Below are 57671 nucleotides of genomic sequence, written 5' to 3'. Positions count from 1 at the left end.
ACCTCGGTCCATCCCGGCCGCACGGCGGGCCCGATGCAGGCCAAGGTCCATCAGCAGGAGGGCAAGGCGTACGACCCGTCGCAGTGGATCGACCCGGAGTCGGTGGCGACGACGATCCTGATGTGCCTGGATCTGCCGAGGGACGCGGAGGTCAACGACCTGACGGTACGGCCGGGGCGCTGACCGCGCCGACGGGTTCCGTAGTCTTCCGGGGTGAGTGAAAACAGCGAGTTCAGGTTCGGCGCCGCCACCGGTGTCGGGTCCATGCCCGGAGACGACACGCGGGAGGCGGCCAAGACCGTCACCGGGAGCTTCGAGGACTTCCCGTTCCTTCCCGAGCTTCCGGCCCGCGGGCCCGGCGCCGACATGATCGGACGGACCGCGGGGATGCTCGTCGACCTGTACGCGCGCGTGGAACCGAGCGGCTGGCGCTTCTCCGACCGGCCGGGGCGGGACAGCAGGCGGGCCCGCTCCTGGCTCGGTGAGGACCTCGACGCGCTGGAGGAGTTCACCCAGGACTACGAGGGGCCGCTGAAGGTGCAGGCGGTGGGCCCCTGGACGCTCGCCGCCGCGCTGGAGCTGCGGAACGGCGAGGCGGCGCTCTCCGACGCCGGGGCCTGCCGCGATCTCGCCGGGTCGCTCGGCGAGGGGCTGCGGCTGCACCTCGACGAGGTGCGCCGGCGCATCCCCGGCGCACGGATCGTGCTGCAACTGGACGAGCCCTCGCTCACCTCCGTCCTGCGCGGGCAGGTCAGGACCGCCAGCGGCTACCGGACCCACGGGGCCGTCGACCGGCAGGTCGTCGAGGCCGCGCTGCGGGACGTCGTCGGGGTTCACGCGGACGGGCCGGTCGTGGTCCACTCGTGCGCGCCGGACGTTCCGTTCGCGCTGCTGCGCAGGGCGGGCGCGGCGGCCGTCTCCTTCGACTTCTCGCTGCTCACCGAGCGTGACGACGACGCGATCGGAGAGGCGGTGGAGGGGGGCACCAGGCTCTTCGCCGGGGTGGTGGCGAGCACGGACGTCCCGTTGTCGGACCCTGCCGGTAGCGTCATGGGTGTCAGGACGTTGTGGCGCAGGCTGGGGCTGAATCCGGGGCTTCTCGCGGAGGCGGTCACGGTCACGCCGACGTGCGGCCTGGCGGGCGCGTCCCCGGACTTCGCCCGCAAGGCGCTCGCCCACTGCGTCCGGGCGGCGAGATCCCTCGCGGAGAACCCAGAGTAACGGGAGGACAACACGGTGGCCGGCGACAAGCAAGCGGAGACCACGGCGCCCGCCGAGGCGCGGGAGCAGCACGCGCAGATCGCTGAGCAGATCGAGGAGCACCGCTTCCGGTACTACGTGAAGGACGCCCCCGTCGTCAGCGACGCGGAGTTCGACCGGCTCCTGCGCTCCCTGGAGGCGCTGGAGGAGGAGTATCCCGATCTGCGCACGCCCGACTCGCCGACCCAGAAGGTCGCCGGCGCGTACGCGACCGAGTTCACGGCCGTCCAGCACCGCGAGCGCATGCTCTCCCTCGACAACGCGTTCGACGATGCGGAGCTGGCCGCCTGGGCGGATCGCGTCGCCAAGGAGGTCGGCACCTCCGCGTACCACTTCCTGTGCGAGCTGAAGGTCGACGGCCTCGCGGTCAACCTCACCTATGAGCGCGGCCGCCTGACCCGGGCGGCGACCCGGGGCGACGGCCGCACCGGCGAGGACATCACCCCCAATGTCCGTACGATCGCGGAGATTCCGGACCGCCTGGACGGCGACCGCGTCCCCGACCTCGTGGAGATCCGGGGCGAGGTCTACTTCCCGATGGAGAAGTTCGAGGAGCTGAACGCCCGCCTGGTGGAGGGCGGTGACAAGCCCTTCGCCAACCCGCGCAACGCGGCGGCCGGTTCGCTGCGCCAGAAGGACCCGCGGATCACGGCCACCCGCCCGCTGCACATGGTGGTGCACGGCATCGGTGCGCTGGAGGGCTTCCAGGACGGCCTCGGCCGTCTCTCCGAGGCGTACGGCCTGCTGCACTCCTGGGGCCTGCCCACCGCCAAGTACAACAAGGTGGTCGACGACCTCGACGGCGTACGGGAGTTCATCGCCTACTTCGGCGAGAACCGCCACTCGGTGGAGCACGAGATCGACGGAGTCGTGGTCAAACTCGACGAGATCCCGCTCCAGGGCCGGCTCGGCTCCACCTCCCGCGCCCCCCGCTGGGCGATCGCGTACAAGTACGCGCCCGAGGAGGTCAACACCAGGCTCATCAACATCCGCGTGGGTGTGGGCCGTACGGGCAGGGTCACGCCGTACGCGCAGGTCGAGCCGGTGACCGTCGCGGGCTCCGAGGTCGAGTTCGCCACCCTGCACAACCAGGACGTCGTCAAGGCCAAGGGGGTGCTCATCGGGGACACGGTGGTGCTGCGCAAGGCCGGTGACGTCATCCCGGAGATCCTCGGTCCGGTCGTCGATCTGCGCGACGGCACGGAGCGGGAGTTCGTGATGCCGTCCGAGTGCCCCGAGTGCGGCACACCGCTGCGGCCGATGAAGGAGGGCGATGTCGACCTCCGCTGCCCGAACGCACGTGCGTGCCCGGCCCAGCTGCGCGAGCGCCTGTTCTACCTCGCGGGTCGCAAGGCGCTGGACATCGAGCACTTCGGATACGTGGCCGCCGCGGCCCTCACCAAGCCGCTCGAGCCGTCCGAGCCGCCGCTGAAGGACGAGGGCGACCTCTTCGACCTCACCGTCGAGCAGCTGCTGCCCATCAAGGCCTACGTCCTCGACCAGGACAGCGGTCTGCCCAAGCGGGACCCGAAGACAGGCGAGGAGAAGGTCGCCACGGTCTTCGCCAACCAGCAGGGCGAGCCCAGGAAGAACGCCGTCGCCATGCTGGAGAACATCGCGGCGGCCAAGGAGCGCCCGCTCGCCCGCGTCCTCACCGGACTGTCGATCCGTCACGTCGGCCCGGTGGCCGCCGAGGCGCTGGCCCGCGAATTCCGTTCGATCGAGCGCATCGAGCAGGCGAGCGAGGAGGAACTGGCCGGTACCGACGGGGTCGGGCCCATCATCGCCGCCTCCCTCAAGCAGTGGTTCACCGAGGACTGGCACCGCGAAATCCTCCGCAAGTGGAAGGCCGCCGGCGTCCGCACGGAGGAGGAGGGCTCCGCGGAGGACGAGGGCCCGCGCCCCCTGGAAGGGCTCACGGTCGTCGTCACCGGCACCCTGGAGCACTTCACACGCGACGGGGCCAAGGACGCCCTGCAGAGCCGGGGGGCGAAGGTGACCGGTTCCGTCTCCAAGAAGACGTCGTTCGTCGTCGTGGGCGAGAATCCCGGATCGAAGTACGACAAGGCCATGCAGGTGAAGGTCCCCGTGCTCGACGAGGCCGGTTTCGGCGTCCTGTTGGAGCAAGGACCGGAAGCGGCGGCAGAAGTCGCGCTTCCGACCGAGGAGTAGCGGTCCAAGGTCACCCGTTCGGCGCATACCAGATGCATACGGGTGGCCGGGTCGCATTCGGGCAACCGTCGACGACCGCTGCCCGTGGAAGCCTTCTGCGGCCTACTGTTGAGGTGCGCGCCTGCCGTGCCCGGAGGCGTGGTGGGTTTTCGGACGCGGTGGTCCTGACGGTTCGTCGGGCCTCGGACCGCGTGGCGTGGGCACCGCCGGCTGTGAGAGGGACGGGAATGGAACCGACCGAGAGCGCCGCTCCGGACTCACGGCTGCCCCTGTGCCGGATAGCCGGCACCTGGCGGGTCGGCCGCCGGACAGCGAGGCCGTCGGGGCGCGCGGGTACGCACCCGTCGAGCGCCGTGCCGGGGCTTCTCCCCGGCGCGGGGCTGGGGCCGGGGGCCCCCAGCGGACGGGTACCGCCGATCGCGGCGCACGTGGTGGGACTGCACGGACTGCACGACCAGGACGGCGAGCAGCACAGGTCCCGGCCCGGGCTGCCCGTCGTGATCATCGCCGCCGCCGGCCTCGTCCTCGGGGCCGGCTTCTATCACGCGTTCGACGGACACCACGCGCTCTTCCCCGCCGGTACGGTCGGCTGGTCGCTCGCCGTGCTCACCGGCCTCATCGTGGGCCACCTGGTGGCGCTCGGACGCGCCCACTGGTGGGGAGGCACCGGCTCCGGCGCCGCCCTGACGCTCGCCGTCCTGCTGCTGTACGGCTGGGTACCCGCCGGGCTGGTGAGCCTCACGGTGGTCGTGCTGGTCGGCATCGCCCGGCCGGGCCGTTGGCTCCTGGGCATCCAGCAGGGCGCGGTCGACATCCTCGGCCTGGGCGCCGGAGCACTCGTTCTGGCCCTCTTCGGCAGCGTGCCGACCGTCGAGACGCCCTGGGACCCGCAGAACTGGACCGCCTACGCCCTGCCCGAGGTCCTCCTCGTCGCCACCGCGTACCTGGCGGTGACCCGGCTGCTGCTCTGGTACCTGCACGCGCCGCACACCGACGAGCTGCCCGCCTTCGCCCGTCCGGCGCTGGTCCGCCAGGGCCTCGTGGCCGTCGCGCTGCTCGGCATCGCGCCGCTCATCTGCGTGGTGGCCGTGGCGCTTCCGATGCTGCTGCCGCTGTTCGCCATACCGCTCGTGGCGCTGGACTCCACCCTGTGGATAGCCCGTGTCCGCGCGGAGGAGCAGTTGCGCGATCCTCTGACCGGGCTGCCGAACCGGCAGTGGCTGCTGGCGCGCACCTGGACCGCGCTCGACGACGCCGAGCGTCTCGGGGCCCGCGCCGCGCTGATGCTGATAGACCTCGACCGCTTCCGGTCGGTGAACGACACACTGGGGCATCTCGCCGGCGACCGGCTGCTTCTGCAGATTGCGGAGCGGCTGCGGCTGGCACTGCCGCGCGGGGCGGAGGCCGCTCGGCTCGGCGGAGACGAGTTCGCCGTGTTACTGCCCGTCGCGGACTCCACCACGTCGGCATCGCGGGCGGCCCGCAATCTGGTCGCGGCCCTCAGCTCGCCGCTCGATCTCGACGGGCTCACGCTCGTCCTGGAGGCCAGCGCCGGGGTCGCCGTCTTCCCCGACCACGCGCTCGACGCGGAGGGCCTGCTGCGCCGTGCCGACGTGGCGATGTACCAGGCGAAGCGGGACCGCACCGGCGTGGAGGTGTACGAGTCCAAGCGGGACTCGAACACCCCGGACCGGCTCGGGCTGCTCGGAGATCTGCGGCGTGCACTGGACGCGCACGAGGTGCAGCTGCACTACCAGCCGAAGGTGCGCTTCGACGGGCATGTCGCCGGGCTCGAGGCGCTGGTGCGGTGGGTGCATCCCGAGCGGGGCAGGGTGCCCCCGGACGAGTTCATCGCGATCGCGGAGTCGTCGGGGCTGATGCCCCATCTGACGGAGTACGTGCTGGAGACGGCTCTCGGGCAGGTGGCACGGTGGCGTGCGCAGGGGCTCAAGGTCCCGGTCGCCGTCAACGTCTCGCCGCGGGACGTCCACAGCCCCGGTTTCGCCGGCGCGGTCGCCGCCCGGCTGGCGCGGCACGGGGTGCCCGCGGGGGCGCTGCAGCTGGAGATAACGGAACACGTGCTCCTCGAGGACCCGCAGCGGGCCGCGGACACCCTGGCCGCGCTGGCCGGGCACGGGGTGAAGATGTCGCTGGACGACTTCGGCACCGGCTACTCGTCGCTGGTGCATCTGCGGCGGCTGCCCGTCAGCGAGCTGAAGATCGACCGCTCGTTCGTGGCACGGCTGGCGGTGGACGCCGAGGACGCCGAGATCGTGCGCTGCACGGTCGACCTCGCCCACTCGCTGGGTCTCCTCGTCATCGCCGAGGGCGTCGAGGACGACGAGACGTGGGAGCGGCTGCGTGACCTGGGGTGCGACGCGGTCCAGGGCTGGCTGGTCGCCGCCGCGATGCCGGCGGAGGAGACCACGGCATGGCTGCTGGCGCGCGGCGCGCGGGGCTGGCGGCGGCCCCGCGCGGCCCTCCCCGCGGCGACGGGTGACGAGTAGCCGGTCCCGCCCCGGGCGGAACCGGACCCTCGGCACGGCGGGCCGCGGGCAAACCCAGGCGCGGGCACTGGGACCGGCGCCATAGGATTGGGCCCAAACCACACACTCTCACCCCCAGAGGATCGCTGCATGCCTGGCATCACGCGCGAGGAGGTCGCCCACCTCGCCCGGCTGGCGCGTCTGGAGCTGAAGCCCGAAGAGCTCGACCACTTCGCAGGCCAGCTCGACGACATCATCGGCGCGGTCGCCCGCGTCAGCGAGGTCGCCGACCAAGACGTACCGCCGACCTCTCACCCGCTGCCGCTGACGAATGTCATGCGCCCGGACGAGGTCCGTCCGTCGCTCACCCCCGAGCAGGCGCTGTCCGGCGCCCCGGCCCAGGAGCAGCAGCGTTTCAAGGTGCCGCAGATCCTGGGGGAGGAGTAGACCGTCATGACGGACAAGAACAGCATCATCCGGCTCACCGCCGCCGAGACCGCCGAGAAGGTGGCCTCCGGCGAGCTGACCGCCGTCGAGGTCGCCGAGGCCCACCTCGCCCGGATCGAGGCCGTCGACGAGAAGGTGCACGCCTTCCTGCACGTGGACCGCGAGGGCGCGCTGGCGCAGGCCCGTGCCGTCGACGAGAAGCGGGCGCGGGGCGAGAAGCTCGGCCCGCTCGCGGGTGTGCCGCTCGCGCTCAAGGACATCTTCACCACCAAGGGCGTGCCCACGACCGTCGGGTCCAAGATCCTCGAGGGCTGGATCCCGCCGTACGACGCGACCGTCACCAGGAAGCTGAAGGACGCCGACGTCGTCATCCTCGGCAAGACCAACATGGACGAGTTCGCCATGGGGTCGTCGACGGAGAACAGCGCCTACGGCCCGACCGGCAACCCCTGGGACCTCACCCGCATCCCCGGCGGCTCCGGCGGCGGTTCCAGCGCCGCGCTCGCCTCCTTCCAGGCCCCCCTGGCCATCGGCACGGACACCGGCGGTTCCATCCGCCAGCCGGCCTCCGTCACCGGCACGGTCGGCGTCAAGCCGACGTACGGCGGGGTCTCCCGCTACGGGATGGTCGCCTTCAGCAGCAGCCTCGACCAGGGCGGACCCTGCGCCCGTACGGTCCTGGACGCCGCCCTTCTGCACGAGGTCATCGGCGGACACGACCCGCTCGACTCCACCTCCATCGACGCCCCGGTGCCGCCGGTCGTCGAGGCCGCGCGCAACGGCACCGTCCGGGGCATGCGCGTCGGTGTCGTCAAGCAGTTCCGCGGCGAGGGCTACCAGGCCGGTGTCATCCAGCGCTTCGACGAGTCCGTCGCCCTGCTCAAGGAGCTGGGCGCCGAGATCGTCGAGCTGGACTGCCCGTCCTTCGACCTGGCGCTGGCCGCGTACTACCTGATCGCACCGAGCGAGTGCTCCAGCAACCTGGCGCGCTTCGACGGTCTGCGCTACGGGCTGCGCGTCGGCGACGACGGCACGCGCTCCGCGGAGGAGGTCACCTCCATCACCCGCGCGGAGGGCTTCGGCGCCGAGGTCAAGCGCCGGGTCATGCTCGGCACGTACGCCCTGAGCTCCGGCTACTACGACGCGTACTACGGGTCCGCGCAGAAGGTCCGTACGCTCATCACCCGGGACTTCGAGAAGGCCTTCGAACAGGTCGACGTGATCGTGTCGCCGACGACCCCGACGACCGCCTTCCCGATCGGCGAGCGCGCCGACGACCCGATGGCGATGTACCTGGCCGACCTGTGCACCATCCCGGTCAACCTGGCGGGCAACGCCGCCATGTCGCTGCCCTGCGGTCTCGCGCCGGAGGACAACCTCCCGGTGGGCCTGCAGATCATCGCCCCGGCGACGAAGGACGAACGCCTCTACAAGGTCGGCGCCGCCGTCGAGGCCGCCTTCGTGGAAAAGTGGGGGCACCCGCTTCTCGAGGAGGCTCCGTCGCTGTGAGTACGGCACTGTCCAAGGCCAAGGGCTTCAAGAAGTCCAAGTCCGGTATGTACCTGTCCATGGCCACCACCGCGTTCGGCGCGTTCGGTGTCGCGAAGCAGGCCAAGAAGGCCCGCCTCGAGCACGACACGCTGCGCCTGATCGACGCGGCCGTGTCCGCCGCCGCCATCGTCACCGGCCTCGCGATCCTCTACCGCGAGCTGAAGCGGCTGGGCGACGACGACGTCCTGCTGGGCTGAGAGGGAAGTTTCACCGTGACCACCATGACCGACCTGGTGTCGTACGAGGACGCACTGGCCTCGTACGACCCCGTCATGGGCCTCGAGGTCCATGTCGAACTCGGCACCAAGACCAAGATGTTCTGCGGCTGCTCCACGGCGCTCGGCGCCGAGCCGAACTCGCAGACCTGCCCCACCTGTCTCGGCATGCCCGGCGCGCTCCCCGTCGTGAACACGATCGGCGTGGAGTCCGCGATCCGGATCGGTCTCGCGCTGAACTGCGAGATCGCCGAGTGGTGCCGCTTCGCCCGGAAGAACTACTTCTATCCGGACATGCCGAAGAACTTCCAGACCTCCCAGTACGACGAGCCGATCGCCTTCAACGGCTACCTCGACGTGCAGCTGGAGGACGGCGAGACCTTCCGCGTCGAGATCGAGCGCGCCCACATGGAGGAGGACACCGGCAAGTCGACGCACGTCGGCGGTGCCACCGGCCGCATCCACGGCGCCGACCACTCCCTGCTGGACTACAACCGCGCCGGTATCCCGCTGATCGAGATCGTCACCAAGCCGATCGTCGGAGCGGGCGAGCGTGCGCCCGAGGTGGCGAAGGCGTACGTCCGCGAGCTGCGCGAGCTCATCCGGGCCCTCGGTGTCTCCGAGGCCCGGATGGAGATGGGCCAGATGCGCTGCGACGTGAACCTGTCGCTGATGCCGAAGGGCTCCGAGAAGTTCGGCACCCGCTCCGAGACGAAGAACGTCAACTCGCTGCGTTCCGTCGAGCGCGCCGCCCGCTTCGAGGTCCAGCGGCACGCCGCGGTGCTCGACGGCGGCGGCAAGGTGATCCAGGAGACCCGCCACTTCCACGAGGACACCGGCACGACGACCTCGGGCCGCACCAAGGAGGAGGCCGAGGACTACCGGTACTTCCCCGAGCCGGACCTGGTGCCCGTCGCGCCCCCGCGCGAGTGGGTGGAGGAGCTGCGCGGGACGCTGCCGGAGCTGCCTCTCGTGCGCCGCACCCGGCTGCTCGAGGAGTGGGGCGTCTCCGCCACGGAGATGCAGGCGATCCTCAACGCCGGTGCGCTCGACTCGATCGTCGCCACCATCGAGGCGGGCGCCGACGCGGCCTCCGCCCGCAAGTGGTGGATGGGCGAGCTCGCCCGGCATGCGAACGAGGCCGGCACGACGTTGGAGGAGCTGTCGATCTCGCCGGAGCAGGTCGCCCGAGTCTCCGAGCTGGTGGCCTCCGGTGATCTGAACGACAAGCTCGCCCGCCAGGTCATCGAGGGTGTGCTCGCGGGCGAGGGCACGCCGGACGAGGTCGTCGACAAGCGCGGGCTGAAGGTCGTCTCCGACGAGGGCGCCCTGACCTCCGCGGTCGAGGAGGCCATCGCGGGCAACCCGGCGATCGCGGACAAGATCCGCGGTGGCAAGGTCGCGGCGGCCGGTGCCCTGGTCGGCGCCGTCATGAAGGCCACCCGCGGCCAGGCCGACGCCGCGCGCGTCAAGGAGCTGATCCTGGCGAAGCTGGGCGTCGGCGAGGGCTGAGACCAGCCGCAGAAGCGCCCACAGGGGCGGTCCATCTCTGAGATGGGCCGCCCCTGTGTCGCTTACCGAAACCTTATATAGCAAGGAAACCGCGCAGATTGTTCCCCTGAATCGTTTGCCGTCTTGTGACGAAGCCCACGAAAGCGACAAACGATCTCCCACGGCTGCCAGAGTGATGGGGATTGCTCATTCGTTCTTTCCGGGCTGTTCAGTTCATCGACGACTGTTCCCGGACAAAGATCCATGAATCACTCCCAGGGAGCACGTCCGTTGGCAGACCTCGCACGCTGGTGTGTACGCCACCGTCTCGTCACCGTTGTGCTCTGGCTGGTCGCCCTCGCCGGTGTCACCACGGCGTCCACCGTCGCGGGCACCGCGTACTCGAGTGACTACGGCATCCCCGGCACCGAGTCCCATCGAGCCGCCGGGCTGCTCGAGCGGGGCTTCCCCGGTCTCGGCGGCGACAGCGACACCGTCGTCTGGCAGACCGGTGCCGAGGGTGTGCGTGCCGCCGACGTCGAGCAGACGATGACCCGCACCCTGGACCACATCGCGGACCTTCACGGCGTCGCCGCCGTCACCAGTCCCTACAAGGACGGCCACAGCGACCAGATCAGCCGGGACGGCCGCATGGCGTACGCCACCATCACCTTCGAGCGGTCGGCCGAGGACATCGGCAAGGGCGAGGCCAAGGCCGTGGTCGACGCGGCAGAGTCCGCCGAGACCGACGGCCTCAAGGTCGAGCTGGGCGGCAGCGCCGTCGGGGCGACCGAGGCCAAGGGCGGGCATCTCGCCGAGATCGTCGGCGTGGCCGTCGCCGCCCTGGTGCTCTTCCTCGCCTTCGGATCACCGGCCGCCTCCCTGCTGCCCATCGCCACCGCCCTGACCGGGGTCGGCACCGCGTACGCGGGCATCGGACTGCTCGGGCACGCGATGACCGTCGCCGACTTCGCGCCCATGCTCGGCATGCTGATCGGGCTCGGCGTCGGCATCGACTACGCACTGTTCATCGTGACCAGGCACCGGCGCAGCCTGAAGCGCGGTGTCCCGGCGGACGAGGCCGCGGCGGGCGCCGTCGCCACCACCGGGCGGGCCGTGGTCTTCGCGGGTGCGACCGTGTGCATCGCGCTCCTCGGCATGCTGATCCTGCGCCTCGGGTTCCTCAACGGCGTCGCGATCGCCGCCAGCCTGACCGTCCTGCTCACCGTCGCCGCCTCCGTGACCCTGCTGCCCGCGCTGCTGTCCTTCATCGGCCCGCGCGCCCTCAGCAGGCGTGAGCGGCGCAGGCTGCAGGAGCACGGGCCGGGGCCCGAGGTGCCGACCGGGCTCTCCGCCCGCTGGTCCGCGTTCGTCGAACGCCACCCGAAGAAGCTCGGCGTCGTCGCCCTGGCCGTGATGGCCCTGCTCGCGCTGCCCACGCTCTCCCTCCACCTCGGCACCTCCGACCAGGGCAACGACCCCAAGGCTTCGACCACCCGGCAGGCCTACGACCTCATGGCGGAGGGCTTCGGGCCCGGCGTCAACGGCCCGCTCACCCTGGTCACGCAGGTGCGAGGCGCCGAGGACAAGCTCGCGCTCGACAATCTGGACAGCGCCCTCGAGGCCACCCCGGGTGTCGCCTCGGTGACCCCGGCGACGTACAACAGCGGCGGCGACACGGCCTACCTCACCGTCGTACCGGACTCCGCCCCGCAGTCGCAGCAGACCAGTGAACTGGTGAAACGGCTGCGCTCCGAGGTGCTGCCGCGCGCCGAGCAGGGCACGGACCTCGACGTGCACGTCGGCGGCATCACGGCCGTCTACGACGACTTCGCGAATGTGATCGTCGGAAAGCTACCTCTGTTCGTGGGTGTGGTGATCGGCCTCGGCTGTGTGCTGCTCCTGCTCGCCTTCCGGTCCCTCGCCATCCCGCTGAAGGCCGCCGTGATGAACGTGGCCGCCGTCGCCGCCGCGTTCGGCGTGGTCGTCGCGATCTTCCAGTGGGGCTGGGGGAGCGAACTGCTCGGACTCGGCCGGGCCGGGCCGATCGAGCCCTTCCTCCCCGTGATCATGGTCTCGGTGCTCTTCGGGCTCTCCATGGACTACCAGGTGTTCCTGGTCAGCCGCATGTACGAGGAGTGGCTGGAGACGGGCGACAACCGGCGCGCGGTGCGGGTGGGTCTCGCCGAGACCGGCCGGGTGATCAACTCCGCGGCCGTCATCATGATCTCCGTCTTCCTGGCCTTCGTGCTCAGCGGCGACCGTGTGATCGCCATGTTCGGCATCGGGCTCGCCTCGGCCGTCGCCCTCGACGCCTTCGTACTGCGCACCCTTCTCGTCCCCGCCCTGATGCATCTGCTCGGCGGCGCCAACTGGTGGCTGCCGACCTGGCTCGACCGCAGGCTGCCGCGCCTGTGCATCGAGCCGGCTGAGTGCCGTGCGACGATTCCGGAGCAGCGCGCCGGCGAGGCCGTGCCGGCGGGCGCGGGGGCGAAGGAGCAGCACGAGGATGTACGAGATATCCCTGGGTGACGACAGGGCCGAACTGCGTCCGCTGGAACCGTGGCACGCCGAGGAGTTCCTGGCGCACCTGGACCGCGGGCGGGACTTCGTCACCGAGCACATCCCGTTCGGGGCGGGCGCCACGGACGTGGCCTCCGCCAGGGAGATCCTGCAGTCGTACGCGGACAAGCGTGCCGCCGACGGGGGAAGCCTGCACGGGCTGTGGCTGGAGGGGAAGCTGGTCGGGGGCGTGCTCTTCCGCGTCTTCGACGCGGCGGGCGGCACCTGCGAGGTCGGCTGCTGGCTGGAGCCCGACGGGACCGGGAGGGGTCTGGTGACACGCGCGATGCGGGTGCTCATCGACTGGGCGATTGACGAGCGCGGCATCCAGCGTGTGGAGTGGTACGCGTCGTCCGCCAACATTCCGAGCATCAATGTGGCGCGGCGGCTGGGCATGAGTCGTGACGGCGTGCTGCGGCAGAGGTTCCTCTACCGCGGAGTACGCCAGGACACCGAGGTGTGGTCGGTGCTCGCGCCCGAGTGGCGGGCGGCACGCGCGCAAGACGCCCGCGACGATCATTAAGAGACCTCTCAGACAGCGTCCGTACGGTGCGAGGCATGGGAACCAAGACAGTTGACGAGGCCGGGATCGAGACCGGCGCCGAGACGACGAACGACGAGGACAAGGTGAACGCCACCGAGGCCGGGGAAACCGCCGGCGACACGGGCGAGAAGCCCGCGAACGAGGTCGTGTCCGAGGAGACGGCCCCCGAGGAGACCGCGCCCGAGGAACTCGCGCCCGAGGAGGCCGCCTCCGAGGGGCAGTCGGGGGTGGGACAGGGCGCCGGAGCGGTGGTGTCCGCAGGCCTCGGCGTCGTCTCGCTGACCGGTAGCTGGATGGGCACCGTGGCCGCCGCCCGCGAGACGCTCGTGGGCCAGCTGCAGACCTCGTCCTCGGCGAGCGTCGCCAAGCAGATCCAGGCGGTGTACGGCGACGCCTGGCAGGCCACCGCGCTGTGGGGCGGCGTGTTCGCACTGGCCGCGCTGCTCGTGGGTGTCGTGGTCCTCGCCCGCCCGGCGTTCGGCGCGCCGGGCCGGCCGCAGGCGCCGTGGATCAAGTCGGCCGCCTGGGCGGGTGTGGCCCTGGGCGTCGTCGGCCTGCTCCTGGCCGTCCTCAAGTACACCGACGTCCTGCTCGGACTGCCGTCCGCCGGCTGAGCCGGGACGGACCGGAGGGGTCCTAGGGCCTGCGTCGCATCCTTACGCAGGCCCTGCGACCCCCTTCGCGTCTCTAAGGCCCCCGCGCACCGCGGAAGATGCGGAACCCTCCCGATGTGGCGGACCCCCCTGGGGGACGAGGGTTGAGGCCTCGCAAAGAGCGAGGTCGCCCATTGATCCGTCCTGGGGGAAGAACCGTGTTCGAGTACGAACTGCACCGCATCCGCACCGCCGAGCTCATCCGCGAGGCGGAGCGCCATCGGCTCAGCCGGGAAGCAACGCGCGGGCGCCGCGTCGCCCGCAGGGCCGCCCGGGAATCAGAAGGGGAGGGCCGGGATCACGGCCACGACCGGCATCGGTCCCGCCGTGCGCCCCGCACCGCGTGAACGCGCGGCGGGAGGGCGGCGACCTGCGCGCCGCGCTCCCCGCGGACGGCCGCACGGGGGACGGCCGTCCGTATCCGGAGAAGCCCGCGAGGACCCGGGCGGCCGGCCCGGGCCGAGCCCCGGCGGCGAGCGGGTCGACCGCCCGGGCGCCACGGCAGGGGCCGCACCCGGCCGCGACCGGCTCCGCGGCGGCGGTTCCCGAGGGACACACAGCGATGCCGAAGCCGGCCGACGGCGATGCCGCGTCCACCGCGGTCCGGGTGCCGGATGCGCTGACGGCCCGTACCCGGGCCGGCCTGAACGCCGAACCGAGGAAATCGTCCGCGGTGCGGGTACCGCCGCTCGCCCCCGCCCCGGATCCGCAGACGCGGGGCAACGCTTCACGCCTTCCGGCGCCGCGGTCCCCCGTGCCCGATGGGCAGGCGGCGATATTCGGTGCCGCACTGTCGGACGCGCGTGTCATCCTCGGGAGCGTGGAGACCAGGTCCGTGAGCCCCGTGTTCGTCGGTCGCGTCGATGAGTTGACGGCGTTGCAGGACGCCCTCGTCCGCGCCGGCGGCTCCGGGGCGCCCGATGACGGCGGCGAGCCGCAGGCGCTGCTCGTCGGTGGCGAGGCCGGCGTCGGGAAGACGCGGCTGATCGAGGAGTTCGCAGCCGCGGCGACGCGCGCGGGCGCCGTCGTCGCGCTCGGCGGCTGCGTCGAGATCGGCGCCGACGGGCTGCCCTTCGCCCCGTTCTCCACCGCCTTGCGGGCACTGCGCCGGCAGCTTCCCCGGGAGCTCGCCGCGGCCGCCGCCGGGCAGGAGGAGGAACTGGCCCGGCTGCTGCCGGAGTTGGGTGAGGCACGGCGCGGCCCGCGGGACGACGAGGAGGGCATGGCCCGTCTCTTCGAGCTCACCGCCCGGCTGCTCGAGCGGGTCGCCGCCCGCCGCACCGTCGTCCTCGCCCTTGAGGACCTGCACTGGGCCGATGCCTCCACCCGCCATCTGCTCGCCTATCTTCTCCGCACCCTGCGCAGCGGTCGCCTGGTCGTCGTCGCCAGCTACCGCTCCGACGACATCCACCGCCGGCACCCCCTGCGCCCCCTCCTCGCCGAACTCGACCGTCTCCGCACGGTCCGCCGCATCGAGCTCGGCCGGTTCAGCCGGGCGGAGGTGGAGCGCCAGATCGCCGGCATACTGGCCGCCGAACCCGACCCCGCCCAGGTCGACGACATCTTCGCCCGGTCCGACGGCAACGCCTTCTTCGTCGAGGAGTTGGCGGTGGCCTGCTGCGAGGGCTGCTGCTGCGGCACGGGCCTGACCGACTCCCTGCGCGACCTCCTCCTCGTCCGCGTCGAAAAGCTGCCGGACTCCGCGCAACGGGTCGCCCGGATCGTCGCCGAGGGAGGCTCCACGGTGGAGTACCCCCTCCTCGCGGCCGTGGCCCGGCTCGCGGAGGACGATCTCATCGAGGCCCTGCGTGCCGCCGTGGGCGCCAACATCCTTCTCGCCACGCCCGACGGAGACGGCTACCGCTTCCGCCACTCGCTGGTGCGCGAGGCGGTCAGCGACGATCTGCTCCCCGGCGAGCGCTCCCGCCTCAACCGGCGTTACGCCGAGGCGCTGGAGGCCGACCCCGCACTCGTCCCGGCCGACCAGCGCGCCCCCCGGCTGGCCAGCTACTGGTACCACGCCCACGACGCGGCCAAGGCCCTGCCCGTGGTCCTCGACGCCGCCGTCGAGGCCCGCCGCCGGCACGCGCATGCCGAGCAACTGCGGCTGCTGGAGCGGGCGATGGAGCTGTGGGAGGTCGCCCCCGCCGACGTACGGGCAGCGCTGCGCCCGCTTGACCACGCCGAGGCGTATCCGGCCTGCGGCTGCGATCCGGCGACCACCCCTCTGCGCTATCTCGATCTGATGGCCGAGGCGGCCGTCGCGGGCCGGCTCAGCGGAGAGCGCGAGCGGGCTCTGAAGATCACCAGGCGGGCTCTGCGCCTCCTCGAGGAGGACGAGGACCCGCTGCGCGCCGCCTGGTTCTGGGTGCAGCGCTCCCGGCTGGTGCAGCACACGGCCCGCGGCGACGGCTGGAAGGAACTCACCACCGCTCAGGGGCTGGTGCGCGGACTGCCTCCGTCGGAGGTGCACGCCGAGGTGCTCGCCGCGGTCGCCGGCTGGTCGATGGAGCACGTGCCCGGCCCCGAGGCGCTGTCGGCCGCCGAGCGCGCCGTGGAGTACGCACGGATGGTGGGCGCCCGCGACATCGAGCTCAACGCCCGTCTCACCCTGGGCGGCCTCCTCGTCGAGGCGGGCGACATCGAGGCCGGGCTCGTGGAGATGTACGAGGTCAAGGAGCAGGCGGCGGCCCTCGGCAACACCTATGTGGCGGGACGCCTCCATGTGAACCTGCCGTCCTACCTGGAGAGCATCGGCCGGTCCAAGGAAGCGGTCGAGGTGCTCCGCGAGGGCCTGGACCTGACCCGGACGCTGGGTCTGACGGACTCCGAGGCCTGGGTGTGGGGCAATCTGGGGGAGTCCCTCACCTCCCTCGGCCGCTGGGACGAGGCCGCCGAGGCCGCGACGGCCTCCGAGCGCGTCGGCCAGAGCGCCAAGCCCCGCGGCTTCCGCGCCACGCTCCACACGATGCTCGCGCTGGCCCGCGGCGACCTGCCCGAGGCGGAGCGCCAACTGGCCGCAGCCCGTCGGCACTTCGGCACCCATGGCACGATGGCGCAGCACGAACTGCCGTTGGTGCGGGCCGCCATCGGGATCGCCGCCGCCCAGGGCCGCCTCGACGACGCCCGCGCCGCCCTCGACGGCGCCCTGGCGACGGGTTTCCCCCCGGGCACCCATCGCTACGCGTGGCCGCTCCTGCTCGCCTCGGCCACCGCAGAGGCCGACTCCCTGGGCCTGCCCGCGGCCGAGCCGGGCCGGGCCGGGGTCCTGGAGCGGATCCGTGACACCGCCAAGAAGCTCACCACGAACGTCCCGGTGTGGCAGGCGTACGAACGCTGGGTCCGCACCGAGTTGCTGCGCGCCCAGGGCTGCGGTGCGCCGCGCGACTGGTGGGAGGTCGCGACCGCCTTCGAGGCCCTGGACCGCCCGTACGACCTGGCCCGTGTCCGTCTGCGTCTCGCGGAGTCGCTGCTGGCCTCGGGCAGCGGCGAGGACGAGCGTGAGCGCGCCGCGGAGCTGTTGCGGCTGGCCGCCGCGGTGGCCGACCACCTGGGCGCCCGGCCGCTCGCGGAGTCGGTGGCGCTGCTCGGACGCCGTGCCCGGCTCACCCCGGCGTCCGCGGCGCGGCCCGCGGTGGTGGACCCCGCCGAGTCGCTGGGGCTCACCAATCGGGAGCGGGACGTGCTCCGCCTGGTCGCCGTCGGGCGCAGCAACCGCCAGATAGCCGAGGAGCTGTTCATCTCCCCGAAGACCGCCAGCGTCCACGTCTCGAACATCCTGGCCAAGCTCGGCGTCTCGGGCCGCGGAGAGGCCGCCGCGCTGGCGCACCGGCTGCGGCTGTTCCCGGCGGAGCCCGGAGACCGACTGACGGCGGGATGACCCGAGGCGCCGCTCTACGACACCTCGACCTCCAGGATCCGGTCGTCGGTCCCGGACGGGTTGCCACGGCCGTCCGTGTTGCTCGTGGTGAGCCAGAGCTTGTTGCCGCCGGCCGGGACCACCGTGCGGAGACGGCCGTAGGTGCCCTTCAGGAACGTCTGCGGCGGCGCGGACGACTGCGTGCCCTTGAGCGGGATGCGCCACAGCCGTTCCCCGCGCAGGCCCGCCATCCAGATGGAACCCTCCGCATAGGCGATGCCACTGGGGGACGCCTCGTCGGTGCGCCACTGGGCGATCGGGCCGTGGAACCGGGGATCGGTGGACTTTCCCTCGGCGATCGGCCAGCCGTAGTCGTCGCCGGGCTTGATCGCGTTCAGCTCGTCCCAGGTGTCCTGCCCGAACTCCGAGGCGAACAGCCGCTGTTTGTCGTCCCAGGCGAGCCCCTGGACGTTGCGGTGGCCGTAGGAGTAGACGACCGAGTCCCCGAAGGGGTTACCGGGCGCGGGTTCGCCCTCGGGGGTCATGCGCAGGATCTTGCCGCCGAGGGAGTCGCGGTCCTGGGACAGCCCCCGGTTGCCCGACTCGCCGGTTCCGGCGTAGAGCATCCCGTCCGGGCCGAACGCGATCCGGCCGCCGTTGTGGATCGTTCCCTTCGGGATGCCCTTGAAGACGGTGTCCGGCGCCCCGAGCTGCTCACCGGAGGGCTTCTTCGTGTCGTACAGCATGCGCACGATGCGGTTGTCCGAGTCCGTGGTGAGGTACGCGTAGACCAGGTGGTCCGAGGCGTGGTCGGGGGAGAGGGCGATGCCGAGCAGTCCGCCCTCGCCTGCCGCGGAGACACCGGGCACCGAGCCCAGGAGCGTCTTCTTGCCGGTCCTGTCGTCGATCCGTGTGATGGTGCCGTCGTCGCGGTCGGCGAGCAGCAGTCCGCCGCCGGGCAGCGGTGCGAGGCCCCAGGGCGTCTTGAGGTCCGCCGCGACGGTGCGCACCACCCGGACCGATCCGGTCGCAGGCGGGGTGTGCTCGCCCGTCTCCCGGGAGCCGGAGGGCCCCGGTGCCGTACTGCTCGAGGAGACGCTCCCACCGCCCGGCGTGTCACCGCCGCCGGAGGAGCAGCCCGCCGCCAGCAGCAGCGCGGACGCGGCCAACGCGGTTGTCACAGCTCGACGTTGCACGATCACGGTCCCTTCGACGCGGTGCCCTCTTCCTTTCCTACACCGCTCGGGCCCCGGACGGTTCCATGCCGCCCCGATCGGGATCGTGGTGCACAGGCGCCGAAGGCGGGGATCAGGGCTCAGTCCCACGAGCCCTGGGCCGCCGGCAGGACCGCCACGTCCGAAAGGTCCTCCTGGCTCAGGCGCAGTCCCGGCGCGGCCGCGTTCTCCGTGACCCAGCGCTCCTGCTTGGCGCCCGGTACCGGCACCACGTGACGGCCCTGTGCCAGGACCCAGGCCAACGCCACCTGGGCGGGTGTGATGTCCTCCCCGTGCCGACGGGCCACCTCCCGCAGACCGGCCACGATCGGCTGGTTCTCCGCCATCATCTCGGCCGTGAAGCGCGGGTGCCGGGCACGCAGATCGTCGGGCTCGAAGCCCTCGCCGGGGGTCAGGGTGCCGGTCAGAAAGCCGTTGCCGAGAGGCATCGCGGCCAGGAAGCCGACCCCGCGCGCCGCGCACCACGGCAGCAGCGCGTTCAGGGCCTCCGGTGACCACACCGACAGTTCGGCCTCCACCGCGCTCACCGGGAAGACCTGCTGCACCCGCTCCAGTTGCCGGATCGTGTCGTCGTACAGCCGCGCCCCGGACCGCCGTCCGCCGCGTACACCCATGGCGCACAACCCCAGCGCCCGGACCTTGCCCGCGCGCACCAGCTCCGCCATGGCGCCCCAGGTCTCCTCGACGGGAACCTCGGGATCCGCGCGGTGCAGTTGGTAGAGGTCGATGACGTCCGTCTGCAACCGGCGCAGCGACGCGTCGCAGGCGCGCCTCACATAGCCGGGGCGGCCGTTGGCCACGATGTGCTGCTCGCCCACCAGCAGACCGGCCTTGGTCGACACGAAGGCCTCGGCCCGCCGCTCCTTGAGGACCCGGCCCACAAGCAGTTCATTGGTGAACGGCCCGTACATGTCCGCCGTGTCGAGCAGTGTGATCCCCAGATCCAGCGCCCGGTGCACCGCGCGTGCGGACTCGTCGCCGCGCTGCCGCGAACCGGAGTAGGCCCAGCTCATCGGCATGCATCCGAGTCCCACCGCCCCCACTTCGAGCGTCGCCGCGCCGATCGTCCTGCGCTCCACCTGGCCGTGCCCTCCCTTTCCTGGCACCCCAACCTAACGAATGCGGTGCCGGACGCTTCGCATAGCCTCCTGGGCATGACTGTCGAGGTTTGGCTTCCGTTCCGCACCGACGAGATCGAGGGGCTGCCGGAGGGCCTCACGTACCGGTACTGGGACGGCGGCCCGGATTATCCCGCGGACCCGGCCGACTGCGCGTTCTACGCCGTCCCCTACATGAAGGGGAGCGAGGTCGCGGTGCGTCCGATGGCCGCGATGACGTCCGTCCGCGTCGTGCAGACGCTCTCCGCCGGCGTCGACCACGTCGAGCCGGGCCTCTCCCGGCTGCCCGAGGGGGTATTGCTGTGCAACGCCCGTGGAGTGCACGACGCCAGTACCGCCGAACTCGCCCTCGCCCTGATCCTGGCGTCGCTGCGCGGGATCCCCGACTTCGTCCGGGGACAGGACCGGGAGGAGTGGCGGGCCGGCTTCCGTCCCGCCCTCGCCGACAGGTCCGTACTCATCGTGGGTTACGGGGCGGTGGGCGCCGCCGTCGAGGACCGGCTCGTGCCGTTCGAGGTCGCGCGGGTGGCGCGCGTCGCGCGCCACGAGCGCGAGACGGCGCGCGGTCACGTGCATCCTCTCTCCCGATTGTCCGAACTTCTTCCCGAAGCCGACGTGGTGGTGATCGTCACGCCGCTCACGGCGGAGACGAAGGGCATGGTCGACGCCGGCTTCCTGGCCCGTATGAAGGACGGGGCGCTGCTGGTGAACATGGCGCGCGGACCGGTGGTCGACACCGGGGCGCTCCTGGCCGAGACGGAGACCGGCCGCCTCATGGCGGCCCTCGACGTCACGGATCCCGAACCGCTGCCGAAGGGGCACCCCCTGTGGCATGCGCCCGGCGTGCTCATCAGTCCGCATGTCGGCGGCCCCACCTCGGCGTTCTGGCCCCGCGTCAAGCGTCTCCTCGGCCTGCAGCTGAACCGCTTCGCACAAGGGGAGCCGTTGCAGAACGCAGTGTTGCGGACCGGGGCCTAGCGCCGCCGGGAGCGCGGACACAAAGGAGTTCCGGGCCGTGCGCGCGGCCCGCGCGGCGCGGGATCGGGCCTGAGCCGCCGACCGCGTACAGGCCGTACGCGGTCGCACGACCGGCGCGTACATCGCTCGCCGTTCGCTCCGCGTCCGCTTCCGGCACACTCCGCAGTCCTTCGTGCGCGTTACGTGCCCGAATTCCCATCGATCGTCACTGAGCGTAGAGGAACTATGTCCCTGAGTGACGATGCTGGTGTATCGTCCCGACAGGGGCAGCGCCGTACACCGCTCGGCGCCGGGGACGAAGCTTTCAGACATGCGAGGGGGGCGACGGGCGATGCACGGCCTATGGACGAACGATCCGACGCGGCGGAGTCGCGGGCGGCGACCCTGGCGAGCCGCGACACGCAGGCGCGGCCACAGCGGTCACGGCGGCCATCACCACCACCGCAGGCACGGCGGCCGCAAGAGGCACTCCCACCCGGCGCACCGGGACCAGAGGGATCCGGCGGCGCCCCGGAGCGGGAGGGCCCGGTGAGTTCCCCCGGAGCGCTGGTGGCCCGCCGTCCAATGCCGGACGGCCGTATGCGCCTGGTTCCGCAACTCGTCCTGGCCCTGATCTGCGCGGGATACGCCGTCGGTTCCGCGGTCGGCTGGGGCTCCCGGGGCCTTGCGCTGTTCATGGGGGATTTCGGGCTGAGCGTCGCGGCAGGCACCGCGTCGGTCTCCTGTCTCGTCTACGCCCGCAGCCGCCGTGGTGTCTTCCGGCCCGCCTGGCTGCTGTTCGCGCTCTCCTCCGCCATGGCGGCGCTGGGCAACGGGGTCTGGGGCTGGTACGAGGTCGTGCTGGACCGTCCCGTCCCCTCGCCGAGCTGTGCCGATCTGTTCTTCCTCTGCTTCGCCCCGCCCGCGATCGTAGGACTGCTCGTACTCGCCAAGAGGCCAGTCACCAAGGCGGGTTGGGTGTGTCTCGCGCTCGACGCGTGGCTGATCGGCGGCTCGCTGCTGACGCTGTCGTGGAGCCTCGCGCTGGCCCAGGCGGCGAAGTTCGACGGGCCGAGCGTCGCGCACACCGCGCTGTCGCTCGCCTATCCGCTGCTGGACATCGCCCTGATCAGCATGGTGGTGGCGCTCCACTTCCGGCGCTCGGCGGTGAACCGCTCCGCGGTCAACACCGCGATCGGTGGGCTCGCCCTGACCGTGATGTGCGACGCCCTGTTCACCTCGCCGCTGCTGCACGACAGTTATCACTCGGGCCAGTTGCTGGACGCCGGCTGGTTCTCAGGCTCGCTGCTCCTCGCCTACGCCCCCTGGGTCGGCGCCCGGTCCGGACACCCCGACGGCGACGGGCACGCCCGCCGTGTGCACGAACACGTGCCGGAGCAGCGCCGACCGGCCCCGCAGAGCGCCGACCTGCCGGGGGAACACCCGCGCGCGCTCCCTGAGGACCGCGGCCACGGACTCCCGCCGGGTCCGGGCCACGACGGCCGCCCGCCCGTGCTCCCGCAGGACCACGACCGGTATCCGGCCACCCGCCCGATCTCCGGCTCGCTGGCCGCGCTCACGCCCTATCTCGCCGCCGCCGTCTGCACGCTGGGGATCCTCTACAACGTCCTCAACGGCCACCGTGTCGACCGGATGGTGCTCGTCACCGCCGGGGCCGTCGTCCTGGCGCTCGTCGTGCGCCAGGGCATCATGCTGCTCGACAACATCACCCTCACCCAGGAACTCGCCCAGAAGGAGAACCACTTCCGCTCCCTGGTGCAGGGTTCCAGCGACGTCATCATGATCGCCGCGCCCAACGGCATCCTCAGGTACGTCTCCCCGGCCGCCGCCGGTGTCTACGGACGGCCCGCCGAGGAACTCGTCGGGACCGAACTCGCCATGCTCATCCACCCCGAGGACCTGGGGCGTGTGGTGCACGAGGTGCGCCGGTTCCTCACCGCGGGCCACACCGAGGAGCCCACCACCCGCATCGAGTGCCGCTTCAGGTCAGGTGCCGGCGGATGGCTCAACGTGGAGTCCACGGTCAACCGCCACGAGGGCGGGCTGATCTTCAACAGCCGGGACATCACCGAGCGGGTGCGCCTGCAGGCGCAGCTGCAGCACAACGCCGAGCACGATCCGCTGACCGATCTGCCCAACCGCGCCCTGTTCACCCGGCGCGTCCAGCAGGCGCTGTCCGGGCGCCGCTCCTCCGACCGCGGCACCGCCGTCCTCTTCATCGACCTCGACGGATTCAAGGCCGTCAACGACACCATCGGGCACCAGGCCGGGGACGAACTGCTCGTCCAGGCGGCCCGCAGACTCCATGACGCGGTCCGGCAGAGCGACACCGCCGCCCGCCTCGGCGGCGACGAGTTCGCGGCCCTCATCGTGGGCGACGGCACCCGCGACCGCTCCGCGCGCGAGCGGCACATCCTGGAACTCGCCGACCGGCTCCGGGGCACCCTCTCGCAGCCGTACGACGTCGACGGCAACGATGTCCGGGTGGCCGCGTCCATCGGCGTGGCCTTCGCCGAGCCGGGTCTTGGCGCGGGCGAGCTGCTGCGCAACGCCGACCTCGCGATGTACCGCGCCAAGGCCGCGGGCAAGGGCCGCGTGGAGCTGTACGCACCGCAGATGCAGCAGGACGTCGTACGCAAGGCCGAACTGGCCACCCGGCTGCGGGCCGCGCTGCACGGCGGCGAGTTCACCCTGCTGCACCAGCCGGTGGTGTCGCTCGAAGGCGGCCGGATCACGTCGGTGAGTGCCCTGCCGCGCTGGCGCTCCTCCCAGGGTGTGCTCTTCACCCCCTGGGAGTTCCTGCGCGTCTCCGAGGACAGCGACAGAACCGCCGAGCTGGACCGCTGGGTGCTCGAGGCAGCGGTGGCGCAGGCCGCCGAGCGCACCGCCACCGGGCACGTCGTGCCCGTCGCCGTCCGGATGAGCGCCCGCCGGCTCCTCGACCGCTCCCTGCCGCTGGGCTCCGTCGAGGCGTTGCTCACCCGGCACGGTCTGGCCTCGGGTGCCCTGATGATCGAGCTGTCCGACACCGATCCGGGGACCTGTCTGGACGAACTGGAACGCCGGCTCGGCGCCCTGCGCAGAATCGGCGTCCGGGTCGCCCTGGACGGTTTCGGCAACGGCTACGCGACCATCACGGCACTGCGCCGGCTTCCGGTCGACGTGCTGAAACTCGACCGCAGCCTGGTGGAGGGGGTCGTCGAGTCGGCGCGACTGCACAAGATCACCAGTGGGCTGCTGCGTATCGCGGGCGATCTGGGCCTTCAGTCGATCGCCTCCGGTGTGGATCTGCCCGAGCAGGTCGTGGCCCTGAGTGCGATGGGCTGCACCCATGGGCAGGGCATGGCGTTCGCCGGTCCGCTGGACGAATACCGGCTGCGCCGGGCGCTGGCCTCCGGCCACTACCCCGTGCCCCATGGACCCGTCGAACCGGCCTTCGCCGGGGGAGGCGGGCGGGCGTACACCAGTGGTGTTCCTGCCGTTTTCGGAGGCGGGACGGGCCTACGCTCACATAATGAGACTCCTGTCCCACCCACTTGACAGTGGCAGCGTGCCGGGGGGAGGGTCAGTTCCATGCGCACCCGAATTCTCGTACTTGGACAGCGCGTCGGCTGAGCTGGGATCCACCGGAAATGAACCGGAGACTCCAGCGACCACACCCGGCGCGCTCCCCTCGCTTGCCTACCGGCACGAGGGGTTTTTTGTTGCACAGGCACCACTCGAACAACGTACAAACCTCGCAAAAACCCTCAGCATCGAGAAGAGAATGCCGATGACCGAGCAGGCCACCGGGGCCCCTCATCCGCAACCGCGGCCCCGATCCGGAGGACACCACTCCGCGCCCGAGCACGTGACGGGTGCGCAGTCCCTCATCCGCTCTCTCGAGGAGGTCGGCGCCGACACGGTATTCGGCATTCCCGGCGGTGCGATCCTTCCGGCGTACGACCCGCTGATGGACTCCCAGCGGGTGCGGCACGTGCTGGTGCGGCACGAGCAGGGTGCGGGCCACGCGGCCACCGGTTATGCGCAGGCCACCGGCAGGGTCGGCGTCTGCATGGCGACCTCGGGCCCGGGCGCCACCAACCTGGTCACCCCGATCGCGGACGCCCACATGGACTCGGTGGCGATGGTCGCGATCACCGGCCAGGTCGCCTCCAAGGCGATCGGCACGGACGCCTTCCAGGAGGCGGACATCGTGGGCATCACGATGCCGATCACCAAGCACAACTTCCTCGTGACCAAGGCCGAGGAGATCCCCCGGACGATCGCGGAGGCCTTCCACATCGCCTCCACCGGCCGCCCGGGACCGGTCCTCGTCGACATCGCCAAGGACGCCCTCCAGGCGCAGACGGTCTTCAGCTGGCCGCCCGTCATGGACCTGCCCGGCTACCGCCCGGTGACCAAGCCGCACGCCAAGCAGATCCGCGAGGCGGCCAAGCTGATCACGGCCGCGCGACGGCCCGTCCTCTACGTCGGCGGCGGCGTCCTGAAGGCGCAGGCGACCGCCGAGCTGAAGGTCCTCGCCGAACTGACCGGAGCGCCCGTCACCACCACCCTGATGGCGCTCGGCGCATTCCCCGACAGCCACCCGCTGCACGTGGGGATGCCGGGCATGCACGGTGCGGTCACCGCCGTCACCGCGCTGCAGAAGGCCGACCTGATCGTCGCCCTCGGAGCCCGCTTCGACGACCGTGTGACCGGCAAGCTGGACAGCTTCGCGCCGCACGCCAAGATCGTCCACGCCGACATCGACCCGGCCGAGATCGGCAAGAACCGCGTCGCCGACGTGCCGATCGTCGGTGACGCCCGCGAGGTCATCGCCGACCTCGTCCAGGCGGTGCAGCGGGAGCACAGCGAGGGCCACCGCGGCGACTACACCGCCTGGTGGAACGACCTCAACCGCTGGCGCGAGACCTACCCGCTCGGCTACGACCTGCCCGAGAACGGCTCGCTCTCCCCGCAGCAGGTCATCGAGCGCATCGGGCAGCTCGCGCCGGAGGGCACGATCTTCGCCGCGGGCGTCGGACAGCACCAGATGTGGGCCGCGCACTTCATCGAGTACGACAAGCCCCGCACCTGGCTGAACTCCGGCGGCGCCGGAACCATGGGCTACGCGGTCCCGGCGGCGATGGGTGCCAAGGCCGGCGCTCCGGACCGTACGGTCTGGGCGGTCGACGGCGACGGCTGCTTCCAGATGACCAACCAGGAGCTGACCACCTGCGCCCTGAACAACATCCCGATCAAGGTCGCCATCATCAACAACGGCGCCCTCGGGATGGTCCGCCAGTGGCAGACCCTCTTCTACAACCAGCGGTACTCCAACACCGTGCTGCACTCCGGCCCCGAGGGACCGGGCGGCTCCGCCAAGCCGGCCGGCGCGGGCACCCGCGTCCCCGACTTCGTGAAGCTGGCGGAGGCCATGGGCTGCTACGCGATCCGCTGCGAGTCCCCGGAGGACCTCGACAAGGTCATCGAAGAGGCGAACTCCGTCAACGACCGTCCCGTCGTCGTGGACTTCATCGTCCACGAGGACGCGATGGTGTGGCCGATGGTCGCGGCCGGCACCTCCAACGACGAGATCATGGCCGCCCGGGACGTCCGTCCCGACTTCGGCGACAGCGAAGACGACTGAGAGAGCTGAGTGAGAACCATGTCCAAGCACACCCTCTCGGTCCTCGTCGAGAACACGCCCGGCATCCTCGCCCGGATCGCCGCCCTGTTCTCCCGCCGGGGCTTCAACATCGACTCGCTCGCGGTCGGTGTCACCGAGCACCCCGACATCTCCCGTATCACCATTGTGGTGAACGTCGAGGACCTGCCGCTCGAGCAGGTCACCAAGCAGCTCAACAAGCTGGTCAACGTTTTGAAGATCGTCGAACTGGAGCCGGCGCAGGCCGTTCAGCGGGAGCTCGTTCTGGTGAAGGTGCGCGCCGACAACGAGACGCGCTCCCAGATCGTCGAGATCGTCCAGCTGTTCCGCGCCAAGACCGTGGACGTCTCCCCCGAGGCGGTCACCATCGAGGCCACCGGCAGCAGCGACAAGCTCTCGGCCATGCTCAAGATGCTGGAACCGTACGGCATCAAGGAACTGGTCCAGTCCGGCACGATCGCGATCGGCCGCGGGGCCCGGTCGATCACGGACCGCTCCCTGCGCGCCCTCGACAGGTCCGCGTAGGACTCGGAGAGGATCCGTACGAGCGGTGACGGGAGGCCGGCCGACCGTCGGCCGCCCGCATTGCGAGACCCCGAGACTTTCCCTTCGCCCGCCGTCATACGGTGGGAAGCAACATCAGCATCCCAAGGAGAGAACCGAAAGTGGCCGAGCTGTTCTACGACGCTGACGCCGACCTGTCCATCATCCAGGGCCGCAAGGTCGCGGTCATCGGCTACGGCAGCCAGGGCCACGCCCACGCGCTGTCGCTGCGCGACTCCGGCGTCGACGTGCGCGTCGGTCTGCACGAGGGCTCCAGCTCCAAGGTCAAGGCCGAGGAGCAGGGGCTGCGCGTGGTGACCGTGGCGGAGGCCGCCGCCGAGGCCGACGTCATCATGATCCTGGTGCCGGACCCGATCCAGTCGCAGGTCTACGAGGAGTCCATCGCCCCGAACCTGAAGGACGGCGACGCGCTGTTCTTCGGCCACGGCTTCAACATCCGCTTCGGCTTCATCAAGCCCCCGGCGGGCGTGGACGTGTGCATGGTCGCCCCCAAGGGCCCGGGCCACCTGGTGCGCCGCCAGTACGAGGAGGGCCGCGGTGTTCCCTGCATCGTCGCGGTCGAGCAGGACGCCTCGGGCGAGGGCTTCGCGCTGGCGCTGTCGTACGCCAAGGGCATCGGCGGCACCCGGGCCGGCGTCATCAAGACGACCTTCACCGAGGAGACCGAGACCGACCTCTTCGGCGAGCAGGCCGTGCTGTGCGGTGGCACCACCGCGCTGGTCAAGGCGGGCTTCGAGACCCTGACCGAGGCGGGCTACCAGCCGGAGATCGCCTACTTCGAGTGTCTGCACGAGCTGAAGCTGATCGTCGACCTCATGTACGAGGGCGGCCTGGAGAAGATGCGCTGGTCGATCTCCGAGACCGCCGAGTGGGGCGACTACGTCACCGGTCCGCGCATCATCACCGACGCCACCAAGGCCGAGATGAAGAAGGTCCTCGCGGAGATCCAGGACGGCAGCTTCGCGAAGAACTGGATGGACGAGTACCACGGCGGTCTGAAGAAGTACAACGAGTACAAGAAGCAGGACTCCGAGCACCTGCTGGAGACCACGGGCAAGCAGCTGCGCAAGCTGATGAGCTGGGTCGACGAGGAGGCGTAAGCCTTGCGGCCGAGGGGTCGGAGCAGCCCGCTCCGGCCCCTTCGGCGAACCGGGGTGACGTCCGCAGCGCGGCGTCGTCCCACCCGTCCAGCCACGGACGGGTGATCCTTTCGCAGCGCCGCGGAGCGACGCACGCCACGCCACTACACTTCTGGACAACAAGCGCGTCAGGCCCACAGCGTCGTGCGTCTTCCACGCGGCTAGCACCCCTCCACCGCCTGCGGCCGTCGGGACGGCCGTCCGCATTGGACTTGTGAGGACTCACGTGAGCTCGAAACCCGTCGTACTCATCGCTGAAGAGCTGTCGCCCGCGACCGTCGACGCCCTCGGCCCCGACTTCGAGATCCGTCACTGCAACGGCGCGGACCGCGCCGAGCTGCTGCCGGCGATCGCCGATGTCGACGCCATCCTGATCCGCTCCGCGACGAAGGTCGATGCCGAGGCCGTCGCCGCCGCCCGCAAGCTGAAGGTCGTCGCACGAGCCGGCGTCGGCCTCGACAACGTGGACGTCTCCGCCGCCACCAAGGCCGGTGTGATGGTGGTCAACGCCCCCACCTCGAACATCGTGACCGCCGCCGAGCTGGCCTGCGGTCTGATCATCTCCTCGGCCCGCAACATCCCGCAGGCGAACGCCGCTCTGAAGAACGGCGAGTGGAAGCGCAGCAAGTACACGGGCGTCGAGCTCGCCGAGAAGACCCTCGGCGTCGTCGGTCTCGGCCGCATCGGCGCGCTGGTCGCCCAGCGCATGTCCGCCTTCGGCATGAAGGTCGTCGCCTACGACCCCTTCGTCCAGCCCGCCCGGGCCGCGCAGATGGGCGTCAAGGTGGTGTCGCTGGACGAGCTGCTGGAGATCTCCGACTTCATCACCGTCCACCTGCCCAAGACGCCCGAGACGCTCGGTCTCATCGGTGACGAGGCGCTGCACAAGGTCAAGCCGACCGTCCGCATCGTCAACGCCGCGCGCGGCGGCATCGTCGACGAGGAGGCCCTGTACTCGGCGCTCAAGGAGGGCCGGGTCGCGGGCGCGGGCCTGGACGTGTACGCCAAGGAGCCGTGCACGGACTCGCCGCTGTTCGAGCTCGACCAGGTCGTCTGCACCCCGCACCTGGGCGCCTCGACCGACGAGGCGCAGGAGAAAGCCGGTATCTCGGTCGCCAAGTCGGTGCGTCTCGCGCTCGCCGGTGAGCTGGTGCCCGACGCGGTGAACGTCCAGGGCGGTGTCATCGCCGAGGACGTCAAGCCGGGTCTGCCGCTCGCCGAGCGGCTCGGCCGTATCTTCACCGCGCTCGCGGGCGAGGTCGCGGTCCGCCTCGACGTCGAGGTGTACGGCGAGATCACCCAGCACGATGTGAAGGTACTCGAACTGTCCGCGCTCAAGGGCGTGTTCGAGGACGTCGTGGACGAGACGGTCTCGTACGTCAACGCGCCGCTGTTCGCCCAGGAGCGCGGTGTCGAGGTCCGCCTGACCACCAGCTCCGAGGCCACGGACCACCGCAACGTGGTCACCGTGCGCGGCACGCTCGCCGACGGCGAGGAGGTCTCGGTGTCCGGCACGCTGGCCGGCCCGAAGCACCACCAGAAGATCGTGGCCGTGGGCGACTACGACGTGGACCTGGCGCTCGCGGACCACATGGTGGTGCTGCGCTACTCCGACCGTCCGGGTGTGGTCGGCACGCTGGGCCGCATCCTCGGCGAGGCCGGCATCAACATCGCCGGCATGCAGGTGGCGCGTGACATCGCGGGCGGCGAGGCCCTCGCGGTCCTGACCGTCGACGACACGGTGCCGCAGAACGTGATGGCGGAGATCACCGACGAGATCGGTGCGACGTCCGCCCGCTCGGTGAACCTGGACTGACGTCCGAGCACGACACAGCGGGGCCCGGCCGTGGTGAGGTGGCCGGGCCCCGCTGTGCGTCCTTTGTCGGCTATTCCTGACCGTCCCGCACCTTGATGCCCCGCAGGGAGGCGGCGGCCAGTGCGGCCGCGGTGAGCAGCAGTGCGGCCCCGGCGATCGCAGCCGCCTGCATGCCGTTCGTGAACGCCTCGCGTGCCACGGCCAGCAGCTCCGCGCCAGCGCGGCCGGGGAGCCCCTGGGCCACCGCCACCGCGCCGCCCAGCGTCTCGTGGGCCGGTACGGGGGCCGAGGCCGGGATGCCGTGCCGGTAGACGGCCGTGCCGATCGAGCCCAGGACCGCCATGCCGAGCGCGCCGCCGAACTCCGCGCCCGTCTCCATCAGCGAGGACGCGGCGCCCGCCCGCTCCGCCGGAGCGGCGCCCATGGCCAGGTCCATCATCTGCGCGATCACGGTGACGATCCCGGCGGCCAGCACGCCTGCTCCGGCCAGTACCAGCCACATCGAATCGGTCCCGGCGAGTGCGAGCATCCCGTAGCCGCACGCCGCGACCAGGAAGCCGCCTGTCACGACATGGGCGCGGTCGACACCCTTCTGCACCAGCTGAGTGGTCACCGGCGCCGCGACGCCGATCAGCACCGAGGGGAGCAGGGCCCAAAGGGCGGCCTCCAGCGCGCTCTTGCCGAGGACCGACTGCAGGTACTGCGTGGTGAAGTACGCCGAGCCCAGCATGGCGAAGGACGAGAGCAGGTTGAGGGTGAGGGCGGGAGCGAAGCCCCTGGCGCGGAACAGGGCAGGTGAGATGAGCGGGTGCGCCGTTGTGCGCTGACGGTGCACGAACAGCGCGGCGAACAGCAGACCCACCGTCAGCGACAGCACGTACTGGACGTGCCACCCGTGCGCCGGGATCTCCTTCAGGCCGTAGATCACCGGCAGCACCGCCGCCATCGACAGCGGCACGCTGAGCAGGTCGAAGCGGCCGGGCTCGGGGTTCTTCGACTCCGGGAGCAGGAAGGGGCCGAGGAGCAGCAGCAGGGCCATGGCGGGCAGGTTGACCAGGAAGACCGAGCCCCACCAGAAGTACTCGACGAGGACCCCGCTCATCACCGAGCCGAGGGCGATCCCGGCCGTCATCACCCCGGACCACAGCCCGATCGCCTTCGCCCGCTGTCCCGGGTCGGTGAACATCGTGCGGACCAGGGCCATCGTCGACGGCATGAGCGTCGCACCGCCGATGCCGAGCACCGCGCGGGCCGCGATCAGGGTCTCGGCACTGTTCGCGTACGCCGCCACCAGCGAGGCGGTCCCGAAGGCGGCGGCCCCGAGCAGCAGCAGCCTGCGTCGGCCGATGCGGTCGCCGAGCGCGCCCATCGTCATGAGCAGTCCGGCGAGGACGAAGGCGTAGATGTCGAAGATCCACAACTGCTGGGTGCCGCTCGGCTCCAGATCCGCGGTGATGGACGGGATCGCGAAGTAGAGGACCGAGACATCCATCGAGACCAGCAGCAGCGGAAGCATCAGGACGCCCAGGGCGGTCCACTCACGGCGGCCGGCCCGGGCCGGTGCGGCGGGCGCACCGAGGTCGTTGGTGGTGCTCGTCGGGTTCGTCATGCCAAGGACTGTACGAGCGTATTAAACGCTTGTCTAGAACGATTGTATAGGTCATCCGTATAGGACGGCTGTATGGATCCGCAGTAGAGTGACGGCATGGGACACCGTGAGGATCTGCTCGAGGGCGCCAAGCGCTGCCTGCTGGAGAAGGGCTTCCTGCGCACGACGGCGCGCGACATCGTTAAGGAGTCGAAGACGAACCTGGCGTCCATCGGCTACCACTACGGCTCGAAGGACGCGCTGCTGGTGCAGGCGTACGTGGCCCTGGTGGAGGAGACGGGGGACCGCTTCGAGCCGGGCAGGGAGGAGGCCGCGGCCGCGGCGACCGCGCCGCCCGGCTCCCTGGAGCGCTTCCGGGAGGTGTGGGCGAACGTCATCCGCGCCCTGCCCGGGTCCCGGGCCATCTGGCTGCTGAGCTTCGAGCTCGTCCTTCAGGGCGACCGGCTGTCCGAGGTGCGCCGGATGCTCGGGGACGCGCAGAAGCAGGCGCTCTCGGGACTCGTACCCCTGTTCAACGACGTCCCGGAGGCCGAGCTCGACGAGGAGACCGTGCAGACGGAGGGCCGCCTCTACCAGACGCTCCTTCAGGGGCTCATGGTGCAGTGGGTCTTCGATCCGGAATCGGCCACCGACGCGGACCAGCTCACCGAGGGGCTGCGGCGGGTGATCGAGGCAAGCAGAAACGCGCCCGAGGCCTCCTAGAGGCGTGCGCCCTTCAGCGCCATGTGCAGCAGCAGGCGGTCCTCGCCGTCGTCCAGGTCCAGGCCGGTGAGCTGCTCGACGCGGGACAGCCGGTAGTACAGCGTCTGGCGGTGGATGCCCAGGGCCGCCGCGGTGCGGCCCGCCTGGCCCGCACAGTCCAGGAACACCTCGGCGGTGCGGGCCAGTTCACGGTGTGCCGGGGTCAGCAGCACGCGTACGGCCGTGTCGTGGGCCGCCTCCGGCGGAAGCGACGTCAGCAGTCGGTAGGGGCCGATGGACGCCCACTGGGCGACGGGTCCGAGGCGCGGCTCGGCCAGCGCCGCACGGGCCGCCCCGGATGCCTCCTGCCAGGCGATGCCCAGTTCGGTGAGACCGTGGCGCGCGTCGGCCACGCCGGCCGCGGCCGGCCCGGTGCCGTGCGGTCCCTTCGCCTCGCGCAGCAGCCGTACGGCCGCCGTCAGGGCCGGTGCCGGCACGTCGGCCGAGCGCAGCCGCACCAGCAGCGCCAGGCTCTGCCCCGCGATGGGAGTACGGGTGCCGCGGCCGCGCCGCGGGACCGTGCACAGCGCGGTCGCGGCCGGGATCGTACGCACCGAAGGGGCGTCGTCCGGGTCCGCCGAGGGCCAGGGGTCGATGCAGACCAGCGTGTGCAGCCCCTCGGCCCGTGCGCCGAGCGCCGTGCGCAGTTCCGCCACCGCCATGTCCTGCTGCCAGCCGCGCTCGGCGATCAGGACCGCGCGCAGTTCACGCGTCAGGTCCGCGCCCGCCTGCGCCTCGTCCGCGAGCAGGTCGCCGATGCGCGCCGCGACCTCCATCGCCGCGGACAGCTGCGCCTCCGACGGACCCGGCTCGTCGGCCAGCAGCCACACGTAGCCGAGGACGACACTCCGATGGCGTACCGGCAGACAGATCCTTCCCCGGTAGACGCCCGCCTCCGGGGTGGGAGGGATGCGCACCGGACCGGTGGCACGGGCGATGCCGAATCCCTCGAACCATCTGCGCACCGCCGCCGTGGAGCGTCGGGTGAGGATCGAGCGGGTGCGGACCGGGTCGAGGTCCGCCTCGTCGAACTCGCCGTCGCTGTCGTACGCGGCGAAGGCGATCAGCTCGAAGTCCCGGTTCTCCAGGGTCGCGGGGGCCCCGAGCAGCGCCGAGATCTCGTCGACGAGCTCCTGGTAGTCGCCGCGGCCTGACTTGAAAACATCCGCCACACGGGCATTCTCCCGCATTTTCCCATCCCCCTCATACAGATGTCTGAGATCCAGGGCACGGATGCGTGACAGCTGTCGATGGCAGACGATCGAAGGGATCCTTAGGTTTCACGGTGGTTCTCCGTGCCGTACCCGAATGGTCGGGATTCGGCCTCCTGTTGCCCTTGTGGAGGTGCCCCGTGCTGGGTCCCGTGATTCTCGCCGCGTCGCGCAGCGACCGGATGCGCCGTCTGATCTCGGCGGCCCCGGTGACCAAGCAGGTCGTCGACCGCTTCATCCCCGGCGAGACCGTCGACGCGGTCGTCCCGATCATCGAGGACCTCACCGGCCGGGGACTCGAGCTCACCATGGACGTCGTCGGCGAGGACATCACGACCCCGGAGCAGGCCACGGCCGCGCGGGACGCGTACCTGCGACTGATCGAGCGCCTCGGGAACCTGGAGCTCGGCACCAGGGCAGAGATGTCCATCAAGCTCTCGATGTTCGGCCAGGCGCTGGAGAACGGCCACGAACTGGCCCTCGCCAACGTCCGCCCGGTCGTCGAGGCCGCCGCCGCGATCGGTACCACGGTCACGCTGGACGCCGAGGACCACACCACCCTCGACTCGATGTTCGCCATCCACGAGGAGCTGCGGAAGGACTTCCCGCAGACCGGCTGCGTGATCCAGGCCTACCTCTACCGCACCGAGGAGGACGCCCGCCGCCTCGCCGCGAGCGGCAGCCGGGTGCGTATCGTGAAGGGGGCGTACAAGGAGCCCGCGTCGGTCGCCTACCAGCAGAAGGCCGAGATCGACAAGGCCTATGTCCGTGTCATGAGGACCCTCATGGAGGGCGAGGGATACCCGATGATCGGTTCCCACGACCCGCGGCTGATCTCCATCGCGCAGGAGCTCGCCCGGCGCTCCGGGCGAAAGCTCGACGAGTACGAGTTCCAGATGCTGTACGGCATCCGCAGCGACGAGCACCTGCGGCTGGCGGCCGAGGGCCATCGGATGCGGGTGTACACCGCCTACGGCACCGACTGGTACGGCTACTTCATGCGCCGCCTCGCCGAGAAGCCGGCGAACCTGCGCTTCTTCGTCCGCTCGATGGTCAGCAAGGGCTGAGCCCGAAACACCCGCTCACATCAAGGAGTTACGGATCTCATGGACGCTGTGACCCAGGTCCCCACCCCCGTCAACGAGCCGGTGCACGGCTATGCCCCCGGCTCGCCCGAGCGCGCTCGCCTGGAGGCCAAGCTCAAGGAGCTGGCCGAGAACCCGATCGACCTGCCGATGACCATCGGCGGCGAGAGGCGGATGGGCGGCGGCGAGGCCTTCCAGGTCGTCCAGCCGCACAACCACAAGGCCGTCATCGGCACGCTGCACAACGCCACCCAGCAGGACGCCCAGGACGCCATCGACGCGGCCCTCGCCGCCGCGCCCGCCTGGCGCGCGCTGTCCTTCGACGACCGCGCGGCGATCATCCTGCGCGCCGCCGAGCTCCTGGCCGGGCCGTGGCGCGAGACGATCGCGGCCTCCACCATGCTCGGCCAGTCGAAGACGGCCCAGCAGGCGGAGATCGACAGCCCGTGCGAGCTCGTCGACTTCTGGCGCTTCAACGTCCACTACGCCCGGCAGATCCTGGCCGAGCAGCCCCCGGCCAACTCGCCGGGCGTCTGGAACCGCCTCGACCACCGCCCGCTCGAGGGCTTCGTCTACGCGATCACGCCGTTCAACTTCTCGGCGATCGCGGGCAACCTGCCCACCGCGCCCGCGCTGATGGGCAACGTCGTGGTCTGGAAGCCGTCCCCGACGCAGACGCACGCCGCCGTGCTGCTGATGCAGCTGCTGGAGGAGGCGGGTCTGCCCAAGGGCGTCATCAACCTCGTCACCGGTGACGGCATCGAGGTCTCCAAGGTCGCCCTCGAGCACCGCGACCTCGCCGGCATCCACTTCACCGGTTCGACCAAGACCTTCCAGTACCTGTGGAAGACGGTCGGCAACAACATCGAGAAGTACCGCTCCTACCCGCGTCTGGTCGGTGAGACCGGCGGCAAGGACTTCCTGGTCGCGCACCCGAGCGCCGACCGGGCGGTCCTGAAGACGGCGCTGACCCGCGGTTCCTTCGAGTACCAGGGCCAGAAGTGCTCGGCGACCTCCCGGGCCTACATCCCGGCGTCGATCTGGGACTCCGGCTTCAAGGAGGAGTTCGCGGCCGAGGTCGACCACCTCGCCATGGGCGACGTCACCGACCTGTCGAACTTCATCGGCGCCGTCATCGACGAGCGCGCCTTCGCCAAGAACAAGGCCGCCATCGACCGTGCCAAGGAGGACCCGACCTGCACGATCGTCGCGGGCGGCTCCTACGACGACTCGGTGGGCTACTTCGTGCGCCCGACCGTCATCGTGTGCACCGACCCGGAGAACGAGGTCTTCCGGACGGAGTACTTCGGCCCGGTCCTCGCGGTGCACGTCTACGAGGACGAGAAGTACGACGAGATGCTCGCCCAGATGGAGTCGGTCTCGGACTACGCGCTGACGGGTTCGGTCGTCGCCAACGACCGCGCAGCGGCGGCCTACACGGCCGAGAAGCTGCGCTACGCGGCCGGCAACTTCTACATCAACGACAAGTCGACCGGTGCGGTGGTGGGCCAGCAGCCCTTCGGCGGCGGTCGTGCCTCCGGTACCAACGACAAGGCGGGCGCGCCGCAGAACCTGCTGCGCTGGACGCTGACCCGTGCGATCAAGGAGGCGCTGGTCGCGCCGACGGACTACACCTACCCGCACATGGGCTGACGCCCCACTGAGCACCGCCCCCGCCCTGGGTTTTGACCACCGAGGACGGGGGCGGTCTTCATGTCCGGCCTTCGCAGGGCGTACGGCCCGGGTGCCCGATGGGCCGGCGCCGCGAAACCGCCGTCGGCCCGGACCGGGGCCTGGAGCGTGTCCCCGCCGCGGACAGTGTGCGGCGCGCTTGCCGGGCCCGACGGTCCGTCCGCCAGGTCCCGACCGGCGGGCGTCCCGACCATCCGGCGTCCCGCGCATCGGCACGCCGGCCGTCTGCGCCGCGCCCTCGGCGGTGCCCGCGACGAAACGGCGGTGGTCGGGGAACGCCGCGCCGGGACGGCCGAGCGGCCCGGGCTGCGGTGGGCGGACGCTTCCCTCCCGGCGGGCCGGGAGCAGTTCCAGGACGCGGCGGGGCTCGGGCAGCCGTGGGGGAGGAGCGCGGCGAAAACCGTACCGACGCCCGGTCACCGCCGATCGCGGAGCCCTCCTTGTCCACGGTCCGGTCCGGTGCGCGGCGACGGCCTGCGCCATCAAGGCGACCGGCAGCCGGGTGTCCGATGTCCGCGCAGGTCAGAGGTGTGTGACCCGATCGGCCGTCTCAGATAGTAGGAAGTCCGAGTAATTGTGGAGACAGATGCGCGGTCCTCGCTTAGCTTTGTAGAAGTCGAACGTCTCGCTTGATCGAGCGACTGGCGGTCGTGAGCCGGGCCCCGTGCAGGCAACCCCTGCGGCACCGCTCCCCGCTCCTCTGGGGGCACCGCCCACGCCCATTAGGCAGTGGGGGAGTCTCGTCACCCTTTCCGCCCTCCGGGTTCCCGAAGGAGTCGATTCCCCATGGCTGAGACGACTGCCCGCCGCCGAGTCCGTCACGTCTCCCGTACGAGCGAGTCCGACCGCAAGAAGGCCGCCGCCGCGCTCCAGCGCGCACTCGACCGCCGGGACAACGGCGGCGAGACCGGCCACTGAGCCGCGGCCGACCCGCATCCACGGATCACCCGCCGTCACGGACCGGGTGATCACCCGGCGAGAGCCGCACCCGCGCGGGGTGCTGCGCGGCCGGACACCTTCTGTCCCCGCCGCGCCGCGCCCCGAAGCGGCGGATCCGCTCGGTGCCGTTCGCATGGGCGGTCCTGCCGCCCCGCCACGCCGAAGGCGTCCGGGCATTCAGGGACGGGCGACGTCCCGGCCCGTCTCCAACGGCCGCCCTCCGTACGGGTGAAGGTGCAGCACTGCAAAAGGCCCGTCCGCATCCTGGACGCCCTGTGTCATTCCATGGGACACGGAGTACGGTGCGGTCATGTCTCGCAGCATCAATCTCGCAGTGATCCCCGGTGACGGCATCGGCCAGGAGGTCGTGGCCCAGGGGCTGAAGATCCTCTCCGCCGTCCTTCCGCAGGATGTGAAGCTGGAGACCAAGGAGTACGACTTCGGCGCCCGGCGCTACCACGCCACGGGTGAGACGCTCACCGACGCCGACCTCGAGCAGCTGAAGCAGCACGACGCGATCCTGCTCGGTGCGATCGGCGACCCGTCGGTGCCCTCCGGGGTCCTGGAGCGCGGCTTCCTGCTCAAGCTCCGCTTCGCCTTCGACCACCATGTCAACCTGCGGCCCTCCAAGTTGCTGCCGGGTGTCGGGACCCCGCTCGCGGGCCAGCCCGAGATCGACTTCGTGGTGGTCCGCGAAGGCACCGAAGGTCCCTACACGGGCAACGGCGGCACCATCCGCGGCGGCACCCCGCACGCGGTCGCCACCGAGGTCTCGCTCAACACCGCCTTCGGGATCGAGCGCGTCGTGCGCGACGCCTACGCCCGCGCGCAGGCACGCCCCCGCAAGAAGCTGGCCCTGGTCCACAAGAACAACGTGCTGGTGCACGCCGGCCACCTGTGGACGGACATCTTCAACAAGGTGGGCGAGGAGTTCCCCGAGGTCACCACCGAGTACATGCACGTGGACGCGGCGACGATCTACCTCGTCACGCAGCCCGAGCGGTTCGACGTGATCGTCACCGACAACCTCTTCGGCGACATCATCACCGACCTGGCCGCCGCCATCTCCGGCGGCATCGGGGTCGCCGCCTCCGGCAACATCAACCCGTCCGGCCGGTTCCCGTCGATGTTCGAGCCCGTGCACGGCTCGGCGCCCGACATCGCGGGCCAGGGCAAGGCCGACCCGTCGGCCACCGTCCTGTCGGTCGCCCTCCTGCTGCGTCACCTCGGCTACGAGGCCGAGGCCGCCCGCATCGAGGAGGCCGTCTCCGCCGACCTCGCCGAGCGCGTGGGCGCACCCGCCCGAACCACCGACGAGATCGGCGACGCGCTCGCCGTACGAGTAGCCGGCTGACCCGCGCCACTCACACTCCCTGAGAGAAGCCGCCGGGTCGCCCTTGCGCCCGGCGGCTTTTCCATGCCCTCGCCGGGTGTCACCATCGACCCACCCCTGGGCTGCCCCAAGGGCCGCATTCACACCGTTTCGGGCACGACTCGGCGCTTGCGATAATCGAACGAAGAGCCGCGGTATGAGGGAATGCTCGGACGTCCGAACACCTGTCATGGGTGGCAGGGGCGTGAGCGCGGCCCGTCAACACAACCGGTGAAGGACAACCACACATGACGACGCCCACGATCGAGCTGAAGCCCTCCGCCAACCCGCTCTCCGACGCGGAGCGGGAGGCCATCCTTGCCAACCCCGGGTTCGGCCGCCACTTCACCGACCACATGGTGACGATCCGGTGGACCGAGGGGCGGGGCTGGCACGACGGTCAGCTCGTTCCCTACGCCCCGATCTCCCTCGATCCCGCCACCAACGTGCTGCACTACGCGCAGGAGATCTTCGAGGGCCTCAAGGCGTACCGCCGGCCCGACAACTCGGTCGCCACCTTCCGCCCGGAGATGAACGCCCGCCGGTTCCAGCGTTCCGCCCGGCGCCTCGCGATGCCCGAGCTGCCGGTGGAGACCTTCATCGAGGCGTGCGACGTCCTCGTCCAGCAGGACAAGGCGTGGGTGCCGGCGCACGGCGGCGAGGAGTCGCTCTATCTGCGTCCGTTCATGATCGCCACCGAGGTCGGCCTCGGTGTGAAGCCGGCCAACGAGTACCTCTTCCTGGTGATCGCCTCTCCCGCGGGCGCCTACTTCGCGGGTGGCGTCAAGCCGGTCTCCATCTGGGTGTCGGAGGACCGTGTCCGCGCCGTCCCCGGCGGCATGGGCGACGCCAAGACCGGCGGCAACTACGCCGCCTCGCTGCTCGCCCAGGCGGAGGCCGCGGTCAAGGGCTGCGACCAGGTCTGCTACCTCGACGCCGTGGAGCACACGTGGGTCGAGGAACTCGGCGGGATGAACCTGTACTTCGTCTACGGCAGCAAGATCGTCACCCCGTCGCTCACCGGTTCGATCCTGGAGGGGGTCACCCGCGACTCCCTTCTCACCGTCGCCCGTGACCTCGGTTACGAGGCGGAGGAGCGGCGCGTCTCCATCGACGAGTGGCAGGCGGACTCCGAGAACGGCACCCTCACCGAGGTCTTCGCCTGCGGCACCGCGGCGGTCATCACCCCCGTCGGCACGGTCAAGCGTGCGGAGGCCGAGTGGAAGCAGTCCGGCGGCGAGCCGGGCGAGGTCACCGTCAAGCTGCGCGAGGCGCTGCTGGACCTCCAGCGCGGCACCCGTGAGGACACGCACGGCTGGATGCACCAGCTCGGCTGAGCCGCCCGTGAATTCGCCGAGAGCCCGCCCGGGATGCCGCATCCGGGCGGGCTCTCGGCGTTCGGTGAACGCGGTCGCCTCTTGTTGCATGTGATTTAGATCAATGTTCAAAACTCGTGGCCGACACCGACCGTCATGGAGGGTTCCGCTCCCCGGTTCCACGATCTAGAGTGAGGTGAAATTTAGAGCAGCACTCTAAAGCCTGGGAAGCAAGGAGGTGCCGCCTCGTGAGACTCACCCCCACGGAACGTGATCGGCTGCTGTTGTTCGGGGCGGCCGAGCTGGCCCGTGCCCGCCGGGCCCGAGGGCTGAGGCTGAACGTGCCGGAGGCCACCGCGCTGATAGCGGACACCGTCTGCGAGGTCGCCCGGGACGGGAAGCGCCTCGCCGAGGCCATCGAGGCGGCGCGGTCCGTGCTCGGTCCGGACGATGTGCTGCCGGGCGTCGCGGACGTCGTCACCGAGGTGCACGTCGAGGCGGTCTTCGACGACGGGTCGCGGCTCGCCGTGGTCTCCGACCCCATCGGCGCAGGACTGGGCGCCGGGGCGCCGGGTGCCCTGCTTCCGGGGCCCGTGCACGCCGAGCCGGAGGCGGTCAGGCATGTCCCCGTCACCAACACGGCCACCGTTCCCGTGTCCGTCACCTCCCACTTCCACTTCTTCGAGGCCAACCCGCGGCTCGACTTCCCCCGCGCCGACGCGTACGGAATGCGCCTCGCCGTGCCCGCCGGGTCGTCCGTCCGCTTCGGACCGGGGGAGCGCGTCGAGGTCGGCCTCGTGCCCATCGGAGGCCACCGGACGGTGATCGGTATCGCGGGCCTGGTCGACGGGCCGCTCGACGCGCCGGGAGCCAAGGAAGAGGCCCTTCGCCGGGCCACCGCCTGCGGGTATCTGGGAGCCGACCGGTGAACCCCTACGAGTACGCGGCCACTCACGGCCCCCGCGCCGGCGACCGTCTCCGGCTCGGCGACTCGGGTCTGGTGATCCGTGTCGAGTCCGACGCACAGAAGTACGGCGACGAATTCCTCGCCGGTTTCGGCAAGACCGCCCGCGACGGTCTGCACCTCAAGGCCGCCGCCGTTCGCGCGACCTGCGACGTCGTCATCAGCAACGTCGTCGTGATCGACGCCGTGCAGGGGATCCGCAAGGTGTCGATCGGCATCCGCGAAGGCCGTGTCTGCGCGATCGGCCGGGCCGGCAACCCGGACACCCTCGACGGGGTCGACGTCGTGGTCGGCACGGGGACGTCGATCGTGTCCGGCGAGGGGCTGATCGCCACCGCCGGAGCCGTCGACACCCATGTGCACCTGCTGTCACCGCGCATCATGGAGGCCTCGCTCGCCTCCGGCGTGACCACGATCATCGGCCAGGAGTTCGGCCCGGTATGGGGCGTCGGCGTCAACTCGCCGTGGGCGCTTCGGCACGCCTTCAACGCGTTCGACGCCTGGCCCGTCAACATCGGCTTCCTGGGCCGGGGTTCGTCGTCCGACAGCGCGCCCCTGATCGAGGCGCTGGCCGAGGGCGGTGCCTCCGGCTTCAAGGTGCACGAGGACATGGGCGCCCACACCCGCGCCCTCGACACGGCCCTGCGAGTCGCCGAGGAGCACGACGTCCAGGTGGCCCTGCACAGCGACGGCCTGAACGAGTGCCTGTCCGTCGAGGACACGCTCCGGGTCCTCGACGGCCGCACCATCCACGCCTTCCACATCGAGGGCTGCGGCGGCGGGCATGTGCCGAACGTCCTGAAGATGGCGGGCGTGGCGAACGTCATCGGGTCCTCCACCAACCCGACCCTGCCCTTCGGCAGGGACGCCGTCGCCGAGCACTACGGCATGATCGTCTCCGTCCACGACCTGAAGACCGACCTGCCCGGCGACGCCGCCATGGCCCGCGATCGCATCCGCGCCGGCACCATGGGGGCCGAGGACGTGCTGCACGACCTGGGCGCCATCGGCATCACCTCGTCCGACGCACAGGGCATGGGGCGCGCGGGCGAGACCGTGCGGCGCACCTTCGCGATGGCGGGAAAGATGAAGGCCGAACTCGGCCCGCTGGAAGGGGACGGCCCCGGCGACGACAACGCCCGTGTCCTGCGCTACATGGCGAAACTGACCATCAACCCGGCCATCGCGCACGGTCTTTCGCACGAGGTGGGCTCCATCGAGCCCGGCAAGCTGGCCGACATCGTGCTGTGGCGGCCGGAGTACTTCGGCGCCAAGCCGCAACTGGTGCTCAAGGCCGGCTTCCCGGCGTACGGCGTGGTCGGCGACCCGAACGCGGCCACCGACACATGCGAACCCCTCGTGCTGGGACCGCAGTTCGGTGCCCATGGCGCCACCGCGGCCGACCTCTCGGTGGCCTTCGTCGCGCAGGCCGCAGCAGACCAGGGCAACGACCGGGTCCCGACCCGCCGCCGCCGGGTGGCCGTCCGCGGCACCCGTGGCATCGGCCCCGCCGACCTGCGCCTCAACTCCCGTACCGGGTCGATCGACGTCGACCAGCGGTCCGGTCTGGTGACCCTCGACGGCGATCAGATCCGTTCCGAGCCCGCCGACTCGGTGTCCCTCAACCGCCTCTACTTCCTGTGACCTTCGCGAGGACCCCAGCCATGAGCACCCCTGCTGCCGACGGCTTCCGTATGCCCGCCGAGTGGACCCCGCACGAGCGCACCTGGATGGCGTGGCCGGGCCCCAACCCGACCTTCGACGACCCCGGGGCCCTGGCCGCCTCCCGCGCGGCCTGGGCCGCGGTCGCCCGCGCCGTCCACCGCTTCGAACCGGTCACCGTGGTGTGCGGACCCGGCCGGTCGGCGGAGGCCGGGGCGCTCCTGGGTCCGGGCATCGACATCGTCGAACGCGATCTCGACGACGCCTGGATGCGTGACATCGGCCCCACCTTCCTCACCGACGGCAACGGCCGACTCGCGGCCGTGGACTGGACGTTCAACGGCTGGGGGGCTCAGGACTGGGCCCGCTGGGAGCACGACGCGAAGATCGGCGCGTTCGTGTCGGACCTCGCCGGCGCGCGGACGTACGCCTCGCAGCTCGTCAACGAGGGCGGCGCGATCCATGTGGACGGGGAGGGCACGGTGCTGCTCACCGAGACCGTGCAACTCGGCGCCGAACGCAACCCGCACTGGACGAAGGAGCGGGTGGAGGCGGAGATCCACGCCCACCTCGGTACCCGCAGGGCGATCTGGCTGCCGCGCGGCCTCACCGCCGACTACCCGCCGTACGGTTACGGCACCCTCGGCCATGTCGACATCGTCGCCGCCTTCGCCCGTCCCGGCGTGGTGGTCGCCCACCACCAGCCGGACCCGGCGCACCCCGATCACGAGGTGACGAAGGAGGCCATCGGCATCCTGAAGTCCGCCACCGACGCCAGGGGCCGCCGCCTGGAGGTCGTCGAGGTGGCGGCCCCGACGGTCCTGGAGGCCGACGGCCACTGGGCCGACTACTCCTACATCAACCACTACCTCTGCAACGGCGGTGTCGTGCTGTGCGGCTTCGACGACCCGCGCGACGAGATCGCGGCCGGGGTCTTCCGCCGCCTGTTTCCACGGCGCACCGTCACACTCGTCGACGCACGGGCGATCTTCGCTGCCGGGGGCGGGATCCACTGCATCACCCAGCAGCAGCCCAGCACGGTCCTCGGGTAGAACGGACGGGTGAACGTGATGCTCAGTTCCACCTGTGCGGGGCGGCCTGCCGAGGCGGTCCGCCGGCCCGACGTGGTGCACCGCTCTCCCGCCCGGGACGGCGATCCCGGCGCGGCCGGCCGGTGGTGCGGACCGGCGACTGTTGCCGGCTCCGAGCACCGGCCGGAGGTCTTCGGCGTCGGCGGCCACCGCGGTGCGAGCGCCCGCCACGCGGCACCGCGCCGCGGCCCCCGTGAGTCCGGGGCCGCCGCAGCGGCGCCCCGCCGCACGGGCGGACACCGGACCCGGCCCGTCCCGGACGCCGCCCGACCGGCCGTGGCGCACCACGAGGAGAGGACTGGATGACCCGCAGCCGCCAGGCCGCCCCGCCCCGCGAGGACGTCCTCGCCGCCGCGATGGAGATGATCGCCGAGCGCGGTCTGGAGAAGCTCACCATGGCGGCGCTCGGGCGTGAGGTCGGCATGAGCAGCGGCCATCTGCTCTACTACTTCCGCTCCAAGGACGAACTGCTGTTGCGCACCCTGGAATGGAGCGAGGGCCGGCTCGGCGCCGAGCGTGGACGGCTGCTCAGCCGCGACGCCCCGGCCAGGGACCGGCTGGACGCCTACGTCGACCTCTACGTTCCCGGCGGCCACCGCGACCCGCACTGGACGCTGTGGCTGGAGGTCTGGAACCGCTCGCAGAACGCGGACGACGACGCCCGCGACCGGCAGGCCGCCATCGAGGGCGCCTGGCACCGCGATCTGGTGGCCCTGCTGGCCGAGGGGGCCTCGAGAGGCGAGTTCCGGCCCGTCGACGCCGACCGCTTCGCGGCCCGGCTGCGCGCCCTCCTCGACGGGTTCTCCATCCATGTGGCGATCGGCCTGCGCGGCACGGACCGGGAGCAGGTCCTGCGGCATGTGCGGGAGTTCCTGGACGACGCACTGGGGGACCCGGCGCGCGCGGACGGCCGATAAGGCGCCCGGGTCGTACACCGGTGAGCGGCGCACCTGCCGTGGCCGCGCGCCGCGGCGCCCGTCCTGTGCCGCTGTCCGGAGCGGACGGGCCGCGGCCGCTCGTGGGCCCTGGCGGTGCCGGGCGCCGTGGGCGCCGGGGTTCGCGCGGCGCTGTTCGGCTCGACCGCCGCCGACCCGTGCCCGGCGACCCCGATGGAGCGGAGGGCATCTTCGTACGTCGGCCGAGGCGATCCGGACCGCCGTCGGTGTGAACGCAATGAACGAAACCCGAGGCGCTCTTGTCGCATCCGCGAACGCCCGGCACGTTACGGCCCATGGGACGAGAGCATTGGAAGAGGATCTGGATCGGCTCGGCCGGCAACATGGTGGAGTGGTACGACTGGTTCGTCTACGCCAGCTTCGCCACCTACTTCGCCGGGGCGTTCTTCCCGGACGGAAACCCCACGGCCCAACTCATGAACACCGCGGGCATCTTCGCCGTCGGTTTCTTCATGCGGCCGGTCGGCGGCTGGCTGCTGGGCCGGGTCGGTGACCGCAGAGGGCGCAAGGCCGCGCTGACCCTCACGGTCACGCTGATGTCCGCCTCGGCGGTCCTCATCGCGATCGCACCGACATACGCCGTCGCCGGATACGGCGGCGTTCTCGTGCTGCTCGTCGCCCGCCTGCTGCAGGGCCTCTCGGTGGGCGGCGAGTACGCGGCCAGCGCGACCTACCTCACCGAGGCGACCGACCCGAAGCGGCGCGGTTTCGCCTCCAGCTTCCAGTACGTGTCGATGACCGCCGGTCAGATCGTCGGACTGGGCCTCCAGATCGTCCTGCAGCGCACGCTGTCCGACGACGCCCTGCACAGCTACGGCTGGCGCATCCCCTTCGTGGTGGGCGCGCTCGGCGCCGCGGTGGTCTTCTATCTGCGGCGGAACATGCTGGAGACGGAGGTCTACGAGGCCGACGAGACCGGCGGTGAGGAGCGCGGCACACTGCGCGCCCTGTGGCGGCACAAGCGCGAGGCGTTCCTGGTGATCGCGTTGACCATGGGCGGCACGGTCGCGTACTACACCTACACCACCTATCTGACCAAGTACCTGTCGAACTCGGCGGGCCTGTCCAAGGAGACCGCGACCCTCGTCTCCTTCACCGCACTGATCGTGTTCGCCTGCCTCCAGCCGCTCGCCGGACGGCTCTCCGACCGCATCGGGCGCCGCCCCCTGCTGATCACCTTCGCGGTGGGCTCCACGTTCCTGACCGTGCCGATCATGACGATGCTCAAGAACGCGGGCAGCTTCTGGCCGGCGCTCGGCCTGTCCCTGCTGGCACTGGTCGTGGTCACCGGGTACACCTCGATCAACGCGTGCGTGAAGGCGGAGCTGTTCCCGACGGGTGTCCGCGCCCTGGGGGTCGCCCTGCCGTACGCCATCGCCAACGCGCTCTTCGGCGGCACGGCGGAGTACGTGGCGCTGTGGTTCAAGAACGCGGGCGCCGAGTCCGGCTTCTACTGGTACGTGGCGGGCTGTGCGGCCGTGTCCCTTGTGGTCTACCTCACCATGCGGGAGACCCGGGACCTCGATCTGACGCGGATGACGGCGTCCGAGACGTCCACCCTGACGACCGCATCCTGAGACGACGGGTGAGCGCGGGGGCGGAATGTGCCAGACTGCCCTCGTGCTCTCGTTCGCCATGATTATTGGCAGCAGGCGCGCCGGTCCGCAGTGACCGCCACGTACGACCAGGTACGGGCGGCCATCGTCGTCCTCGACCCGCGCGCAGACCTCTCGCACCCGCGAGAGGTTTTTCATTTTCCTGGCCCACCTTCAGCCGGGAAGCCTGCGCGAGGGACCATGGAGGGACGGTGGAACCGGTCATTCCGGTAGACCGAGATCCAAAACAGGAGCCTTCAGACCATGACGGAAACCAGCGAGCTCGACGACTCGTTCCACGTCTTCGACACGACGCTGCGCGACGGCGCGCAGCGGGAGGGCATCAACCTCACCGTCGCGGACAAGCTGGCCATCGCACGGCACCTGGACGACTTCGGCGTGGGCTTCATCGAGGGCGGCTGGCCCGGCGCCAACCCGCGGGACACCGAGTTCTTCGCCCGCGCCCGCCAGGAGATCGAGTTCCGGCACGCGCAGCTGGTCGCCTTCGGCGCGACCCGGCGGGCCGGCGGCAAGGCGGCAGAGGACCCGCAGGTCAGGGCGTTGCTGGAGTCCGGCGCGCCGGTGATCACCCTGGTCGCCAAGTCGCACGACCGGCACGTCGAACTGGCCCTGCGCACCACTCTCGAGGAGAACCTCGAGATGATCCGCGACACGGTCTCCCATCTGCGGGCCGAGGGCCGCCGGGTCTTCGTCGACTGCGAGCACTTCTTCGACGGCTACCGGGCCAACCCCGAGTACGCGAAGGCGGTGGTCCGTGCGGCGTCGGAGGCGGGCGCGGACGTGGTCATCCTCTGCGACACCAACGGAGGGATGCTGCCCGCACAGGTCCAGGCCGTGGTGTCGACGGTCCTGGCGGACACCGGGGCCCGGCTCGGCATCCACGCACAGGACGACACGGGGTGCGCCGTCGCGAACACCCTCGCCGCGGTCGACGCGGGCGCCACGCACGTGCAGTGCACGGCCAACGGGTACGGCGAGCGGGTGGGCAACGCGAACCTGTTCCCGGTGGTTGCGGCTCTGGAGCTGAAGTACGGCAGGAAGGTGCTGCCCGAGGGCAGGCTGCGCGAGATGACCCGCATCTCGCACGCGATCGCGGAGGTGGTCAACCTCACGCCTTCCACGCATCAGCCCTACGTGGGCGTCTCGGCCTTCGCGCACAAGGCGGGCCTGCACGCCTCCGCCATCAAGGTGGACCCCGACCTGTACCAGCACATCGACCCCGAGCTGGTCGGCAACACCATGCGGATGCTGGTCTCCGACATGGCGGGTCGTGCGTCGGTGGAGCTCAAGGGCAAGGAACTGGGCGTGGACCTCGGGGGCGACCGGGAGCTGGTCGGCCGGGTCGTGGAGCGGGTCAAGGAACGCGAGCTCGAGGGCTACACGTACGAGGCGGCCGACGCGAGCTTCGAGCTCCTTCTGCGCGAGGAGGTGGCGGGCAGGCCGCTGCGCTACTTCCGCACGGAGTCGTGGCGGGCCATCGTGGAGGACCGCCCCGACGGCACCCACGCCAACGAGGCCACGGTCAAGCTGTGGGCCAAGAGCGAGCGCATCGTCGCCACGGCGGAGGGCAACGGGCCGGTGAACGCCCTGGACCGCGCACTCAGGGTCGCCCTGGAGAAGATCTATCCCGAGCTCGCCGTGCTGGACCTGGTCGACTACAAGGTCCGCATCCTGGAGGGCAAGCACGGCAGCCACTCCACCACCCGTGTGCTGATCTCCACGTCGGACGGCACGGGCGAGTGGTCCACGGTCGGTGTGGCGGACAACGTGATCGCCGCGTCGTGGCATGCGCTCGAGGACGCCTACACCTACGGCCTGCTGCGGGCGGGCGTGGAGCCGGCCGAGTAGCCGGCCGGGCCGGATCGGGACCGAGGGGTGCGGGTGGCACCCCTCGGCCCCGCCTGGGTCACTGCAGATGCCACTTCTGGTTGGCCGCGCCCGTGCACGACCAGATCTGGGCCCGTGCCCCGTTCGCCGACGAGTTGTCGGTCACATCGAGGCACTTGTTCGCCGCGACGTTCACCACGTCACCCGTCGCCGAGTTGTACGACCACTGCTGTGCTCCGGTGCCGTTGCAGTCGTACAGCTGGACCTTCGCGCCGTTCGCCGTCGAAGCCCCCGCCACGTCCAGGCACTTCCCCAGGCTCTGTACGGACCCGTCGCTCCGCACCGTCCAGTTCTGGGCGCTCGTGCCGTTGCAGTCGTACAGCTGGACCGCCGTCCCGTTCGTGGACGAGGCGCCCGCCACGTCCAGGCACTTGCCCGCGAGCCCCACGAACGCCCCGGACCGGTCACCGCCGCCGGACTGGGTGCCTGACCAGGTGAACGTCGCCGAGGTCTTGCCCGGCAGCGAGTACGTCGCGTGCTGCGAACCCCAGTTGATCGTCACGGTCTTCGCCGAGGACGCGTCGTTGTAGGCGATCAGCGCCTTCGAACCGTCCGGGTTCCGCCAGGCCACGTTCGGCACCGCGGAACTCGCCGTGGAGGCGATGCGCTGCGCGCCCGGCCGGACGAACTTTGTCAGATGGCCCATCGTGTAGTACTCGACCGTGTAGTCGACCGTCCCGCTCGCACCGTCCCCGTTGTGGACCGTGATCAGTCCCGTGCAGGTACCGCAACCTCCGTTGTGCGGCCCCATGTTCTGATCCACCGCCAGCGACCACTTGGTCACCGACTTCGCCCAGTTCCGTGTGTAGTCGACGACGTTGAGCATGTCCTCGCGCTGCTGGTTGGCGATCCAGGTACCGCCGGAGTGCTCCGTGCCGAACGCGTCCAGTTGCGGGTACTGGTTGTGCACGGTCGTCTGCTTGGTGACGTCACCGCCGTACCCGTGCCAGGCGATGCCGCCGAAGTTCGGGTGCGAGCGGATCGCCGCGTCGTCCACCGTCTGCGCCGCGTACGCGTCGTAGGTGTCCCAGTTCCAGTCCTGCGCCAGGACCTTGGTCGTCAGGCCCGCCGCCTGGAGCTTGGGCAGCAGCTCGTTCTTCGTGAAGTAGGCGAGCCCGGACGCGTTCCAGCTCATCGACGGGTAACCCGAGCAGCACGTCGGCTCGTTCTGGGCCGTGACGTAGGAGACGGGAACACCCTGGTCGCGGTAGCCCTGGAGGTACTTCACGAAGTAGGAGGCGTAGGCGCCGTAGTCCTCCGCCTTCAGCCAGCCCCCGTTGAGCTGTCCGCTGTCCTTCATCCAGGCGGGCGCCGTCCACGGGCTCGCCATCACCGTGAGCGAGGGGTTGAGCTGGAGCGCCTGCTTGGTCAGCGGCACCACGTCCGCCAGGTCGTGCGCGATGGAGAACTTCGTGAGATTCGGGTCCGACTGTCCGGCCGGGACATCGTCGTACGTGTATCCGAAACGAGCCAGGTCGGAGGCGCCCATCGGATTGCGCAGGAACGAAAGGCCGATGCCCTCCGACGGGGAGAACAGCTTCCGCATCGTCGCGTCACGGGTCGACTGCGACAGTGCTCCGCTGCTGTTCATCAGCCAGGCCGCGGTGTCCGTGAAGGAGGCGCCACCGCCGGTGAACGTCTGGTACCGGGTGTTCTCGTCGACCGTGATGTTCTCGCCACCGCCTCCGGTGCCCGACTGGAAGGCGAACGGGGTCTGGGCCTGCAGTCCGCGTACGACATGGCGGCCGCCGGCGTCGTCGGTCGTGGTGAGCCAGGCCGTGACCTGCTCCCCGGCGGCATGCGCCGGCGCGGTGCCCGCAACGGTGAGCCCGGCCGTGGTCAGCAGTCCGGCCAGGAGCACATGAACCGCGCGCAGGGGTCTTCTCATGGTGCGCCGCCCTTCTGGGTGTGGGGGATGGGAGGCGTGCGAGGCGTGAGTAAATGACGGCGAAGGGGTGCCGTCAAGGGGGTGCGCGTTCAGTTTCCGAAGGAACAACGCCCTTGATTCCCAAGGGACTCAGGTCTGTACCTGTTCGGGTGTGAAGTCTTGACGCCTTCCCGGTGCACCAGTTAACTCACGCCGTGATCTAAGTCGTAAGCTCACGTTCGGGACCACGAGAGCCAAGGGGAAGGTCCATGCGAAGAACCGCCCTGCTCGCCTCCGCCACCCTGCTCACCGCACTGCTCCCGCTCACCGCCGCCGGTTCCGCGTCCGGCGCGGACGAACCGGCACCCGTCCCGGTGGACCGCTTCGAAGGCGAGGTGCCGTTCGCGAACCAGCCCGCCGACGGCATCTTCACCTGGGGCGGCGACACCGACGACCCGCCCGCCCTCCAGCTCAGCGATCGCGCGGACGCCCCCGAGGGCGCCAAGGTCCTCACCGGCACCTACGAGATCAGCGGCTACGGCGGCTTCACCCACGACTTCGCCGCAGATCAGCCGGCCCACGACTGGTCCGCCCACAAGGGCATCCGGTTCTGGTGGGACGGTCAGGACAACGGCAAGAAGATCGCTTTCGAGATCAAGGACGGCGGCGCGAACGGCGAGGCCTCCGAGCTGTGGACCACCTCGTTCACCGACGACTTCACCGGTTGGAAGCAGATCGAGATCCCGTTCACCGACTTCACTTATCGCACGGACTACCAGCCGGTCGGCGGTATCGACCACGTCCTCGGCCTCACCCAGATGTGGGGATACGCCCTCACCCTCCCCGTCGGGGTCAAGGGGCAGTTCGCCATGGACGACGTGGAGTTGTACGGCAAGGCGGACCAGTCCTTGCGGGCCTCCGTCACCACGGACTCCGTCGTCTACCCGGTCCGCGAGGGCGGTACGGCACAGGTGAAGGTCTCCGTCGCCACGACCGGCTCCGCCCCCATCGACGAGCCGGTCACCGTCGCCTACGAGGCGGGCGGCGGCACGGCCGCGTCCGGATCGGACTACGTCCCCGTCAAGGGAACGATCACCTTCCCCGCCGGTGCCGCCTCCGGAACCAGCCGGACGGTCCAGGTCGCCACCCGCAAGGACAAGGCCGCCGAGTCCGCGGAGACGGTGCCGCTCGAGCTGACCGTCACCGGCGCCAAGGCGCCCGTCGAGACCCCCGAGGTCGTCATCGACGCCCACGGGCTGCCCTACCTGGACAGCAGGCTGCCGGTGCGCAAGCGCGTCGCCGACCTGGTCTCCCGCATGTCCCTGGAGGAGAAGGCCGGTCAGATGACCCAGGCCGAGCGGGCCGGCCTCACCTCGCAGGGCGACATCGCGACGTACGCGCTCGGCTCGCTGCTGTCCGGCGGCGGCTCGACCCCCACGCCCAACACCCCCGAGGCATGGGCGAAGATGATCGACTCCTTCCAGCTGAGGGCGCAGGCGACCCGGTTCCAGATCCCGCTGATCTACGGCGTCGACGCGGTGCACGGCCACAACAACCTCGCGGGCGCGACGATCATGCCGCACAACATCGGCATCGGTGCCACGAGGGACCCGCAACTCGCGGAGAAGACGGGGGCGGTGACGGCGAGCGAGGTGCGCGCCACCGGAATCCCCTGGGACTTCGCGCCCTGTCTGTGCGTCACGCGCGACGAGCGGTGGGGCCGCAGCTACGAGTCCTTCGGTGAGGACCCGGCGCTCGTCGACTCCATGGAGACGGTGATCCAGGGCCTGCAGGGACGCGCGGACGGCCGGGACCTGGACCGCGGGGACAAGGTCCTCGCCACCGCCAAGCACTTCGTCGGCGACGGCGGCACGGAGTACGGCTCGTCCACGACCGGCTCGTACACCATCGACCAGGGCGTCACCAAGGTCACCCGGCAGCAGCTCGAGGCCATCCATCTGGCCCCGTACCAGACCGCGGTGGACCGGGGGATCGGCACGGTCATGCCGTCGTACTCGTCGCTCGACGTCCTCGGCGACGGGCAGGGCCCGGTGAAGATGCACGCCCGGGCCGACATGATCAACGGCGTGCTGAAGGGCCGGATGGGCTTCGACGGGTTCGTCATCAGCGACTGGAACGCCATCGACCAGCTCCCGGGCGACTACGCCTCCCACGTCGGCACGGCGGTCGACGCCGGTGTCGACATGATGATGGTGCCGTACACGTACAAGGACTTCAGCACGTCCCTGATCGACGAGGTGAAGGCGGGACGCGTCAGCGGCAAGCGGATCGACGACGCGGTCGCACGCATCCTCACGCAGAAGTTCAAGCTCGGCCTCTTCGAGCACCCCTACGCCGACACCAGCGGCGCCGACGAGATCGGCTCCGCCGCGCACCGGGCCGTGGCCCGGCAGGCGGCCGCCGAGTCCCAGGTGCTGCTCAAGAACGCGAACGGCGTGCTGCCGCTGAAGAAGAGCCAGAAGGTGTACGTCGCCGGGTCCAACGCCGACGACCTCGGCAACCAGACCGGCGGCTGGACCATCACCTGGCAGGGCGCGTCCGGTGACCACACACAGGGAACGACCGTCCTGCAGGCGATGCGCGGGGCCGGGGGGGACGTCACCTACTCCAAGGACGCCTCGGCACCGCTCAACGGCTACGACGTCGGCGTGGTCGTCGTCGGGGAGACCCCCTACGCCGAAGGCGTCGGCGACGTCGGCAACGGGCACTCCCTGCAACTGTCCGCCGCCGACCAGGCCGCAGTGGACAAGGTGTGCGGCGCCATGAAGTGCGCGGTGCTGATCGTCTCCGGACGTCCGCAGCTGATCGGTGACCGGCTCGGCGAGATCGACGCCCTGGTCGCCGCCTGGCTGCCGGGCACCGAGGGCGACGGTGTCGCCGACGTGCTCTACGGCAAGCGCCCGTTCACCGGACAGCTCCCCGTGACCTGGCCGAAGTCGGAGTCGCAGCTGCCGATCAACGTCGGTGACGCGTCGTACGACCCGCAGTTCCCGTACGGCTGGGGACTGACCACGCTCACCAGGGTCCCCGAAGGGAACGCGGTGACCCTGAAGGCGCTGGCGGTCGCGGCGGCCGTGGCCGAACGGGCGGGCTCCGCGCAGGCGGGCCGCGACATCGTCACCAAGGCCCGGCTGCTCGTCCAGCAGAAGGTGGGTTCCGCACTCACCGCGTCGGTGGCCGCACCGTTCGCGGACGCGGACCATCTGCTGCTGACCGGGAAGTACGCGGCGGCGGTGGCGAAGCTGACCGAGGCGTACCGGGCGGCCGGCTGACCCGCACCGGGAGGGGACGGTGGACTCCGCCCCCTCCCGGACGACCCGTTCCGCCACGTTCGGGTAGCGTCGAAGTATGAAGGTCGTACTGGTCAAAGGGCTCGCCGTACCGCTGGTCGCCCTGCTCATGGCGGCCCTGACGGTGCTGTACGGAGGTGTGCCGCGCGCAGAGGCGGCCACGGACGTCTCGACCGTCGCCACGGCGCTGCGCAAGGGACCGGTCTACATCGATCCGGCGGCCTCCGGACAGCTGTCCGCCCGGGACGCGGACGCCCTTGCGAAGAAGATCGAGGACGCCGGCAAACCGGTCTTCGTGGCCGTCCTGCCCGCCGGCTACCCCACGCAGAACCTCTTCGCGGACCTCCGTACGGCCACCGGCATCACCGGTCTCTACGCGATCCGCCTCGGCGACCGCTTCGATGCCCGGGCCGACTCCTCGGTGCTGCCCCGCACCGCGGTGCAGAACCTGGTCACCAGCGTGCAGGGCGAGTCCGTCAAGGCTCAACTGGACGACTTCACCGACCGGGCGCTCGCCAACGTGGGCGGCCGTGCCCCGTCGTCCTGGGGCGGCTCGGCCCGCGACGGCGGGGTCTCCTCCACCGCGCTGATCACGGTGGCCGTGGTGCTCGTGGCCGGCGCCACGGGGGCCTACGCGCTGGTGCGGCGCAACCGGCGCCGCCGTGACGAGGAGCAGCGGGCCGCGCTGGAGAAGCTGCGGGTCGTGGTCGACGAGGACATCACGGCCTTCGGCGAGGAACTGGACCGGCTCGACTTCCATCCAGGCGAGCAGGGCGCGGACGACGCGATGCGCGAGGACTACGAACGGGCGCTGAACGCGTACGACCGGGCCAAGTCGGCCATGGCCGCGGCGCAGCGCCCGGAGGACGTGAAGGGCGTCACCCAGGCGCTCGAGGACGGCCGCTTCTCGCTGGCGGTGCTCGCCGCCCGTCGGGAGGGCCGCGCACTGCCCGAACGCCGGCCTCCCTGCTTCTTCGACCCGCGCCACGGCCCGTCCGTCGCCGACGCCACCTGGACGCCGGCGGGTGGCGCCGCGCGCGAGGTCCCGGTCTGTGCGGCGGACCGGGCGCGGCTGGCCGACGGCCGCGATCCCGCGATCCGTGAGGTGGAGACGGAGTACGGCCGCCGTCCGTACTGGGACGCGGGTCCCGCGTACGGGCCCTGGGCGGGCGGCTACTTCGGCGGCGGCATCCTGCCCGGTCTGCTGGTCGGCACGCTGCTGGGCAGCATGATGGCCACGCCGTCCTACGCGGCCGACTACGGCGCGGGGTACGGCGATTTCGGCGGCTACACGGGAGGAGACGTCTCGGGCGCCGACTTCGACCCCGGCGATTTCGGCGGCGGCTTCGGCGACGGCGGGGCGGGGGACTTCGGCGGCGGGGACTTCGGGGGCGGAGACTTCTGAACCGGCCGGGGGCTCACGGCCGGTCGCCGGTCGGGTCCCCATGCGCGAGCCGCTCCATGATCGCGCTCGCCAGGACGAGCACACCGCGCTCGGTCTCGCCGAGCGAGGCGAGGGCCCCGGCGAGCCAGGCGTCCCGGTCGGCCATGTCCCGCTCCAGCGCACGGAGGCCGGTCTCGGTGAGCCTCAGCACGGACCGACGCCGGTCGACGGTACCGGCCTCGCGCGCGATCAGCCCCTCGGCCTCGAGCTCGGCGAAGACCCGGGTCAACGACTGCGGCCGCTGCCGCTCGGCCCCGGCGATCTCGCCGGGCGTCGCATGCCCGTGTCGGCTCAGATGCCCGAGCACGCCCAGTTCGTTGGGGCTGAGACTCCCCTCACCGCGCTCCTGCCGCAGACGGCGGCCGAGTCGCACGACGCCGCGTCGGACCGCCGCGGCTTCCGCAAGGTGCTCCATGGGTGACATCGTACGCAGTTCGAACTACTTTCTTCTTCCATCGGGCCGTAGCATCGAGGCGTGACCGCCAAACTGATACGCAATGCGTATGAAGCGGCCCTGACGATGACGGCCGTGCTGCTCTGCTGGGGTGCCGCCCTCCGGCTCGAGGGTGCCGCCGGACTGCACACGGACGTCCTCGGCCTGGCGGTCGCCCTGACCCTCACCCTCGCATCCACCCAGCGGACCGCGGACGCCCGCCGCCGGCTGACCGCACTCGCGCTGCTGCCGGCGACGGCGGCGGTGGCCGCGCTCGTCGCCCGGCTGATCGCGGAGGACTACGCCATCGGCGCCGTCGTCTTCACGGCGGGCCTGTCCCTGGCCATCTGGATCCGCCGCTACGGTCCCGCGGCGACCAGGGCCGGCACCCTGGTGACGCTGCCGCTCGTGGCGCTCCTGGTCGTCCCGGGCCCTGCGTTGCCGCCCGAGGCGCAGCGCGGGGCGGCGGGCTGGTTCTGGTCGGCGGTGATCGGTGTACTGGCCTGCTGCTGTGTCTGGCTGGTGCAGTGGGCGGGGGACCGCTTCGGCCCCTGGCGCGCGGAGCACCGCCCGGTCCCTCCTCGGCGCGACTCCCGGCTGCGTCCCCGGCCCAGCACCCGCATGGCCCTCCAGCTGGCCGCAGCGGTGGCGGCCGCCTTCGCTCTCGGGTGGCTGTTCTTCGGTCACCACTGGCCATGGCTGGTGCTGACCGCGTATGTGGCGGCAAGCGGCAATCGGGGGCGAACGGACGTGCTGCGCAAGGGAGTCGAGCGGTTCCTCGGCGCGTCCGGGGGAACGCTGCTGGCCACCGCGGTGGCGGCGGCCGGGATCACCGGACGGGCCTCGGTGGTGGTGATGTTCGCGGTCCTCGCGGTCGCCCTGTGGCTGCGCCCGCTCAACTACGCGTACTGGGCGGCCGGCATGACCACCGCCCTCTCGCTCCTGCTGGGTTACTTCGGCCAGGACGCCGGAAGCCTGCTGCCCACCCGGCTGGCGGCCATCGCCGTCGGTGCGCTGTTGTCGGTGGCCGCGGCCTGGTGGCTGCTGCCCGTCCCGAAGAGGCGCGCGGCGACCGGTGCACGCCGCCGGGTCGCGCCGCAGTAGTCGGGGCGGTGCGAGGGCGGGCACCCGCGAACGCCGACGGCCCGCCCCCCGGTCGCGGGGCGACGGAGGACGGGCGCGTCGGGCCGGCCGTCCGGAAGGGGGCGCGGCGAGGCCGGCGGGTGTTACGCCTGCTTGATCGCCGAGATGTCGAAGACCAGCTTGATCTTGTCCGAGACCAGCACGCCACCCGTCTCGAGAGCGGCGTTCCAGGTCAGGCCCCACTCCGAGCGCACGATCTCCGACTTGCCTTCGAAGCCGATGCGCTCGTTGCCGAACGGGTCCTTGGCGGCGCCGTTGAACTCCAGGTCGATGGTGATCTGCTTGGTCGTGCCGAGAATCGTGAGGTCACCGGTGATCCGGTAGTCCTCGCCACCCAGGGCCTCGGCCTTGGTGGAGCGGAACGTCATCTCGGGGTGCTCGTCGGTCTTGAAGAAGTCGGCGCTCTTCAGGTGGCCGTCGCGGTCCGCGGAGCCCGTCTCGATGCTGTCCATCTTGACGTCGATCGTGGCGGTGGACTTCGACGGGTCCGAGCCGTCCAGGTTCAGCGTGCCTTCGAACTCCTGGAAGCCGCCCTTGACGTTCGTGACCATGGCGTGGCGGGCCACGAAGCCGATCGTGCTGTGGGACGGGTCCACCGTGTACGTGCCGGTCAGCGCGGCGAGGTCGGGGTTCACCGCTGCGGGGGTGCTGGTGGTGTCGGTGTTCTTGCGGCCGAAGATGCCCATGACGTGCTCCTTGGGGGGACGGTAGGTCAGCGATCCTGAAGATGTTCAATCTTCAACGATGGCAACATGGATGACCGTAGACCTATTCCATTCAACTTTCAACATCATCCGGCCTGTGTCGCGGGCGTCACGTCCTGCGGCGCCGCGGGCGCCGGCTCGGCCCGTCCGCGGTGCGTCCGCCCGCCCGGACCCCGGCCGCGCGACCGACGGTCGGCGTCCGGCCTCGGCCCACGACGGCGAAATCCCGTACGGAGCCGCGGAGTTCGGCACCTTACAGGTACACCGATCCGCGGTCACCCCGGACCGGATCCCGTCCGGGTCGGATGGGGTCTGGACCCGCCCGTCCGCCGGTTCCCGCGGACGGGTACCGTGTGCGCGCCGGATGGCCGGTGTGGGTGTGCCCATTCGCGACAGTACGCCGGACCCCTGGGTGCGTCACCCGTTCGGATGAATCCTGGGAAGATCGTCGGTGGACCCCGGGTACGGTCGCCGTGAACGCCGGTTCGACCGTCCGGGTCGCGCCGGACGAGCCGCCGTTCGGGGTTCGGTGTCACTCCGGGGATGGCATGTGCGATCCCTCAATGTGAGCCGGCTCTCGGGTGAGCGTTTTGTGAAATCTCCACAACGCTCAGGCCCTCCAAGCAGTCAGATCGACTGCATCCGGCCCGGAATCTGTTCAGTGGTACCAGGAAAACGGGCCGGAGACTGTACGGAGTCGACGGCCCTCTTTGCTTGGTGGACTTCGTAAGGTCGCTACATGACCGTTTTGGACGAGGCTGTAGATTCCGGAAGCGAGCCCACGGATGCGCGCGGGCGGGTGGCGGAGCTGCACGAGATCCGTGCGCAGGCTGTGGCCGGGCCCAGTGAGAAGGCGACCGAGGCGCAGCATGCCAAGGGCAAGCTGAC

Annotated in this window: 41 protein-coding genes (1 of these 41 running past the window's edge); 34 read left to right on the top strand and 7 right to left on the bottom strand. The window is 70.9% G+C overall.

The window, feature by feature from the left end; translation table 11 throughout:
* The 13 genes from ADL25_RS18995 to ADL25_RS18935 form a co-directional block, all read left to right on the top strand.
* A protein-coding gene (locus ADL25_RS18995) for an SDR family oxidoreductase (protein WP_059128957.1) crosses the window boundary here: on the top strand, positions 1-183 show its end. It extends 516 nt beyond the left edge of the window; only the last 183 of its 699 coding nucleotides appear in the window; its start codon lies beyond the left edge, outside the window; its stop codon occupies positions 181-183.
* Positions 184-213: 30 nt separating this feature from the next.
* The gene (locus tag ADL25_RS18990) at positions 214-1221 is read left to right on the top strand and encodes a methionine synthase (RefSeq protein WP_059128956.1); all 1008 of its coding nucleotides are present in this window, start codon (positions 214-216) and stop codon (positions 1219-1221) included.
* Positions 1222-1236: 15 nt separating this feature from the next.
* On the top strand, positions 1237-3432 hold the full coding sequence (gene ligA / locus ADL25_RS18985; protein WP_059128955.1) for an NAD-dependent DNA ligase LigA: 2196 nt from the start codon (positions 1237-1239) through the stop codon (positions 3430-3432).
* A 227-nt stretch (positions 3433-3659) separates the two neighbouring features.
* Positions 3660-5939: a putative bifunctional diguanylate cyclase/phosphodiesterase gene (locus tag ADL25_RS18980; RefSeq protein ID WP_059128954.1), complete on the top strand. Its 2280-nt coding sequence runs from the start codon at positions 3660-3662 to the stop codon at positions 5937-5939.
* A 129-nt stretch (positions 5940-6068) separates the two neighbouring features.
* Positions 6069-6365: an Asp-tRNA(Asn)/Glu-tRNA(Gln) amidotransferase subunit GatC gene (gatC, locus tag ADL25_RS18975; RefSeq protein WP_004925108.1), complete on the top strand. Its 297-nt coding sequence runs from the start codon at positions 6069-6071 to the stop codon at positions 6363-6365.
* A gap of 6 nt (positions 6366-6371) precedes the next feature.
* Entirely contained in the window at positions 6372-7874 is a 1503-nt protein-coding gene (gene gatA, locus ADL25_RS18970; protein WP_059128953.1) for an Asp-tRNA(Asn)/Glu-tRNA(Gln) amidotransferase subunit GatA, read from the top strand.
* Positions 7871-8113: a hypothetical protein gene (locus tag ADL25_RS18965; RefSeq protein WP_059128952.1), complete on the top strand. Its 243-nt coding sequence runs from the start codon at positions 7871-7873 to the stop codon at positions 8111-8113. The genes gatA and ADL25_RS18965 overlap by 4 nt, the downstream gene beginning before the upstream one ends.
* A gap of 15 nt (positions 8114-8128) precedes the next feature.
* Entirely contained in the window at positions 8129-9643 is a 1515-nt protein-coding gene (gatB, locus tag ADL25_RS18960) for an Asp-tRNA(Asn)/Glu-tRNA(Gln) amidotransferase subunit GatB (protein WP_059128951.1), read from the top strand.
* A 270-nt stretch (positions 9644-9913) separates the two neighbouring features.
* A complete protein-coding gene (locus ADL25_RS18955; RefSeq protein WP_059128950.1) occupies positions 9914-12154 on the top strand; it encodes an MMPL family transporter in 2241 nt (746 codons plus the stop codon).
* The gene (locus ADL25_RS18950) at positions 12132-12707 is read left to right on the top strand and encodes a GNAT family N-acetyltransferase (protein ID WP_059128949.1); all 576 of its coding nucleotides are present in this window, start codon (positions 12132-12134) and stop codon (positions 12705-12707) included. Before ADL25_RS18955 ends, ADL25_RS18950 begins: the two co-directional genes overlap by 23 nt.
* 35 nt (positions 12708-12742) lie before the next feature.
* The gene (locus ADL25_RS18945; RefSeq protein ID WP_059128948.1) at positions 12743-13342 is read left to right on the top strand and encodes a hypothetical protein; all 600 of its coding nucleotides are present in this window, start codon (positions 12743-12745) and stop codon (positions 13340-13342) included.
* Positions 13343-13539: 197 nt separating this feature from the next.
* Positions 13540-13728, top strand: a complete 189-nt coding sequence (locus ADL25_RS18940) for a hypothetical protein (RefSeq protein ID WP_059128947.1) — start codon at positions 13540-13542, stop codon at positions 13726-13728.
* Between the two features lie 461 nt (positions 13729-14189).
* Positions 14190-17261, top strand: a complete 3072-nt coding sequence (locus ADL25_RS18935) for a helix-turn-helix transcriptional regulator (protein ID WP_059129003.1) — start codon at positions 14190-14192, stop codon at positions 17259-17261.
* Between the two features lie 14 nt (positions 17262-17275).
* Here the strand turns inward: ADL25_RS18935 and ADL25_RS18930 are convergent, their stop codons facing one another.
* Both ADL25_RS18930 and ADL25_RS18925 read right to left on the bottom strand, forming a co-directional pair.
* Complete coding sequence (locus ADL25_RS18930; protein WP_059128946.1) at positions 17276-18442, bottom strand: PQQ-dependent sugar dehydrogenase; 1167 nt, start codon at positions 18440-18442, stop codon at positions 17276-17278.
* 113 nt (positions 18443-18555) lie between these two features.
* On the bottom strand, positions 18556-19554 hold the full coding sequence (locus ADL25_RS18925; RefSeq protein WP_059128945.1) for an aldo/keto reductase: 999 nt from the start codon (positions 19552-19554) through the stop codon (positions 18556-18558).
* Positions 19555-19629: 75 nt separating this feature from the next.
* Here ADL25_RS18925 and ADL25_RS18920 point away from each other — a divergent pair, with 75 nt between their 5' ends.
* The 6 genes from ADL25_RS18920 to serA all read left to right on the top strand — a co-directional run bounded on the left by ADL25_RS18920 (position 19630) and on the right by serA (position 29740).
* Positions 19630-20571 carry a 2-hydroxyacid dehydrogenase gene (locus ADL25_RS18920; RefSeq protein WP_059128944.1) on the top strand — a complete coding sequence of 314 codons (942 nt, stop codon included), beginning with the start codon at positions 19630-19632 and terminating at the stop codon, positions 20569-20571.
* 564 nt (positions 20572-21135) lie between these two features.
* A complete protein-coding gene (locus ADL25_RS18915; RefSeq protein WP_079050455.1) occupies positions 21136-24111 on the top strand; it encodes an EAL domain-containing protein in 2976 nt (991 codons plus the stop codon).
* Between the two features lie 226 nt (positions 24112-24337).
* A complete protein-coding gene (locus ADL25_RS18910; protein ID WP_059128942.1) occupies positions 24338-26203 on the top strand; it encodes an acetolactate synthase large subunit in 1866 nt (621 codons plus the stop codon).
* A gap of 18 nt (positions 26204-26221) precedes the next feature.
* A complete protein-coding gene (gene ilvN, locus ADL25_RS18905; protein ID WP_059128941.1) occupies positions 26222-26746 on the top strand; it encodes an acetolactate synthase small subunit in 525 nt (174 codons plus the stop codon).
* 140 nt (positions 26747-26886) lie between these two features.
* Positions 26887-27885: a ketol-acid reductoisomerase gene (gene ilvC / locus ADL25_RS18900; RefSeq protein WP_059128940.1), complete on the top strand. Its 999-nt coding sequence runs from the start codon at positions 26887-26889 to the stop codon at positions 27883-27885.
* Between the two features lie 265 nt (positions 27886-28150).
* On the top strand, positions 28151-29740 hold the full coding sequence (serA, locus tag ADL25_RS18895; protein ID WP_059128939.1) for a phosphoglycerate dehydrogenase: 1590 nt from the start codon (positions 28151-28153) through the stop codon (positions 29738-29740).
* Between the two features lie 70 nt (positions 29741-29810).
* On the opposite strand, the gene ADL25_RS18890 is transcribed toward serA, so the two are convergent.
* Entirely contained in the window at positions 29811-31349 is a 1539-nt protein-coding gene (locus ADL25_RS18890) for an MFS transporter (RefSeq protein WP_059128938.1), read from the bottom strand.
* Between the two features lie 96 nt (positions 31350-31445).
* On the opposite strand from ADL25_RS18890, the gene ADL25_RS18885 reads away from it, so the two are divergent.
* Positions 31446-32051: a TetR/AcrR family transcriptional regulator gene (locus ADL25_RS18885; protein WP_059128937.1), complete on the top strand. Its 606-nt coding sequence runs from the start codon at positions 31446-31448 to the stop codon at positions 32049-32051.
* Here the strand turns inward: ADL25_RS18885 and ADL25_RS18880 are convergent.
* Complete coding sequence (locus ADL25_RS18880; RefSeq protein WP_059128936.1) at positions 32048-33280, bottom strand: PucR family transcriptional regulator; 1233 nt, start codon at positions 33278-33280, stop codon at positions 32048-32050. The genes ADL25_RS18885 and ADL25_RS18880 overlap by 4 nt on opposite strands.
* Positions 33281-33441: 161 nt before the next feature.
* On the opposite strand from ADL25_RS18880, the gene ADL25_RS18875 reads away from it, so the two are divergent.
* The 11 genes from ADL25_RS18875 to cimA all read left to right on the top strand — a co-directional run bounded on the left by ADL25_RS18875 (position 33442) and on the right by cimA (position 47842).
* Complete coding sequence (locus ADL25_RS18875) at positions 33442-34368, top strand: proline dehydrogenase family protein (RefSeq protein ID WP_059128935.1); 927 nt, start codon at positions 33442-33444, stop codon at positions 34366-34368.
* A gap of 39 nt (positions 34369-34407) precedes the next feature.
* The gene (gene pruA / locus ADL25_RS18870) at positions 34408-36039 is read left to right on the top strand and encodes an L-glutamate gamma-semialdehyde dehydrogenase (protein WP_059128934.1); all 1632 of its coding nucleotides are present in this window, start codon (positions 34408-34410) and stop codon (positions 36037-36039) included.
* An 825-nt stretch (positions 36040-36864) separates the two neighbouring features.
* On the top strand, positions 36865-36996 hold the full coding sequence (locus ADL25_RS51560; protein ID WP_107116645.1) for a hypothetical protein: 132 nt from the start codon (positions 36865-36867) through the stop codon (positions 36994-36996).
* Positions 36997-37327: 331 nt separating this feature from the next.
* Positions 37328-38371 carry a 3-isopropylmalate dehydrogenase gene (locus tag ADL25_RS18865; RefSeq protein ID WP_059128933.1) on the top strand — a complete coding sequence of 348 codons (1044 nt, stop codon included), beginning with the start codon at positions 37328-37330 and terminating at the stop codon, positions 38369-38371.
* A 266-nt stretch (positions 38372-38637) separates the two neighbouring features.
* Entirely contained in the window at positions 38638-39726 is a 1089-nt protein-coding gene (locus ADL25_RS18860) for a branched-chain amino acid aminotransferase (protein ID WP_059128932.1), read from the top strand.
* Positions 39727-39953: 227 nt separating this feature from the next.
* Positions 39954-40634: an urease subunit gamma gene (gene ureA, locus ADL25_RS18855; protein WP_059128931.1), complete on the top strand. Its 681-nt coding sequence runs from the start codon at positions 39954-39956 to the stop codon at positions 40632-40634.
* Positions 40631-42313: an urease subunit alpha gene (locus ADL25_RS18850; RefSeq protein WP_059128930.1), complete on the top strand. Its 1683-nt coding sequence runs from the start codon at positions 40631-40633 to the stop codon at positions 42311-42313. The genes ureA and ADL25_RS18850 overlap by 4 nt, the downstream gene beginning before the upstream one ends.
* A 20-nt stretch (positions 42314-42333) precedes the next feature.
* A complete protein-coding gene (locus tag ADL25_RS18845) occupies positions 42334-43383 on the top strand; it encodes an agmatine deiminase family protein (RefSeq protein WP_059128929.1) in 1050 nt (349 codons plus the stop codon).
* A gap of 341 nt (positions 43384-43724) precedes the next feature.
* Positions 43725-44339 carry a TetR/AcrR family transcriptional regulator gene (locus ADL25_RS18840; protein WP_059128928.1) on the top strand — a complete coding sequence of 205 codons (615 nt, stop codon included), beginning with the start codon at positions 43725-43727 and terminating at the stop codon, positions 44337-44339.
* Between the two features lie 314 nt (positions 44340-44653).
* The gene (locus ADL25_RS18835; RefSeq protein WP_059128927.1) at positions 44654-45955 is read left to right on the top strand and encodes an MFS transporter; all 1302 of its coding nucleotides are present in this window, start codon (positions 44654-44656) and stop codon (positions 45953-45955) included.
* A 282-nt stretch (positions 45956-46237) separates the two neighbouring features.
* Positions 46238-47842 (top strand): citramalate synthase, encoded by a 1605-nt coding sequence (gene cimA, locus ADL25_RS18830; RefSeq protein WP_059128926.1) that lies wholly within the window; start codon positions 46238-46240, stop codon positions 47840-47842.
* Between the two features lie 58 nt (positions 47843-47900).
* Here the strand turns inward: cimA and ADL25_RS18825 are convergent, their stop codons facing one another.
* Positions 47901-49769 carry a ricin-type beta-trefoil lectin domain protein gene (locus tag ADL25_RS18825; protein WP_059128925.1) on the bottom strand — a complete coding sequence of 623 codons (1869 nt, stop codon included), beginning with the start codon at positions 49767-49769 and terminating at the stop codon, positions 47901-47903.
* A 248-nt stretch (positions 49770-50017) separates the two neighbouring features.
* Here ADL25_RS18825 and ADL25_RS18820 point away from each other — a divergent pair, with 248 nt between their 5' ends.
* Both ADL25_RS18820 and ADL25_RS18815 read left to right on the top strand, forming a co-directional pair.
* Positions 50018-53041, top strand: coding sequence for a glycoside hydrolase family 3 protein (locus tag ADL25_RS18820; protein WP_059128924.1), 3024 nt, complete (start codon positions 50018-50020; stop codon positions 53039-53041).
* Positions 53042-53117: 76 nt separating this feature from the next.
* Positions 53118-54464 carry a hypothetical protein gene (locus ADL25_RS18815; RefSeq protein WP_059128923.1) on the top strand — a complete coding sequence of 449 codons (1347 nt, stop codon included), beginning with the start codon at positions 53118-53120 and terminating at the stop codon, positions 54462-54464.
* A 13-nt stretch (positions 54465-54477) separates the two neighbouring features.
* On the opposite strand, the gene ADL25_RS18810 is transcribed toward ADL25_RS18815, so the two are convergent.
* Positions 54478-54918 (bottom strand): MarR family winged helix-turn-helix transcriptional regulator, encoded by a 441-nt coding sequence (locus ADL25_RS18810; protein ID WP_059128922.1) that lies wholly within the window; start codon positions 54916-54918, stop codon positions 54478-54480.
* Between the two features lie 60 nt (positions 54919-54978).
* Between ADL25_RS18810 and ADL25_RS18805 the strand changes: the two genes are divergently transcribed.
* Positions 54979-56040, top strand: a complete 1062-nt coding sequence (locus ADL25_RS18805; protein WP_059128921.1) for an FUSC family protein — start codon at positions 54979-54981, stop codon at positions 56038-56040.
* Between the two features lie 122 nt (positions 56041-56162).
* On the opposite strand, the gene ADL25_RS18800 is transcribed toward ADL25_RS18805, so the two are convergent.
* Complete coding sequence (locus tag ADL25_RS18800; protein ID WP_059128920.1) at positions 56163-56765, bottom strand: YceI family protein; 603 nt, start codon at positions 56763-56765, stop codon at positions 56163-56165.
* Positions 56766-57671: the final 906 nt, after the last annotated feature.

The organism is Streptomyces sp. NRRL F-5122 (assembly GCF_001507435.1).
Lineage (GTDB): Bacteria > Actinomycetota > Actinomycetes > Streptomycetales > Streptomycetaceae > Streptomyces > Streptomyces lannensis.
This window is presented reverse-complemented; position numbering and strand designations above follow the sequence as displayed.

Bases quoted from the DNA above. Each gene is read 5' to 3' on its own strand.
- ADL25_RS18915 (WP_079050455.1), top strand. From the start codon at position 21,136: ATGCCGGACGGCCGTATGCGCCTGGTTCCGCAACTCGTCCTGGCCCTG.
- ADL25_RS18910 (WP_059128942.1), top strand. From the start codon at position 24,338: ATGCCGATGACCGAGCAGGCCACCGGGGCCCCTCATCCGCAACCGCGG.
- ilvN (WP_059128941.1), top strand. From the start codon at position 26,222: ATGTCCAAGCACACCCTCTCGGTCCTCGTCGAGAACACGCCCGGCATC.
- ADL25_RS18890 (WP_059128938.1), bottom strand. From the start codon at position 31,349: ATGACGAACCCGACGAGCACCACCAACGACCTCGGTGCGCCCGCCGCA.
- ADL25_RS18920 (WP_059128944.1), top strand. From the start codon at position 19,630: ATGACTGTCGAGGTTTGGCTTCCGTTCCGCACCGACGAGATCGAGGGG.
- cimA (WP_059128926.1), top strand. From the start codon at position 46,238: ATGACGGAAACCAGCGAGCTCGACGACTCGTTCCACGTCTTCGACACG.
- ADL25_RS18980 (WP_059128954.1), top strand. From the start codon at position 3,660: ATGGAACCGACCGAGAGCGCCGCTCCGGACTCACGGCTGCCCCTGTGC.
- ADL25_RS18840 (WP_059128928.1), top strand. From the start codon at position 43,725: ATGACCCGCAGCCGCCAGGCCGCCCCGCCCCGCGAGGACGTCCTCGCC.
- ADL25_RS18800 (WP_059128920.1), bottom strand. From the start codon at position 56,765: ATGGGCATCTTCGGCCGCAAGAACACCGACACCACCAGCACCCCCGCA.
- ADL25_RS18835 (WP_059128927.1), top strand. From the start codon at position 44,654: ATGGGACGAGAGCATTGGAAGAGGATCTGGATCGGCTCGGCCGGCAAC.
- ADL25_RS18945 (WP_059128948.1), top strand. From the start codon at position 12,743: ATGGGAACCAAGACAGTTGACGAGGCCGGGATCGAGACCGGCGCCGAG.
- gatA (WP_059128953.1), top strand. From the start codon at position 6,372: ATGACGGACAAGAACAGCATCATCCGGCTCACCGCCGCCGAGACCGCC.
- ADL25_RS18815 (WP_059128923.1), top strand. From the start codon at position 53,118: ATGAAGGTCGTACTGGTCAAAGGGCTCGCCGTACCGCTGGTCGCCCTG.
- ADL25_RS18860 (WP_059128932.1), top strand. From the start codon at position 38,638: ATGACGACGCCCACGATCGAGCTGAAGCCCTCCGCCAACCCGCTCTCC.
- ADL25_RS18825 (WP_059128925.1), bottom strand. From the start codon at position 49,769: ATGAGAAGACCCCTGCGCGCGGTTCATGTGCTCCTGGCCGGACTGCTG.
- ADL25_RS18950 (WP_059128949.1), top strand. From the start codon at position 12,132: ATGTACGAGATATCCCTGGGTGACGACAGGGCCGAACTGCGTCCGCTG.
- ADL25_RS18810 (WP_059128922.1), bottom strand. From the start codon at position 54,918: ATGGAGCACCTTGCGGAAGCCGCGGCGGTCCGACGCGGCGTCGTGCGA.
- ADL25_RS18820 (WP_059128924.1), top strand. From the start codon at position 50,018: ATGCGAAGAACCGCCCTGCTCGCCTCCGCCACCCTGCTCACCGCACTG.
- ADL25_RS18845 (WP_059128929.1), top strand. From the start codon at position 42,334: ATGAGCACCCCTGCTGCCGACGGCTTCCGTATGCCCGCCGAGTGGACC.
- ADL25_RS18865 (WP_059128933.1), top strand. From the start codon at position 37,328: ATGTCTCGCAGCATCAATCTCGCAGTGATCCCCGGTGACGGCATCGGC.
- pruA (WP_059128934.1), top strand. From the start codon at position 34,408: ATGGACGCTGTGACCCAGGTCCCCACCCCCGTCAACGAGCCGGTGCAC.
- ADL25_RS18885 (WP_059128937.1), top strand. From the start codon at position 31,446: ATGGGACACCGTGAGGATCTGCTCGAGGGCGCCAAGCGCTGCCTGCTG.
- ADL25_RS51560 (WP_107116645.1), top strand. From the start codon at position 36,865: ATGGCTGAGACGACTGCCCGCCGCCGAGTCCGTCACGTCTCCCGTACG.
- ADL25_RS18880 (WP_059128936.1), bottom strand. From the start codon at position 33,280: ATGCGGGAGAATGCCCGTGTGGCGGATGTTTTCAAGTCAGGCCGCGGC.
- gatC (WP_004925108.1), top strand. From the start codon at position 6,069: ATGCCTGGCATCACGCGCGAGGAGGTCGCCCACCTCGCCCGGCTGGCG.